General features: G+C 70.3%; 56 protein-coding genes, 3 pseudogenes and 1 riboswitch (2 of these 60 only partly in view). Of the genes and pseudogenes, 33 read left to right on the plus strand and 26 right to left on the minus strand.

Annotated features, from left to right (window positions below; genetic code table 11):
- Positions 1–904 carry the 5' portion of a hypothetical protein gene (locus tag ACH492_RS16505; RefSeq protein ID WP_398987360.1) on the minus strand. Its footprint begins 110 nt before the window's first position, so only the first 904 of its 1,014 coding nucleotides appear in the window; it begins with the start codon at positions 902–904; its stop codon lies beyond the left edge, outside the window.
- Positions 905–1,006: 102 nt separating this feature from the next.
- Here ACH492_RS16505 and ACH492_RS16510 point away from each other — a divergent pair, with 102 nt between their 5' ends.
- A complete protein-coding gene (locus tag ACH492_RS16510; protein WP_398987362.1) occupies positions 1,007–3,637 on the plus strand; it encodes a helicase-associated domain-containing protein in 2,631 nt (876 codons plus the stop codon).
- Between the two features lie 37 nt (positions 3,638–3,674).
- On the opposite strand, the pseudogene ACH492_RS16515 reads toward ACH492_RS16510, so the two are convergent.
- A pseudogene (locus ACH492_RS16515) lies at positions 3,675–4,057 on the minus strand (VanZ family protein); the annotation flags it as partial.
- A gap of 187 nt (positions 4,058–4,244) precedes the next feature.
- On the opposite strand from ACH492_RS16515, the gene ACH492_RS16520 reads away from it, so the two are divergent.
- The gene (locus tag ACH492_RS16520; RefSeq protein WP_398987042.1) at positions 4,245–5,888 is read left to right on the plus strand and encodes a DNA repair helicase XPB; all 1,644 of its coding nucleotides are present in this window, start codon (positions 4,245–4,247) and stop codon (positions 5,886–5,888) included.
- 19 nt (positions 5,889–5,907) lie between these two features.
- On the opposite strand, the gene ACH492_RS16525 is transcribed toward ACH492_RS16520, so the two are convergent.
- The 3 genes from ACH492_RS16525 to ACH492_RS16535 form a co-directional block, all read right to left on the minus strand.
- Positions 5,908–6,243 carry a hypothetical protein gene (locus ACH492_RS16525; protein ID WP_398987044.1) on the minus strand — a complete coding sequence of 112 codons (336 nt, stop codon included), beginning with the start codon at positions 6,241–6,243 and terminating at the stop codon, positions 5,908–5,910.
- A 48-nt stretch (positions 6,244–6,291) separates the two neighbouring features.
- A complete protein-coding gene (locus tag ACH492_RS16530) occupies positions 6,292–7,398 on the minus strand; it encodes a glycosyltransferase 87 family protein (protein WP_398987365.1) in 1,107 nt (368 codons plus the stop codon).
- A gap of 172 nt (positions 7,399–7,570) precedes the next feature.
- On the minus strand, positions 7,571–7,765 hold the full coding sequence (locus tag ACH492_RS16535; RefSeq protein ID WP_398987046.1) for a hypothetical protein: 195 nt from the start codon (positions 7,763–7,765) through the stop codon (positions 7,571–7,573).
- 269 nt (positions 7,766–8,034) lie between these two features.
- Between ACH492_RS16535 and ACH492_RS16540 the strand changes: the two genes are divergently transcribed.
- Positions 8,035–10,098, plus strand: a complete 2,064-nt coding sequence (locus ACH492_RS16540; RefSeq protein ID WP_398987367.1) for a HelD family protein — start codon at positions 8,035–8,037, stop codon at positions 10,096–10,098.
- Between the two features lie 158 nt (positions 10,099–10,256).
- Here ACH492_RS16540 and ACH492_RS16545 read toward each other — a convergent pair whose 3' ends face one another.
- A complete protein-coding gene (locus ACH492_RS16545; protein WP_398987048.1) occupies positions 10,257–10,898 on the minus strand; it encodes a hypothetical protein in 642 nt (213 codons plus the stop codon).
- A gap of 312 nt (positions 10,899–11,210) precedes the next feature.
- A complete protein-coding gene (locus ACH492_RS16550; RefSeq protein ID WP_398987050.1) occupies positions 11,211–11,897 on the minus strand; it encodes a copper homeostasis protein CutC in 687 nt (228 codons plus the stop codon).
- A 142-nt stretch (positions 11,898–12,039) separates the two neighbouring features.
- On the opposite strand from ACH492_RS16550, the gene ACH492_RS16555 reads away from it, so the two are divergent.
- Positions 12,040–12,687: a hypothetical protein gene (locus tag ACH492_RS16555; protein WP_398987052.1), complete on the plus strand. Its 648-nt coding sequence runs from the start codon at positions 12,040–12,042 to the stop codon at positions 12,685–12,687.
- 5 nt (positions 12,688–12,692) lie between these two features.
- On the opposite strand, the gene ACH492_RS16560 is transcribed toward ACH492_RS16555, so the two are convergent.
- Both ACH492_RS16560 and ACH492_RS16565 read right to left on the minus strand, forming a co-directional pair.
- A complete protein-coding gene (locus ACH492_RS16560; RefSeq protein WP_356225667.1) occupies positions 12,693–12,956 on the minus strand; it encodes a DUF4031 domain-containing protein in 264 nt (87 codons plus the stop codon).
- A complete protein-coding gene (locus ACH492_RS16565; protein WP_398987054.1) occupies positions 12,953–13,309 on the minus strand; it encodes a hypothetical protein in 357 nt (118 codons plus the stop codon). Before ACH492_RS16565 ends, ACH492_RS16560 begins: the two co-directional genes overlap by 4 nt.
- An 80-nt stretch (positions 13,310–13,389) precedes the next feature.
- Here ACH492_RS16565 and ACH492_RS16570 point away from each other — a divergent pair, with 80 nt between their 5' ends.
- Genes ACH492_RS16570 through ACH492_RS16580 form a run of 3 tightly spaced genes read left to right on the plus strand, consistent with a single transcriptional unit; the run spans position 13,390 to position 16,878 of the window.
- Positions 13,390–14,313, plus strand: a complete 924-nt coding sequence (locus ACH492_RS16570) for a MurR/RpiR family transcriptional regulator (RefSeq protein ID WP_398987056.1) — start codon at positions 13,390–13,392, stop codon at positions 14,311–14,313.
- Positions 14,314–14,357: 44 nt separating this feature from the next.
- A complete protein-coding gene (gene murQ, locus ACH492_RS16575; protein ID WP_398987058.1) occupies positions 14,358–15,296 on the plus strand; it encodes an N-acetylmuramic acid 6-phosphate etherase in 939 nt (312 codons plus the stop codon).
- 31 nt (positions 15,297–15,327) lie between these two features.
- On the plus strand, positions 15,328–16,878 hold the full coding sequence (locus ACH492_RS16580; RefSeq protein WP_398987060.1) for a PTS transporter subunit EIIC: 1,551 nt from the start codon (positions 15,328–15,330) through the stop codon (positions 16,876–16,878).
- 202 nt (positions 16,879–17,080) lie between these two features.
- On the opposite strand, the pseudogene ACH492_RS16585 reads toward ACH492_RS16580, so the two are convergent.
- Positions 17,081–17,449: pseudogene (locus tag ACH492_RS16585) on the minus strand (ABC transporter permease); the annotation flags it as partial.
- 393 nt (positions 17,450–17,842) lie between these two features.
- A complete protein-coding gene (locus ACH492_RS16590) occupies positions 17,843–18,061 on the minus strand; it encodes a hypothetical protein (RefSeq protein WP_398987062.1) in 219 nt (72 codons plus the stop codon).
- Between the two features lie 113 nt (positions 18,062–18,174).
- Here ACH492_RS16590 and ACH492_RS16595 point away from each other — a divergent pair, with 113 nt between their 5' ends.
- Positions 18,175–19,017, plus strand: coding sequence for a helix-turn-helix domain-containing protein (locus tag ACH492_RS16595; protein WP_398987064.1), 843 nt, complete (start codon positions 18,175–18,177; stop codon positions 19,015–19,017).
- Entirely contained in the window at positions 18,998–19,207 is a 210-nt protein-coding gene (locus tag ACH492_RS16600; RefSeq protein ID WP_398987066.1) for a DUF397 domain-containing protein, read from the plus strand. Before ACH492_RS16595 ends, ACH492_RS16600 begins: the two co-directional genes overlap by 20 nt.
- Before the next feature lie 358 nt (positions 19,208–19,565).
- Here ACH492_RS16600 and ACH492_RS16605 read toward each other — a convergent pair whose 3' ends face one another.
- From ACH492_RS16605 to ACH492_RS16615, 3 genes are read right to left on the minus strand one after another with little or no spacing between them, the layout of a single operon-like run.
- Entirely contained in the window at positions 19,566–20,390 is an 825-nt protein-coding gene (locus ACH492_RS16605) for a hypothetical protein (RefSeq protein ID WP_398987068.1), read from the minus strand.
- Positions 20,391–20,445: 55 nt separating this feature from the next.
- On the minus strand, positions 20,446–21,354 hold the full coding sequence (locus ACH492_RS16610; protein ID WP_398987070.1) for an SRPBCC family protein: 909 nt from the start codon (positions 21,352–21,354) through the stop codon (positions 20,446–20,448).
- A gap of 6 nt (positions 21,355–21,360) precedes the next feature.
- Positions 21,361–22,041, minus strand: coding sequence for a histone protein (locus ACH492_RS16615; protein WP_398987072.1), 681 nt, complete (start codon positions 22,039–22,041; stop codon positions 21,361–21,363).
- A 656-nt stretch (positions 22,042–22,697) separates the two neighbouring features.
- Between ACH492_RS16615 and ACH492_RS16620 the strand changes: the two genes are divergently transcribed.
- Both ACH492_RS16620 and ACH492_RS16625 read left to right on the plus strand, forming a co-directional pair.
- Positions 22,698–23,279: a helix-turn-helix domain-containing protein gene (locus ACH492_RS16620; protein ID WP_398987075.1), complete on the plus strand. Its 582-nt coding sequence runs from the start codon at positions 22,698–22,700 to the stop codon at positions 23,277–23,279.
- Positions 23,276–24,610 carry an MFS transporter gene (locus tag ACH492_RS16625; protein WP_398987077.1) on the plus strand — a complete coding sequence of 445 codons (1,335 nt, stop codon included), beginning with the start codon at positions 23,276–23,278 and terminating at the stop codon, positions 24,608–24,610. The genes ACH492_RS16620 and ACH492_RS16625 overlap by 4 nt, the downstream gene beginning before the upstream one ends.
- 19 nt (positions 24,611–24,629) lie before the next feature.
- Here ACH492_RS16625 and groL read toward each other — a convergent pair whose 3' ends face one another.
- From groL to thrC, 4 genes are all read right to left on the minus strand, one after another.
- Positions 24,630–26,252 (minus strand): chaperonin GroEL, encoded by a 1,623-nt coding sequence (gene groL / locus ACH492_RS16630; protein ID WP_398987079.1) that lies wholly within the window; start codon positions 26,250–26,252, stop codon positions 24,630–24,632.
- A 325-nt stretch (positions 26,253–26,577) separates the two neighbouring features.
- A complete protein-coding gene (locus ACH492_RS16635; RefSeq protein WP_005315736.1) occupies positions 26,578–26,781 on the minus strand; it encodes a cold-shock protein in 204 nt (67 codons plus the stop codon).
- Positions 26,782–27,181: 400 nt separating this feature from the next.
- Positions 27,182–27,460, minus strand: a complete 279-nt coding sequence (locus ACH492_RS16640) for a MoaD/ThiS family protein (protein ID WP_307662670.1) — start codon at positions 27,458–27,460, stop codon at positions 27,182–27,184.
- A 33-nt stretch (positions 27,461–27,493) separates the two neighbouring features.
- Positions 27,494–28,777, minus strand: coding sequence for a threonine synthase (gene thrC, locus ACH492_RS16645; protein ID WP_398987082.1), 1,284 nt, complete (start codon positions 28,775–28,777; stop codon positions 27,494–27,496).
- Positions 28,778–28,794: 17 nt separating this feature from the next.
- Positions 28,795–28,922: riboswitch (SAM riboswitch) on the minus strand.
- A 143-nt stretch (positions 28,923–29,065) separates the two neighbouring features.
- On the opposite strand from thrC, the gene ACH492_RS16650 reads away from it, so the two are divergent.
- The gene (locus ACH492_RS16650) at positions 29,066–30,004 is read left to right on the plus strand and encodes a glucosyl-3-phosphoglycerate synthase (RefSeq protein WP_398987084.1); all 939 of its coding nucleotides are present in this window, start codon (positions 29,066–29,068) and stop codon (positions 30,002–30,004) included.
- 129 nt (positions 30,005–30,133) lie between these two features.
- Positions 30,134–31,528, plus strand: coding sequence for a trehalose-6-phosphate synthase (locus ACH492_RS16655; RefSeq protein ID WP_398987086.1), 1,395 nt, complete (start codon positions 30,134–30,136; stop codon positions 31,526–31,528).
- A 97-nt stretch (positions 31,529–31,625) separates the two neighbouring features.
- On the opposite strand, the gene otsB is transcribed toward ACH492_RS16655, so the two are convergent.
- The 3 genes from otsB to ACH492_RS16670 are packed head-to-tail and all read right to left on the minus strand — an operon-like array spanning position 31,626 to position 34,021.
- Positions 31,626–32,474: a trehalose-phosphatase gene (otsB, locus tag ACH492_RS16660; RefSeq protein ID WP_398987088.1), complete on the minus strand. Its 849-nt coding sequence runs from the start codon at positions 32,472–32,474 to the stop codon at positions 31,626–31,628.
- 9 nt (positions 32,475–32,483) lie between these two features.
- Positions 32,484–32,747, minus strand: a complete 264-nt coding sequence (locus ACH492_RS16665) for a DUF3263 domain-containing protein (RefSeq protein ID WP_398987090.1) — start codon at positions 32,745–32,747, stop codon at positions 32,484–32,486.
- 50 nt (positions 32,748–32,797) lie between these two features.
- Complete coding sequence (locus ACH492_RS16670) at positions 32,798–34,021, minus strand: ABC transporter substrate-binding protein (RefSeq protein WP_398987369.1); 1,224 nt, start codon at positions 34,019–34,021, stop codon at positions 32,798–32,800.
- A 302-nt stretch (positions 34,022–34,323) separates the two neighbouring features.
- Between ACH492_RS16670 and ACH492_RS16675 the strand changes: the two genes are divergently transcribed.
- The 5 genes from ACH492_RS16675 to ACH492_RS16695 all read left to right on the plus strand — a co-directional run bounded on the left by ACH492_RS16675 (position 34,324) and on the right by ACH492_RS16695 (position 40,171).
- Positions 34,324–35,217, plus strand: a complete 894-nt coding sequence (locus ACH492_RS16675) for an SIS domain-containing protein (RefSeq protein ID WP_398987092.1) — start codon at positions 34,324–34,326, stop codon at positions 35,215–35,217.
- Positions 35,218–36,075: 858 nt separating this feature from the next.
- Entirely contained in the window at positions 36,076–37,014 is a 939-nt protein-coding gene (locus ACH492_RS16680) for an ROK family protein (protein ID WP_398987094.1), read from the plus strand.
- Positions 37,014–38,195 carry an N-acetylglucosamine-6-phosphate deacetylase gene (nagA, locus tag ACH492_RS16685; protein ID WP_398987096.1) on the plus strand — a complete coding sequence of 394 codons (1,182 nt, stop codon included), beginning with the start codon at positions 37,014–37,016 and terminating at the stop codon, positions 38,193–38,195. Before ACH492_RS16680 ends, nagA begins: the two co-directional genes overlap by 1 nt.
- A 119-nt stretch (positions 38,196–38,314) precedes the next feature.
- On the plus strand, positions 38,315–39,241 hold the full coding sequence (locus ACH492_RS16690; RefSeq protein WP_398987371.1) for a 1-phosphofructokinase family hexose kinase: 927 nt from the start codon (positions 38,315–38,317) through the stop codon (positions 39,239–39,241).
- A 54-nt stretch (positions 39,242–39,295) separates the two neighbouring features.
- Entirely contained in the window at positions 39,296–40,171 is an 876-nt protein-coding gene (locus ACH492_RS16695; protein WP_398987098.1) for a ketose-bisphosphate aldolase, read from the plus strand.
- On the opposite strand, the gene ACH492_RS16700 is transcribed toward ACH492_RS16695, so the two are convergent.
- Together ACH492_RS16700 and cdgB are read right to left on the minus strand one after the other, a co-directional pair.
- Positions 40,158–41,111, minus strand: coding sequence for a CBM35 domain-containing protein (locus ACH492_RS16700; RefSeq protein ID WP_398987100.1), 954 nt, complete (start codon positions 41,109–41,111; stop codon positions 40,158–40,160). The two genes, ACH492_RS16695 and ACH492_RS16700, sit on opposite strands and share 14 nt — an antisense overlap.
- Before the next feature lie 88 nt (positions 41,112–41,199).
- Positions 41,200–42,840: a diguanylate cyclase CdgB gene (cdgB, locus tag ACH492_RS16705; RefSeq protein ID WP_398987102.1), complete on the minus strand. Its 1,641-nt coding sequence runs from the start codon at positions 42,838–42,840 to the stop codon at positions 41,200–41,202.
- A 359-nt stretch (positions 42,841–43,199) separates the two neighbouring features.
- Here cdgB and ACH492_RS16710 point away from each other — a divergent pair, with 359 nt between their 5' ends.
- A complete protein-coding gene (locus ACH492_RS16710) occupies positions 43,200–43,754 on the plus strand; it encodes a flavin reductase family protein (RefSeq protein ID WP_398987104.1) in 555 nt (184 codons plus the stop codon).
- 95 nt (positions 43,755–43,849) lie between these two features.
- Here the strand turns inward: ACH492_RS16710 and arfB are convergent, their stop codons facing one another.
- A complete protein-coding gene (gene arfB, locus ACH492_RS16715) occupies positions 43,850–44,278 on the minus strand; it encodes an alternative ribosome rescue aminoacyl-tRNA hydrolase ArfB (RefSeq protein ID WP_307662655.1) in 429 nt (142 codons plus the stop codon).
- Between the two features lie 181 nt (positions 44,279–44,459).
- Between arfB and ACH492_RS16720 the strand changes: the two genes are divergently transcribed.
- Entirely contained in the window at positions 44,460–45,035 is a 576-nt protein-coding gene (locus ACH492_RS16720; RefSeq protein WP_307662654.1) for a TerD family protein, read from the plus strand.
- Positions 45,036–45,098: 63 nt separating this feature from the next.
- On the opposite strand, the gene ACH492_RS16725 is transcribed toward ACH492_RS16720, so the two are convergent.
- Positions 45,099–46,547, minus strand: coding sequence for a M1 family metallopeptidase (locus ACH492_RS16725; RefSeq protein ID WP_398987107.1), 1,449 nt, complete (start codon positions 46,545–46,547; stop codon positions 45,099–45,101).
- A 117-nt stretch (positions 46,548–46,664) separates the two neighbouring features.
- Here ACH492_RS16725 and ACH492_RS16730 point away from each other — a divergent pair, with 117 nt between their 5' ends.
- Complete coding sequence (locus ACH492_RS16730; RefSeq protein WP_398987109.1) at positions 46,665–47,162, plus strand: hypothetical protein; 498 nt, start codon at positions 46,665–46,667, stop codon at positions 47,160–47,162.
- 109 nt (positions 47,163–47,271) lie between these two features.
- Entirely contained in the window at positions 47,272–48,270 is a 999-nt protein-coding gene (locus tag ACH492_RS16735; protein WP_398987111.1) for a zinc-binding dehydrogenase, read from the plus strand.
- A gap of 38 nt (positions 48,271–48,308) precedes the next feature.
- On the opposite strand, the pseudogene ACH492_RS16740 reads toward ACH492_RS16735, so the two are convergent.
- Positions 48,309–48,425 (minus strand): annotated as a pseudogene (locus ACH492_RS16740) (GNAT family N-acetyltransferase); the annotation flags it as partial.
- An 80-nt stretch (positions 48,426–48,505) separates the two neighbouring features.
- Here ACH492_RS16740 and ACH492_RS16745 point away from each other — a divergent pair.
- The 11 genes from ACH492_RS16745 to tgmC form a co-directional block, all read left to right on the plus strand.
- On the plus strand, positions 48,506–49,231 hold the full coding sequence (locus ACH492_RS16745) for a recombinase family protein (protein WP_398987113.1): 726 nt from the start codon (positions 48,506–48,508) through the stop codon (positions 49,229–49,231).
- Positions 49,232–49,431: 200 nt separating this feature from the next.
- Entirely contained in the window at positions 49,432–49,665 is a 234-nt protein-coding gene (locus tag ACH492_RS16750) for a hypothetical protein (protein ID WP_398987115.1), read from the plus strand.
- A 78-nt stretch (positions 49,666–49,743) separates the two neighbouring features.
- Entirely contained in the window at positions 49,744–49,974 is a 231-nt protein-coding gene (locus ACH492_RS16755) for a hypothetical protein (RefSeq protein WP_398987117.1), read from the plus strand.
- Between the two features lie 43 nt (positions 49,975–50,017).
- A complete protein-coding gene (locus tag ACH492_RS16760; RefSeq protein ID WP_398987119.1) occupies positions 50,018–50,359 on the plus strand; it encodes a hypothetical protein in 342 nt (113 codons plus the stop codon).
- A gap of 388 nt (positions 50,360–50,747) precedes the next feature.
- Positions 50,748–50,990 (plus strand): hypothetical protein, encoded by a 243-nt coding sequence (locus ACH492_RS16765; protein WP_398987121.1) that lies wholly within the window; start codon positions 50,748–50,750, stop codon positions 50,988–50,990.
- Entirely contained in the window at positions 50,962–51,486 is a 525-nt protein-coding gene (locus ACH492_RS16770; RefSeq protein WP_398987123.1) for a DUF6879 family protein, read from the plus strand. The genes ACH492_RS16765 and ACH492_RS16770 overlap by 29 nt, the downstream gene beginning before the upstream one ends.
- 12 nt (positions 51,487–51,498) lie before the next feature.
- Complete coding sequence (locus ACH492_RS16775) at positions 51,499–52,350, plus strand: helix-turn-helix domain-containing protein (RefSeq protein ID WP_398987126.1); 852 nt, start codon at positions 51,499–51,501, stop codon at positions 52,348–52,350.
- 63 nt (positions 52,351–52,413) lie between these two features.
- A complete protein-coding gene (locus ACH492_RS16780; RefSeq protein ID WP_398987128.1) occupies positions 52,414–52,662 on the plus strand; it encodes a hypothetical protein in 249 nt (82 codons plus the stop codon).
- Positions 52,663–52,833: 171 nt separating this feature from the next.
- Positions 52,834–53,094, plus strand: a complete 261-nt coding sequence (gene tgmA, locus ACH492_RS16785) for a putative ATP-grasp-modified RiPP (protein ID WP_398987130.1) — start codon at positions 52,834–52,836, stop codon at positions 53,092–53,094.
- Positions 53,094–54,056, plus strand: coding sequence for an ATP-grasp ribosomal peptide maturase (gene tgmB, locus ACH492_RS16790; RefSeq protein ID WP_398987132.1), 963 nt, complete (start codon positions 53,094–53,096; stop codon positions 54,054–54,056). Before tgmA ends, tgmB begins: the two co-directional genes overlap by 1 nt.
- On the plus strand, positions 54,053–54,918 hold the 5' portion of the coding sequence (gene tgmC / locus ACH492_RS16795; protein ID WP_398987134.1) for an ATP-grasp peptide maturase system methyltransferase. It continues 370 nt past the right edge of the window; the window shows 866 of its 1,236 coding nt (coding positions 1–866); its start codon is at positions 54,053–54,055; its stop codon lies off the right edge, out of view. Before tgmB ends, tgmC begins: the two co-directional genes overlap by 4 nt.

A 54,918-nucleotide genomic window follows, 5' to 3' on the forward strand; every position in this document is an offset into this window, starting at 1 on the left:
TCGGCTCGCCCCAGCGCCCGTTGACCCGGCCCCACAGCCAGACGAGTCCGCCCGCCACGACCGCCCCGGGCAGGCCGACGACCGCCCACTTCGCCTCAGTACGGGACAGCCGGCGCGAGGCGTAGGCGAGGAGCCAGCCGCCACCGAGGGCGAGCCAGGAGCCGAGCACGGCGCCGGCGACCAGCAGAGCGGCGGCGAGCAGCAGGAAGGGGTTGGCGAGGGCGGGCCTCGGCGCGGCCGCTTCGGTAGGGCGGCGAAGCCGCGGACGCCACCGGCGCGGTGCGGCGTCCGCCTCAACCTCGTCGACGCCCTCGCCCTCGTCCTCGTACTCCTCGTCCGGGTCCTCCGCCTCGGCGGCCGCGGCCAAGTCCTCCTTGGACGGCGGGGGTTTGAGTATCTCGGGGATCTCCACGCCGCCGACGAACCCGGCCACGCTCTCGCCCGCCCCGAACGATCCCGGCTCGATCCGCCACCAGTCGGGCTCGCTGCCGGAGGGGCCGAGCTCGTCCATCCCCGCGAGGTGCGGGGGCGACGCGCCGGTGGCAGCTCGTGGGGCCTCGGGCTGCCCGGGAGCCGCGGACTTGCGCGGCCGCGGGATCCGGCGGCGTACGCGCTGCTCGGGCACGGCGGCCCGCGGCGGCGCCGGTACATGTGCCTGTGATCCGGCGGAAGGTCCGTCCTCGGACGCGGACGCCACGACCTCGTCCGGCGTACCGAGCCGCCCGAGAATCCGGCGTACCGCCGCCGGGCTGTCCGAGCCGAACTTCGCCCGCTGCCGGTCGATCTCGTTCCGCAGCGACGAGACCAGCCTCATCCGGGTGTTGGACGGCAGCTGATGCTGCTGGGCCAGGTCCCCGACCCGGCTCAGATAGTCGTAGACGAGCTGATCGCTCTCGATCCCCACCGGCATTTCCCCTGACGTTCCTGCCCGGCCGCCCTGTCTCCCCGGGCCCGCCCTGTCCCCGACCGTAGCGCTCCAGGGACTACCGTGGGGCGGATGGGGACCATGCCCGAAGGAAGCAGTCCGAGCACTCCGCGCACGCTCGCCGAAGCGCTGCGTGCCCGCGGTGACGAGGATCTGGCCGCACTGCTGCGCGCCCGCCCCGACCTGCTGAGCCCCGTGCCGAACGATCTGACGCAGCTCGCCACTCGGGCGGGCACACGTGCCTCCGTCGTACGGGCGCTGGAGCGGCTCGACCGGTTCACGCTGCAGACCGCCGAGGCGCTGGCGGTGGCCCCCGACCCCGCCCCGTACGCGACGCTCCTCGCACTGCTGACCGGCGAGGAGGGCGACCCGGCGATTGAGGCGGCCCTGCCGCGGGCGGTGGACGTGCTGCGCGGGCAGGCGCTGGTGTGGGGCGGCGACGACCGGCTGCGGCTGGTACGCACCGCGCGCGAACTCCTCGCCCCGTCGCCGACCCGACCGTCGCCGACCGGCCTCGGCCCGACCGTCGCCGAGGCCACGGCCGGGATGTCGCCGGGCCGGCTCCAGGAGATCCTCGCGGCGGCCGGGCTGCCGACCACGCACGATCCGGTCTCCGCGGTCGCCGCGCTGACCTCGCTGTTCACCGACCGCTCGCGGATGGCGGCGCTGCTCGACACGGCCCCGTCGGAGGCGCTGACGGTGCTCGACCGGCTGGTCTGGGGCCCTCCGTACGGAGAGGTCACGGCGAACCCCGCGCCGCCCGTGCAGTGGCTGCGCGACCGCGGGCTGCTGCTGCCCACGTCGCTGAGGACGGTCGTGCTGCCGCGCGAGGCGGCGCTGCATCTGCGCGGCGGCCGCGCCCACCGCGCGCCGGAGCCGGAGCCGCCCGCGGTCAGGCCGGCCGCGACGGCGTCGATGGCCGAGGGCCGTCCACAGGTTGTGGACAGTACGGCGGCGGGCCAGGCCTTCACCGCGCTGTCGACGGTCGAGGACCTGCTGAAGGACTGGCACGAGGGCGGGCCGGCGGTGCTGCGCTCGGGCGGCCTTTCCGTACGTGACCTCAAGCGCACCGCGGCCGCGCTGGACACGAACGAGCAGATGGCCGCGTTCTGGCTCGAACTCTCTTATGCGGCGGGCCTGTTGGCGGCGGACGGTGAGGCGGACGAACGGTACGCGCCGACGCCGGCGTACGACGACTGGCTCACGCTTCCGGCGGCCGACCGGTGGGCACGGCTCGCCGCGGCCTGGCTCACCGCGACGCGCACGGCGGGCCTGGTCGGCGGCCAGGACACGAAGGGCCGTACGCTCTCGGCCCTCGGCCCCGACCTGGACCGCTCAGCCGCGATCGAGGTCCGCCGCCGCGTCCTCGACCTGCTCGCCGGGCTCCCCGCGGGCACGGCCCCCGACCCGGAATCGGTCCTGGCCCGCCTCCGCTGGGAACGCCCCCTCCGCGGCACCGGAACACACGACCTGGACACGAACGCGGCCCGGAACGCGGCGACCGGCGTCCCGACAGACCTGCGCTCCCGCATCGCGGCCTGGACCCTGACCGAGGCGGAGGTCCTGGGCGTGACGGGCCGCGGGGCCCTGTCGACGCACGGGCGTGCGCTGCTGGGGCACACGGTGTACGGGGAAGCCTCCGCCGGGAACGGGGAACTCGCCGCGGGCTCCACCGCGCCGCCGAGCGGGACCGAAGCAGCCGCCGGGCTCACGGCTGCGCCCGGACTGGGCGCAGCCCGCTCGGGCCTGCCGGAACCGGGCGGTCCCGACGCCCGAGCCGCCTCCGCCGCCGCGCTCGCGCCGCTTCTCCCCGAGCCCCTCGATCACATCCTTCTCCAGGCCGACCTCACCGCCGTCGCCCCGGGCCCCCTTCAGCGCCCGCTCGCCGAGACCCTCGCCGTGCTCGCCGACATCGAGTCCAAGGGCGGCGCCACCGTCTACCGCTTCACACCCGCCTCCGTGCGCCGCGCGCTCGACGCCGGAAAATCCGCCTCCGACCTGCACACTTTCCTGGTCACGCACTCCCGTACACCCGTGCCGCAGCCGCTCAGCTATCTCGTCGACGACGTGGCCCGCCGCCACGGCCATCTGCGCATCGGCTCCGCGTCCGCCTACGTACGCTGCGACGACGACGCGCTGCTCGGCGAGATCCTCGCCGACAAACGGTCCCAAGGCCTGCGGCTGCGCCGCCTCGCCCCCACCGTCCTGGCCGCCCAGGCCGACCCGGCGACGCTGCTGGAAGGGCTGCGCACCATGGGGTACGCGCCCGCCGCCGAGTCCGCGGAGGGCGACGTGCTGATCACCCGCGCCCACGCCCGCCGCACCCCGCCCCGTACCGCGCCCGTCCCGGTCCCGGACGGCCCGCCGGTGCCGGACGGGACGCTGCTCGGCGCGGCGGTGAAGGCGATCCGCGCGGGCGACATGGCCGCCACCGTCGTACGCAAGCCAGTCCCGGAGCCCGCGAGGAACGGCGAACTCCCCCGCACCACGTCCGCCGAGACGCTGGCCACCGTGCAGGCCGCGGCGATGACCGGCGCGGCCCTCTGGATCGGCTACGTCAACGCGGACGGCGCGGCCAGCCAGCGCGTCATCGCGCCGGTGCGCGTGGAGGGCGGCTTCGTCACGGCGTACGACCACACGGCGGACGAGGTCCGCACATACCCCCTGCACCGCATCACCGGCGTCGCCGAACTCGCGGACGACCCCGCCTGACGGACTTCACGGGCCTGACGGCTGTCGCATGCGCGAACCGGCGCCCCAGCAGCAGATAGCCGAGCAGCCGACGTGTTGAGGATCACATCGTCCACGTCGAAGGCCCGCCCCTGCACCACCGCGCCCTGCGCCGGCTCCACCAGTGCCATCACCACCACGGTGAGCGCGATCACCCGCACCAGCCGCATCGACCGCGGTACGAAGACGGGGGAGCAGCACCCCTAAGGGCACACCGAGCAGAAGATTGCCGCCGACCTGCTTGCACGCCGCGAGGAAGGTGTATTCCTCGGCGTACTGCCGCAGCGACGAGCCCGGACGGAGGTTGGCCGGGGCGATGTCCGCGGAGGCGTGCGAAGGGGCGAGGGTCAGCCGGGCCAGTACGGCAGAGAAGGCGACCAGCGCCACAAACGCCACCACCATGGCGCACACGCGCAATGCTGTTCTGCCCCTCGCCGCACGGGGATGTGCTCCCGTTGTCATGGACGTGCGGGTACCCCCGCCGCCCCCGGACAGGCCCGTACGTCGCCGGTGAACAGCGCCACACCTGGCCTGCGAGACCACTCGATGCGGCAGACTGGAGGTTTGGCCTCACCGAAAGGGCGCAGGTGTGAACGGACCCCTCATCGTCCAGAGCGACAAGACTCTCCTCCTCGAAGTCGACCACGAGCAGGCGGACGCCTGCCGTCGCGCCATCGCGCCCTTCGCGGAGCTGGAGCGCGCCCCGGAGCACATCCACACCTACCGGGTCACCCCGCTCGGCCTGTGGAACGCCCGGGCCGCCGGGCACGACGCCGAGCAGGTCGTCGACGCGCTCGTGGCGTACTCCCGCTACCCCGTCCCGCACGCCCTCCTCGTCGACGTCGCCGAGACGATGGCCCGCTACGGCCGGCTGACCCTGAGCAAGCACCCCACCCACGGGCTGGTGCTCACCACCACCGACCGCCCCGTCCTGGAGGAGATTCTCCGGTCCAGGAAGGTCCAGCCGCTGGTCGGGGCCCGGATCGACCAGGACACGGTCGCCGTGCACCCCTCCGAGCGCGGGCAGATCAAGCAGACGCTGCTGAAGTTGGGCTGGCCCGCCGAGGACCTTGCCGGGTACGTCGACGGCGAGGCGCACCGTATCGAGCTCGACGAGACCGGCTGGGCCCTGCGCCCGTACCAGAAGCAGGCCGTCGAGGGCTTCTGGCACGGCGGCTCGGGCGTGGTCGTGCTGCCCTGCGGTGCCGGCAAGACGCTCGTCGGGGCCGGTGCGATGGCACAGGCGAAGGCCACGACGCTGATCCTGGTCACCAACACCGTCTCGGCCCGCCAGTGGAAGCACGAGCTGGTGAAGCGGACGTCGCTGACCGCGGACGAGATCGGCGAGTACAGCGGTACGCGGAAGGAGATCCGCCCTGTCACCATCGCCACCTACCAGGTGCTGACGACGAAGCGGAAGGGGATCTATCCCCACCTGGAGCTCTTCGACTCGCGGGACTGGGGCCTGGTCGTCTACGACGAGGTGCATCTGCTGCCCGCGCCGGTCTTCAAGTTCACCGCCGACCTGCAGGCCCGCCGGCGGCTGGGGCTCACCGCCACGCTCGTACGGGAGGACGGCCGCGAGTCGGACGTCTTCTCGCTCATCGGGCCGAAGCGATTCGACGCGCCCTGGAAGGAGATTGAGGCTCAGGGGTACATCGCGCCCGCGGACTGTGTGGAGGTACGGGTCAACCTCACCGACTCGGAGCGGCTCGCGTATGCGACGGCCGAGACGGAGGAGAAGTACCGCTACTGCGCGACGACCGAGACCAAGCGGAAGGTGACCGAGGCGCTGGTCGCCAAGCACCGCGGCGAACAGACGCTGGTCATCGGCCAGTACATCGACCAGCTCGACGAGCTGGGCGAGCATCTGGACGCGCCGGTCATCAAGGGCGAGACGTCCAACGCACAGCGCGAGAAGCTCTTCGACGCGTTCCGGCAGGGCGAGATCTCCGTACTCGTCGTGTCGAAGGTGGCGAACTTCTCGATCGACCTGCCGGAGGCGACCGTCGCCATCCAGGTGTCGGGCACCTTCGGGTCCCGCCAGGAGGAGGCCCAGCGCCTCGGGCGCGTGCTGCGGCCGAAGGCGGACGGGCACGAGGCACGGTTCTACTCGGTGGTGGCGCGCGACACGATCGACCAGGACTTCGCGGCGCACCGCCAGCGGTTCCTGGCGGAGCAGGGGTACGCCTACCGGATCGTGGACGCGGACGAGTTCCTGAGCCCGAAGTAGCACCGGGCCGAAGCACGCCCTAGTCGAGGCCGACCAGCACCGGGCCCAGCACCGCAAGCACGTACTGCACCTTCACGGTGTGGGCCCGGGCCTCGCGGGTCATCACGCTCTGCGGGGCGAATACGCCGCCGAGGCCGGTGAGGCCGGACAGGGCGAGCGACCACATGCCGGCGTTGAACAGCACTCCGGCGCGGCCGTCGCCCTCGACCGCGTCGATCAAGGCGAGTACGAGGCAGAACGCGAAGGCGAAGAAGAGCAGGACGAGCCCGATGCCCGCGCCGAAGCGGACGGAGCGGCTGGAAGGGGCGAGGGGGTCGTCCTGGGTCTGTGCGTCGAGTACGGGCGTCGTCGTCATGTTCTCCATCCAAGGGGCAAGGTCGAGCCGGAGCCTGGGTGGACGTACTCAGACCGCGCCCGTGCGCGTACTCACGTCGCGCTCACTCGAGTCCTTCGCGGCAGTAACACGCGGGCCAGGCACGAGACCCGGCGCCGGCGACACTCGCTCGTGCCGCACGGCAAGTGCCAGCAGCGCCAGCCCGAGCAGCGGATACGGCGACGCCAACGCCTGCTGCCACCAGGGGAGTTGGAGGTCGGCAGCGCCCTGGTGCGGTACCAGCCACAGGGTGCGGGCCAGGAAGACCGCGGCGACGGCAGCCGCCGTGCGGTGCCGGCCCTCCGCGATCAGCACCGCCAGCAGGGGTACGCACCACACCCAGTGGTGCGACCAGCTGATCGGCGAGACGAGCAGCGCGGTGAGCGCGGTGACCAGGACGCCCCGGGCCCCGCTCACGGCTCGTCGGGCGATCCACAGGCCCGCAACGGCGGTGAGGGCGGCGGCCAGTGCCCAGAGTGGCCCCGGCTCCGGGGTGTGCAGCGCCCGGGCGAACAGTCCTTGCAGCGACTGGTTGTCGACGATCCACGCCTTGCCCACCCGCCCGGTCTCGAAGATGCGCCGGGTCCAGAAGTCGACGCTGGCGTGCGGGAGTACGAGCGCGCCCAGCAGCACGGTGCCGATGAAGGAGGCGAGGGCGGTGAGCCCGGCCCGTACCCGACCGGTGATCAGCAGATAGAGGATGAACACGGCGGGCGTGAGCTTGACGCCGGCCGCCACGCCGAGCGCGAAGCCCTTGCCGATGGCTTCCTCGTCCCGGGACAGGTCCCACAGGACGAGGCAGACGAGGGCGAGGTTGATCTGCCCGAAGAGGAGCGTCTGGAAGACCGGTTCGAGCCAGAGGCCTGCGGCGACGGCGGCCATGACCAGCGGCGGGCGCGCGGGCAGTCCGGCGAACCGGCAGGAGAGCCGCACCAGCAGGGCGAGCAGAGCCACGTTCCCGACGACGAAGACCACCTTGAGTGCCGGGACGGGCAGCCAGGTGGTCGGTACGAAGAGGATGGCGGCGAAGGGCGGATACGTGGCGGGCAGTTGCCACTGGGTGACGGTGAATCCGTAGAGATCGGTGCCGTTCGCGACGGCTGCCCCCTCGGCCCGGTACACGAGGGTGTCGGCCATCGGAATGCGCTGGTCGATGCAGAGTGCGGCGAGCGCGGCGAACGAGAGGGCGAGAGCGAGGGCGGTTACTGCGGTGAGTAAACGAGGGGTCACGTTCCGGTACTTCACGGCCGCGACCCTACTAGGGGGTCGGTGGATCCGGTGTCAGCACCAGGGGTCGGTGGATCCGGTGTCAGCGGCGGCGGACGCCTGCCTCCTCGGCGTACTCCCCAAGGACGGCGACGCTGAACACGGCGCCTGCAAAGACCTTGACCGCGCGCAGTGCGTTGCCGAGGAGGTGCGGGGAGTGCGGAGTGGAGCCGGTGGCGGTCGCTCCGTGGTGTGGGTGGGGGATGTGGGCGCCTGGGGTAAAGGTTGCTGTGCTCATGTCTCCATGATGGGCTCCGGGCCTGCTGAGCACATCGATCTGCGGACTGAACCGGGCGCCTGCCCGCGTACGACTCCAGGCATAGGCCGTCCCCTACGGGGAGGACGCGGGGGGGGGTGGGCCCGCGGAAGAAAATCATTCGCCCGCCACCGGCCCGCTGACTAGAATCGCCGCTCTTGCCCGCCTCCCCCGAGGAGCGCCGCCGCCCGGACGGAAACCGGCCGGTCCGCCATGTCGTGATCCACGCAGCACCCGCCGGAGGCAAACCCGTGCCCGCGCACGCCCCAGACCCTGCCCCACCCGTCCCTGATCCGTTCGCGGACCCGCTCGCGCGTGAGCGTGCCCATCTCGCCGCCTCGCGTGCCGCGCTCCGCGCGATGCGTGAGGACGTCCAGGCCCTCGACATCCGCGACGTCACGGCGAACTGGGTCAACGCCGCCGTCCTGCAGGCGCAGATCGAGGGGCGCATCCAGGCGCTGGCCGACCTCTCCCACACCCCGCTCTTCTTCGGCCGCCTCGACTATCTGCACACCACCCAGGAAGGGCAGCGCTTCTACATCGGCCGTCGGCACGTCCATGACGCGGGCGGCGACCCGATGGTCATCGACTGGCGCGCACCCGTCTCGCAGCCCTTCTACCGGGCGTCCAGGAAGGACCCGCTGGACGTCGGTCTGCGTCGGCGCTTCGGTTACACGGGCGGCGACCTCACGGCGTACGAGGACGAGCATCTGACCGACCCCGCGGAGCAGAACCGGACCAGCAAGCTGCTCCAGGCGGAGATCGAGCGCCCGCGCGTGGGCCCGATGCGGGACATCGTCGCCACCATCCAGCCGGAGCAGGACGAGATCGTACGCTCGGGCCTGTCCGGGACGGTGTGCGTGCAGGGCGGCCCGGGCACCGGAAAGACGGCGGTGGGACTGCACCGGGTCGCGTATCTGCTGTACGCGCACCGGGAGCGGCTGGCCAGGACGGGCACGCTGGTCATCGGCCCGAACAAGTCCTTCCTGCACTACATCGAGCAAGTGCTGCCCGCGCTGGGCGAGTTGGAGGTGAGGCAGGCCACGGTCGACGACCTGGTGGCGCATGTGGAGGTCCGGGGTGCGGACGAGGCCGCGGCGTCGGTCGTCAAGGGCGACGCGAGGATGGCGGAGGTGCTGCGGCGGGCGGTGCGTTCGCATGTGACGATGCCTGCGGAGCCGCTGATGGTGGTGCGGGGCTCGCGGCGCTGGCGGCTTCCGGCGTACGAACTCGAAGAGATCGTGCGGGAGTTGCTCGACCGGGACATCCGCTACGGCGCGGCCCGCGACGCCCTTCCGCAACGTATCGCGCACTCGGTGCTGGTCCGGATGGAACAGGCGGGCGAGGCACCGGACGACCGGGTGCAGGACGCGGTGGCGCGCAACCCTGCGGTGAAAGCAGCGGTGAAGGCCATCTGGCCACCGGTGGACCCGCCGAAGCTGGTGCTCCGATTGCTGTCCGACCCCGACTTTCTCGCCACACACGCCGAGGGCGTCCTGAGCCCGGACGAGCAGAAGACGATCCTGTGGACGAAGCCGGCGCGCGGTGTCCGGTCGGCCAAGTGGTCCCTGGCGGACGCGGTGTTGATCGACGAGGCGAACGACCTGGTGCAGCGCACGCACTCGCTGGGCCATGTCGTGATCGACGAGGCGCAGGACCTGTCTCCGATGCAGTACCGCGCGGTGGGCCGCCGCTGCACGACCGGCTCGGCGACGGTCCTGGGCGACCTGGCGCAGGGCACGACCCCGTGGGCGACGGCGAGTTGGCCGGAGGCCCTGTCCCACCTGGGCAAACCGGACGCGACGGTCGAGGAGCTCACTGCCGGCTTCCGAGTCCCCCGCGAGGTGATCGCGTATGCGTCGAGGCTGCTGCCGCACATGTCACCGGGCCTGGCGGAGGTGAAGTCGGTCCGCGAATCGCCGGGCTCGCTGTCGGTCCGCGAGGTCGACGCCACGGACCTGAACGGGGCGGTCGTCGCCGCGTGCGCCGAGTCACTGGACAACGAGGGCTCAATCGGCCTGATCGCGGCGGACGCCCGCATCCCGTCGCTGGCCGGGGCCCTGACATCGGCGGGCCACTCGTATCTCTCCCCCGGCGAGGAAACAACGGCCGAGTCCCGCCTCACCCTGGTCCCGGCGTCGCTCGCCAAGGGCCTGGAGTACGACTACGTAGTACTGGACGAGCCCGCCGCGGTCGTCGACGGCGAGCCCGACGAGCGGACCGGTCTGCGCCGGCTGTATGTCGCCCTCACCCGAGCCGTATCAGGACTGATCCTGCTGCACGCCGCCCCGCTGCCCGTCCAACTTGGCCGGTAGGGCGTCTCGTCCACGGGCGGCGGGGCTGGGCGGGCCGGCCGCTGCGTGCTGTTACGCGGCGCACGGGTGTCGTGCCCGGCACCTGGCCGGTACCGGGCACGACACTCGACTTCAGGCTTCCGACAGAGGGTTTCCCGGCCGTCGGCGCCTCTCGCGCCTCAGGGGGTGGGCTGCGGGACGATCACGGTCCAAGGATCGTTGCAGATGATGTCTGGGGCTGTTCCATCGTCTACGTCACAGATCGTCTGCCAGACGGTTCCATCCGTGGTCGTGACCTCGATGAATGCCTCGGCCCCCATCGTCTCGATCGTGGCATCGCAGGCGCCCACGATCGTGACCGGGGGAGTACCGAGTGTGGTGATGTTCTCCCAGTCAGTGGGGCCGGGAGGCGCGGGGTCGAGGTCCCTGATACCAGAGAAGATTTGCCCGGCCTCGACCACTGCGAAGAGCTGCAGATCTCCCATGAGCGCGGAGTGGATACTGTTGCACGTCGCGGCACCGGTCGCGCCGGTCGCACCGGTCGCGCCGGTCGCACCCGTTGCACCCGTCGCGCCGGTCGCACCCGTCGCGCCGGTCGCGCCGGTCGCCCCGGTCGCCCCCTTCTTGCCGTTCTTGCCGTTCTTGCCGTCCTTTCCGTCCCTTCCGTCATGGCCGTCCCGGCCGTCCAGGCCGTCCAGGCCCTCAGGCCCGAACTCGTCCGTCGCGGAAATGACGTGGGACTGCCCATGTGAGACGGCGTGGACGGGGAACGAGATCCCTCCCAGCGTGGCGGTCAGCAGCGCAAGCATGCTGCCCGTCACCAACCCGCGCCTCTTACGAAGAAACGCGCGCGAGCTCCTGTTACCAGGAATCATGCAACTCTCCTTAGTCCTTGGCGGAGACATGTTGAGGTCGATCCGCTACACCCTGGCAAATCGGGCAGGTTGGGATAAACCTTGAACTTTCATCTCGGTTTATCACCTGGTCGGCCCATGTACTTGCGCCAAAAATGCCGCTGGATGGGGGATCGGCGTGAGCAGACTCGCGATCCGGGCGCCACGCATCCGGGGAGCAGGTTGCCGTCCATCTCCGCCGCCAAGACCGACGAACCGACCGCCTGAGAACCGGCTACATCAGGCGAGCGCCTCGCGCCACTCCGCCACCGCCGCCGCGTCCACCGGGCCGTCCCAGCCGCCCGACCGAGCCGCCCCACCGATGTGGAACCCGTCGATGCCCGCGGCCCGGAGCACGGGCAGGTGGTCGAGGCGGAGGCCGCCACCCACCAGAATCCGCGGGCCGTAGCCCGGCTCGTTCCGCCGCGCAACCTCAGCCAGCAGCGTGGGCAGGCCGTCGTCCACACCCTGTGCGGAGCCGGCGGTCAGATAGGTGTCCAGGCCCGGCAGGTCCGCGAGCTCCTTGCGCAGCGCATCGCGGTCCGCCGCCCGGTCGATCGCCCGGTGGAACGTCCACCGGCATCCCCCAAGCGCCGCCACGACCCGTTCCACCGTCACCAGATCCGGGTTCCCGTCCTCGTCCAGGAACCCGAGTACGAACTCGTCCGCGCCCTCCGCCCGCAGCTCCCCCGCCGCCCGCACCAGCGCGTCGACGTCGCCCGCCGCGAACCCGTCGGACTGACGCAGCATCACGCGCAGCGGGATGTCGACGGCCGCCCGGATCCGGGCGAACGTCTCCCTCGACGGCGTCAGCCCGTCCGCCGCCATGTCGGTGACCAGCTCGAGTCGGTCCGCCCCTCCGGACTGGGCCGCGACCGCGTCCTCCGCGTCGAGAGCGATCACCTCCAGGACTGCACGGTTGCTCATGTGACCCCATTCCTTCAGGAAGACGACTACAGGCCCTACAGGTCTAGTCCAATACCCAGCCTAATGCGCATGTACCGCGAAGGCATCAGTGCGACCCCGCCCGCCCTGCCTCCTACGTGGAGCAGCTCATAAAGTCAGCGGTATGACCGACGACTCCGTGGACCTGCGCGCCCGCTGGTCTCAGACGCTGCTCGCCGCCCGCGACGGAGCGAGCGGGCCGGACCCGCTGCCGTACGCCGAAAATCTGCTGGCCCGCTGGTCGGAGCCGCAGCGCCGGTACCACACGGTCGACCACCTGGCGGCGGTCCTGAGCCACATCGACGTACTGGAGGAGTACGCCACCGACCCGGATCTGGTCCGTCTCGCGGCCTGGTTCCACGACGCGGTCTACCTCCCCGACCGCTCGGAGAACGAGGAACGCTCCGCCCGCCTGGCCGAACTCGCCCTCCCCGAGGCCGGCCTGTCCCCCGCGCATACCGCGGAAGTCGCCCGTCTGGTCCGCCTGACGATCACCCACGCGCCCGATCCGGGCGACGCCAACGGCCAAGTCCTGTGCGACGCGGACCTGGCGATCCTGGCGTCGGGCCCAGAGCGGTATGCGGCGTACACGGCGGCGGTACGGGAGGAGTACGGCTTCGTCCCGGACGAAGCCTTCCGCGAGGGCCGCGCGGCGGTGCTGCGCCAACTGCTCGACCTGCCACGGCTGTTCCATACGCCGTACGGGGAGCGGGAGTGGGAGTCAGCTGCCCGTCAGAACCTGTCGCTGGAACTGGAGTTGCTCACACGCTGACCGGGCTACGGGGACCCCTTGCGTCTGCGCAGCCCCGCCTTCGTCAGCAGTTCGACCACCTCGCGGCTCGACACCTGCACCGCGCCCGCCGCCACCGCGTCCCCGTACCGGTGCGACGGCACGTCGTAGTGGTCCCGCTCGAAGGCGCGCGGCGGGCAGCCGATCGATGCCGCGAACGCGTGCAGTTCCTCGTACGAGACATCGCTGACCAGGTGCGACCACATCCGGCCATGGCCCGGCCAGGTCGGCGGGTCGATGTAGACAGTCACGAAAGGCCGCCAACGGGGGCCACCACGACGCCCGCCTTCGCACAGACCCAGTGCGGGTCCGGGCCCAGTTCCGGTTCGACGTCCAAAGCGTGCGGGTCGCCGGCGTCGCAGACCGGGCACAGCGGCCACCGGCCGTACCGCTCCAGCAGCGCGTCCTGGACGTCCTGGGCAATCAGCCCCGCGACGTACTCGACGCCCTCCGGCCACTGCTCGACCCACCAGCGGCGGTGCGTCACCGCCTCCTCGACCAGCGACACGACCCCGGCGTCCGCCACATCGCGGGCGGCCAGATCGGCGAGGACCAGGGCGCGCGCCGCGTGCAGAGCCTGCTCCAGGGGGTTCGCGTCGTCCATGGAGCAATTGTCACCCCATGCGCCACGGCTGTGACCTCAGGGGGTTGACGATGAACGAAGGGCGAAAATATCTTTCAAGGGTGACCAATTCAGTGAAGGAAATTTTCAGCGGCGACGCCCCACCCGCCCCCGCCGCCCTCGCGGCCAAGGTGCGCACCCTCGCGCCGTCCATGACCCGCTCCATGCAGCGGGTCGCCGAAGCCGTCGCCGACGATCCGGCCGGCTGCGCGGCCCTCACGGTCACCGGTCTCGCCGAGCTCACCGGCACCAGCGAGGCCACCGTGGTCCGCACCGCCCGCCTCCTCGGCTACCCCGGCTACCGCGATCTGCGCCTCGCGCTTGCCGGCCTCGCCGCCCACCAGCAGTCCGGCCGGGCCCCCGCCGTCACCGCCGACATCGCCGTCGACGACCCCATCGCGGACGTGGTCGCCAAGCTCGCGTACGACGAGCAGCAGACCCTCGCCGACACGGCCGCGGGGCTCGACACCGTACAGCTGGGCGCGGCCGTCACCGCCGCCTCGACCGCCCGCCGCATCGACATCTACGGCGTCGGCGCGTCCTGTCTCGTCGGCATGGACCTCGCCCAGAAGCTGCTGCGCATCGGCCTGATCGCGCACGCCCATGCCGACCCCCACCTCGCCGTCACCAACGCCGTGCAGCTCCGCTCCGGCGACGTCGCCATCGCCATCACCCACTCCGGCTCGACGGGCGACGTGATCGAGCCGCTGCGCGTCGCCTTCGACCGCGGCGCGACGACGATAGCGATCACCGGCCGCCCGGACGGGCCGGTGTCGCAGTACGCCGACCATGTGCTGACCACCTCCACCGCGCGGGAGAGCGAGCTGCGCCCGGCCGCGATGTCGTCCCGCACCAGCCAACTCCTGGTCGTCGACTGCCTGTTCATAGGCATCGCGCAGCGTACGTACGAGACGGCGGCGCCTGCCCTCGCCGCTTCGTACGAGGCCCTCGCGCACCGGCACAGCCCTCGCACCCGCACCCGCTAAGGCGCTCCGACCCCCCACGGACCGAGAAAGCAGAGCCGCTTTTCATGACCTCCACCCAGGACTACTCCAAGTTGCGCGCTCAGCTGGCCACCCTCACCACCGAGGCGTTCCGGCCCGAGCTCGCCGACATCGACCAGTTCCCCACCCTCGAGATCGCCCGGATCATGAACGGCGAGGACGAGACCGTCCCCGCCGCCGTCGCCGCGCAGCTGCCGCGGATCGCCGCCGCGATCGACGGCACCGCCGAGCGGATGTCCCGCGGCGGCCGGCTGATCTACGCGGGCGCGGGCACGGCGGGGCGGCTCGGCGTACTGGACGCGAGCGAGTGCCCGCCCACCTTCAACACCGATCCGGACGAGGTCGTGGGCCTGATCGCGGGCGGCCCCTCCGCCATGGTCAAGTCGGTCGAGGGCGCGGAGGACAGCAAGGAGCTGGCCGCCGCCGACCTGGACGCGCTGGAACTGACCGCGGACGACACGGTGGTCGGGATCTCCGCGTCGGGCCGCACGCCGTACGCCATAGGCGCGGTCGAGCACGCCCGCGCCCGTGGCGCGCTCACCATCGGCCTGTCCTGCAACGCGGACAGCGCGCTCGGCGCGGCCGCCGACCACGGCATCGAGGTCGTCGTCGGACCCGAACTGCTCACCGGATCAACGCGGTTGAAGGCCGGTACGGCGCAGAAGCTGGTCCTCAACATGATCTCGACGATCACGATGATCCGGCTCGGCAAGACGTACGGAAACCTGATGGTGGACGTCCGCGCCTCCAACGAGAAGCTGCGCGCCCGCTCGCGGCGGATCGTCGCGCTCGCCACCGGCGCTTCGGACGAGGAGATCGAAGCCGCGCTCGCCGCCACCGACGGCGAGGTGAAGAACGCGATCCTGACCATCCTCGGCTCGGTCGACGGCCCCACGGCGGCCGACCTGCTAGCCAAGTCTCACGGCCATCTGCGCGCGGCGCTGCAATCAGCCCGTACGCATTGAACGTCCCCCCACAGCAAGGCATCCCCCACCCATGGCACCAGACTCCGCAGACAAGAACAGCGCAGACAAGAACAGCGCCACCGCCGCCGCGATCCTTCCCCTCGTCGGCGGCGCCGGGAACATCTCCTCGGTCGCCCACTGCATGACCCGCCTCCGCCTCGGCCTGCACGACCGTTCCCTCGTACAGGACGAGGCGCTCAAGGCCCTCCCGGCCGTCATGGGCGTGGTCGATGACGACACGTACCAGATCGTGCTGGGCCCGGGCACGGTCGCCCGGGTCACCCCGGAGTTCGAGGCGCTGGTGGCGGCGGCGCCCGGGACCGCCTCCGGGACCGCCCCGCGGACCTCACCCGGGACCGCCCCGGGCCCCGGCCCCAGGGCCGCCCCCGGTACGGCCGAGGACCTGGCAGCCCAGGGCGCCGCCATCAAGGCGGCCCGGAAGGCGAAGAACTCAACGCCCTTCAAGCTCTTCCTGCGCCGAATCGCGAACATCTTCGTACCGCTGATCCCGGCCCTCATCGGCTGCGGCATCATCGCCGGCCTGGGCGGGCTGCTGACCAACCTCGGCCTGCTGCCGGCCGTGGTCCCCTCGCTCGCCGCGATGGCGTCCGGCTTCATGTCGCTGATCGCGGTCTTCGTCGGCTACAACACGGCGAAGGAGTTCGGCGGTACGCCGATCCTGGGTGGCGCGGTCGCCGCGATCATCGTCTTCCCGGGCGTCGCGAACATCGAGGCCTTCGGCCAGAAGCTCTCCCCGGGCCAGGGCGGCGTGCTCGGCGCGCTGGGCGCGGCGGTGCTCGCGGTGTACGTGGAGAAGTGGTGCCGTCGCTGGGTCCCGGAATCCCTGGACGTCCTCGTCACGCCGACCCTCACGGTCCTCGTCTCCGGCCTGGTCACCATCTTCGGCCTGATGTTCATCGCGGGTGAGGTCTCCACCGCGATCGGCGACTTCGCCAACTGGCTGCTGGCCAACGGCGGCGCGGGCGCGGGCTTCGTACTCGGCGGCCTGTTCCTCCCGCTGGTCATGCTCGGCCTGCACCAGGCGCTGATCCCGATCCACACCACGCTGATCGACCAGCAGGGATTCACGGTCCTGCTGCCGATCCTCGCGATGGCGGGAGCGGGCCAGGTCGGCGCGGCGGCCGCGGTCTATCTGCGGCTCCCCCGCAACACCTCGATCCGCAACACCATCAAGTCCGCGCTCCCGGCCGGTTTCCTGGGCGTGGGCGAGCCGCTGATCTACGGCGTCTCGCTCCCGCTGGGCCGCCCGTTCGTCACGGCCTGCGTCGGCGGGGCGTTCGGCGGCGGATTCGTCGGCCTGTTCAACATGCTGGGCGACAAGGTCGGTTCCACGGCGATCGGCCCTTCGGGCTGGGCCCTGTTCCCGCTCCTCAACGGCAACAGGGGCCCGGGCGAGACGATCGCGGTCTACGCGGGCGGGCTGCTGGTCGGCTACGCGGTGGGGTTCGTCGCGACGTACTGGTTCGGCTTCACGAAGCGGATGCTGGATGAGCTCAACGCGACGACGGCCGCCGCGACGACGGCCACGCCCGCGAAGGAACCGACCCCGGTCTCGCCGTAACCGGGGATCCGCCCCGGACCCCACGCCTCAAACTCCCCCAGACTTCGTCCGGGGGGACCCCCACGGGGCTTGAGGACACGGCCGAAGGCCGTACGGGTCTGGGGCGGAGCTCCAGTTACGGGAAGGGGAGGGAAGGGGAACCCCGCCGCAGGCGTCACCACCCGCAGGCCGCCGCCTACGCCGCCCCCACCGCCCGCTCAGTAATTGTCATCACGCGCACACTCAGCCCGCCGACCGCGTCCGCGACGCCGTCCTGCTTGCCGACCTGCGCGACGGTCGAGGAGGCGAGGGTCTCGAATCCCTCGACCATCACCATGGCGCTGCTCTGCTCGGAGTCGTCGTCGCTGTCGTTGGCGTCGAACTCGAATCGAGGCCGCCGCGCGGTGTCCCCCTCGCCGGGGGGCGCGGCGGCCTTGGTGACGGTCATGTCGGTGCCGAGCCCGTACAGCGACTCCAGGACCTTGTCCTGGGCGCGGTTCATCCCGGACGAGACCGAGTTGACGACGATGACCAGCGCAATCCCGAGGCCTAGCCCCGAGGCGACGACGAGCGCCGCCGCCTCGCTGAACATCGCCCTCGACAGCGACCACGAAGAGGTCACCTTCACCGCCCACCCGGCGGCGTGACGCCAGTACGCATAAAACCGCACCAGATCGGCCACGCTGTACCCGAGCCGAGGCCCGCGCTCGCCAGCCACCATCATCATCATCAGCAGCAGCAGCAGCAGCAGCAGCAGCAGCCCGACGATCTCCGCGCCCCAGCCGTCACGGCAATCGCCCCTCGGCATTGATCTCCCGCACCCTCGCCCGCAGCACTTCGCCCGGCGGAGCCGGCTGCACGTCCTCAGGCGGGCAGTCCCATTCCTTGCCGCCGCCCGGCGGTCTCAGCTGTACGTATCCGCCTTCGCACCCCATCACCTGCCCGACCCGTCCGTTGCGTACGTCGACGGCGTACGTCCCGGGCCTCACGCGCTGTCCAGTCCGTGGAGCACGGCGGCGAGCCGCAGCGCCGTGTCCAGGTTGCAGCACCCCAGGTCCACCAGCGGATAGGGCGCCTCACTCGCGAGCGACACCACGTCGTCCCGCAACGACGGCAGGGTCACTGCCACCACACCGAGCCCGTCCCGGAGTTGATCCACTACCTCTTCGGCAGCCCGTAGACGCTCCGCCGATCGCACCGCCATGACCAGACACCTCCACACTGAGTGTTCTCTTTCCTCACCCAGCGTGTCCGGCACGGGCTAGCCTGAACAGTGGCGGCAGCCCAACAACCCGACCTGTCAACCAGGGAGTTGCCATGCCCGGACCCAAGGATCTCGATCCCTCCACCTCCCCTCGCGCCCTGATGGGCGCGGAACTGCGCCACGCGCGCGACCAGGCGGGCCTCACCCAGGACGAGTTGGGGCGGCCCCTCTTCGTCAGCGGCTCGTACATCGGCCAGATGGAGGCGGGCACTCGCCGGATGCTGCCCGAGTACGCACGCCAGATAGACGAGATCCTCGGTACGAACGGCTTCTTCACCCGCAACTGCGAGGTGTCGAACAAGTCGCGCTATCCCGACCACTTCGCCGAGGCGGCGGAGGCGGAGGCAGCCGCGACGACGATCAAGGAGTACGCGCCGCTGCTGGTGCCGGGCCTGTTGCAGACGGAGGCGTATGCGCGGGCGGTGTTCCGCGGGGGCCTGCCCACGGCAAGGGAAGAGGCCATCGATGAACTGGTCGAGGCCCGCCTCGATCGCGCGCACCTCCTGAGCGATCCAACAAAGCCTTTGTTGTGGGCGGTTCTGGACGAGGCGGTGTTACGTCGCAAGGTCGGTGGCGCGGTTGTGATGGCGGAGGCGCTGGGACATGTGGCGGCGCTGGCAAGGCGACGCCGGATCATTGTGCAGGTGCTGCCGTTCGAGGCAGGCGCGCACATGGCACTCGAAGGCTCGCTCAAGCTGATGTCCTTCACCGACGCCCCTCCCCTGGCCTACGTCCAGAGCCTGGGAACGGGCCAGTTGCAGGACGATCCGGCCACGGTCTCCCGCCACGAACTGGCTTACGATCTGGTCGGGGCCAGCGCACTGTCACCAGAAACGTCCTTGGCCCTGATCTCATCAGTGGCGGAGGATTACGCTCATGAAGATCAGCAGCCCTGAGCACGACCTCACTACGGCAATGTGGCGCAAGTCCAGCTACAGCGGCGCAAGCGGCGGCGACTGCCTTGAAGTCACCGACATCCACCGCGGCATCGTGCCCGTACGCGACTCCAAGAACCCCGACGGCCCGAAACTCCTGTTCCAGGCCGCCTCTTGGTCCGCCTTCATCACCTGCCTGAAGCGCGACTAGGGCGTGTCGCGGGCCGGGCGCTCACCGGTGAGCAGGAAAGTCGGTCACGGCTTCGTCCCCACAGGCGTTCGTTGGCGCGGTAGGCACCGTGGCCGACGCCGGGTCCACGTCCGGCCAGGCGTGCCCCTTGAGCAGGACGAGGTGTAGCGGCGCCCGGTCTCAGCCGGCCGTCGGCGCGGACGCCGCGGTCCGGCGGTCTCGGTCTGCCCACCGCAGCAGGCGTCGCCGTCCAGGGCGGCGCTCTCGCCCATCTGGTCGGCGTCGGCCTTGACGACGTAGACCTCCCACAGCTCCTTGCCGGGGGCCGTGGACCCGGGATCACGCAGATATTCGCCCTGGATTGAAGACTAAGGATTGATCATGGTTTTCGCGGCGCATGGCGGCGCGCCGCAGCCGTACTACGGGTGTCGGCCCGCCCGCGCTGCCCGGCGCGGCGTTGCGGGGCTCCACCCCCTTCGTCCTTCGCCTTCCTCCCCTTGCCTCGCGTGGTGGTGACCGTCTCGGGGGCACGCTCGCCCGCGTCGTCAACGGCGCTCTCAGCGCTCTCGCCCACCGCCTTTACTGCACCCTCGGCACCCCCGCCGACCTGCTTCACGGTGCCTTCGGCACTCCCGACGACGTCCCCCGCATCCTCACCCAGGCCTTCCGCGGCCTTCCCGGCGCCCTCACCCAGGCCTTCCGCGGCCTTACCGGCGCCCTTACCCACGTCTTCCGCAGCAGAGCCCGCACCGCGGCCGAGTTCGCCAACAGCCTCACTGGTGCCGGCCCCGACAGACTCAACGGCGGAGCCGAGCGGCTGCGTGATCTGCTCCAGGATCTGCGGGTTGCGATCGATCGTCCTCATTACGTGGCCGACGATTTCGGCCACGTTGTCCAGGCGCACCTTGAGAAGTGCCTGCGCCTCGACGCCCGTGATGTCGAGCTTGACCCGGCCGAGGACCACGTCCACGCCGACGTTGAGCTTGAGCAGATCGAGCACCTCCGCCTGGAGCGAGACCCGGGCCCGCAGATCCTCGACTTCAAGATCGATCTCGTCGACCTTGAGAGTCGGCACGTCCAGATACACGTCCGGTTGCTCGTGCCGTTCGACCAACGCCCCCTCCAGGAGCTCCTCGGGTTCATCGGCTTGTCCCGATTCGTTGAGCTCCGCCGACTCGTCGGTGATGTCCGCGCTGTCGTCCATGGTCAGCCCCCTTCACTGTCGGCGCCGGCCTTTGATGCTCCAGAAACAGGAAGGGCTACGCTTCCTCTTCACCCTCTTCACCCTCTTCTTCCTCTTCGGCTTCCTCGTGCTCGTCTCCCTCTGCGCCGATGTCTTCTTCCTCGGCCATGGCGTCTTCGTGGGTGCGCACGATCTCACCGTTGCGAATCTCCCCGCGCCACCCCTCGGCCTCTTCATCGGCGAATGTCACGTACCGCTGGAAATTCTTGAAGTCCAGTCGGACCCGCCTGCCCTGGGCCCGCCAGATGTTCCCCGTCTTCTCCACAATTCCCGTCGGGTAATACGCCATGACAAGAATGATCCGGGTGAGTCGAGGGGCGATCTCGTGGAAGCTGACAGCTCCCTGCGTTGCGCCCTGAGCACCTTCCGACGTCCATACGATGCGGTCGTCGGGCAGCTGCTCCTGGATGGTGGCTTTCCACTGACGCGTCGACGGTCCGATCTTCACCGTCCACTCACTCGTCGCTTCCTCACCGCGTTCGACTTCCTGCACACCCTTGGTGAACCCGCTGAAACGCTCGTATTCCGTCCAATGGTCGTAGGCCGTGCGCAGCGGCACCCCGACGTCGATCACCTCGACGATGTTCGTCGCCTTGGTGTCAACGGACTGGTCGTCCCCGTCCGAGCCACCACCGCCAGGCAGCATGTCCTTGACCTTTTCCTTGACCGCGCCCTTGACGTATTCGGCCTTCTCACCGGAGATGGCCTTCACCGGGTTCTCCCCGTGCAGGACGCGGGCGCCGATCCTCGGAATGGCCCCGCTTTCCTCGTCGGCACTGGTGAGACGGTCGGTTGCGTCGGTCAGCCTGCTGCCGACCTTGCGTGCCACGTGCTTCATCTGGGCGCCGAGATACTGGCCGATCTCCTGCCTGAGAAGCGCTACAGGGGTCGGCTCGGCCGCCGTGCTCTTCTGATCGGTTGCCATGACCATTCACCTCTCCCGTCCGGGCCGCGAGGACGATTTCCTGGCGGGCTGGCTCTTCTTCGCCGCGGTTTTCTCGGCAGGGGGAGATTTCCTTGCAGCGCTTTTGGCTGTCGTCCATCTTTCGGCGGTGCCCTGCTTCCTGGGGGCGGTCCGTTTCTGGGGCGCCTTCTTCTGTGCGGCCGTCTTCTTCGCCGGTGGACGCTGACGGCTCGGCTTCGCGGGCTCTTCTTCCGCGGTCTCCTCGCCGGATTGGTCGCCGGTCTCGTCGGCGGCCTCTTCGACATCGGCTTCCTCCGGCTCGTCAGTGTCGGCAGCCGCGTCCTTGTCGCGCTCTTCCTCTCCGGACAGAGCAACCGTGTGCTCGTGCAGAGCCTCGGTCAGGGAGGTCAGGCGGCGGTTCGCCGCTTCCGAGACCGCCTTGCGGACTGTCTGCCCGATCTCACGCTGGGGCTTGGCGCCCCCTTCTTCGTCCCCCGGCCCTCCGCCGATCCGGCGGATGCCGCCGGCCACGAGATTGCGCGGGGTCAGGCCCCTGCCCAGCAGTACCGCCGCCGCGGTGAAGGCCACCCGCCCCTTCTTGGTGCGGCCGAGTGCGTAGCCGCCGGCCACGGCGGCAGCCAGGGCGATGCTCTTCGAGTCACTCATATTGTTGTTCGCCTTCTCACTGTCGAGTGCGACGGTCGCCACGACGAGGTGTCCTTCAATCGTCGCGCGCTCTCGGCGGGAGCGGCGGCCCCGCGGTCTCCCAGCTGTTCACCCGGCGCCGGGCACACTCTGCCTGGCCCTTCGCGAAAACCGCAGGCCACGTGCTACTCACCAGTCTGGTCGCCTTCAGCCCAAGCGCATCCCGGGCGAGGACGCGACGCCGATCCGGGCGGGCTCCGACCGGATCGGCGCCCGCTGCCTGGAGCGCTCCGCCGAAGTCGGCGTCCGAGCCGATGTCGAGGCGAGCCGCGTCCGTGGTGCTGGAGGCGGCGAGAGGGGCGACCAAGCCGCGGGCGCGGGGTGCCACGGAGGTCGGAGCCGGGCAGGCGGTCGACCGATGGCCGCAATCGCGGTGGCCGGCACCGTCGCGGTCGTCGCGGGCGGTCTTCGTCAGGCAGCACTCCGCCCCGGCCGGTGCGGGCGCGAGGCCCCCATCGCGGAAACTCCTGTAACCGGCAAGGCCGGCGACTACGTCCAACGGATTGCCGCCCTGGCCAACGCCGAACGCGCCAAGGCCGGGCGCTCGCCGGTGAGCAGGAAGTCGCGCGGTAGGCGCCGTGCCCTGCATTGCGGCCCTTTCCCAAAAAAGTTTTGCAAAAATACTTTGGGAAAGCCTCGGTCCGCCCTACTCTCCCCTCATGGTCAGCGAAGATCGGAAACGCGTCCTCGACCCCGAGCGGGACGCAGCGGCCCTGAAGGCCCTCACACACCCGTTGCGCATCCGGCTGCTCGGGCTGCTGCGCCAGGACGGCCCCGCCACCGCGAGCGAACTCGCGGTCAGGACCGGGGAGTCGTCCGCCTCCACCAGTTACCACCTGCGGGTCCTCGCCAAGTACGCGTTCGTCGCGGAGGCCGAACAGCGCGATGGGCGGGAGCGGCGCTGGCAGGCGGTGCACTCCGTCACCGCGTGGAGCAACGCGGCGATGGAGGGCTCGCCCGGCAGCCGCGCCTTCGTCAACGTCTCTCGCCGGGTTCAGATCGAGCACCTGGAGCGTTCCCTCGGCCGGCACGAGGCGGATGTCGCGGCAGGCCGGCTCGGCCAGGAGTGGGTGGAGCCGTCGGGCATCACCGATCTGGTCCTGCGGCTGACCCCCGAGTCGCTCACCGAGCTGTGGGAGGTGTTCGACCGCACGGCGGAGGAACTGGCAGCTCGCGACGAGGGTGATCCCCGCGCCGAGCAGGTCGTACTCGTGGCCGCCGGACTCCCCCTCGCGTCATGACCGGGCCCCTGGACCCCCGTACCGCACGCCACCGCTTCGTCGCCGTCAACTTCCTCTTCTGGCTGCCAGTTGGTCTGTACATACCCTCGCAGGTGCTGCTCCTCACCGAGCGCGGCATGGGCCTCGCGGTCGTCGCCGGGCTCTTCGCCGTGCACTCCCTCACCGTCTCCGCCCTGGAACTGCCCACCGGCGGCCTGTCCGACGTCATCGGCCGCCGCACCGTGCTCGCCGCCGCGGGCGTGCTCAACCTGGGCGCCCTGGTCCTCCTGGCCCTGGGCACCACCTTCTGGGCGCTCGGCATCGCCATGGTCCTGATGGGCTCCGGCCGCGCCCTGTCGAGCGGACCCGCCGAGGCCTGGTACGTCGACACCGTGCAGGCCCACTCCGGCCCCGGCGCGGAACTGCGCACCGGACTGGCCCGCGGCGGCACCGCCTCCGCGGCCGCGCTCGCTGTCGGCACCCTGCTCGGCGGCGGTCTGCCCCTGCTGCTCGGCCTCGGCCCGGACCTGGGCGCACGGCTGACCGCCGCCACCTCCGGACTGGTGCTGCCGCTCTCCGTCCCCGCGCTGCTGGGCGCGGGTGTCGGACTGGTCTTCGTGGCGTACGTGTTGACCGCCCTGCCCGAGCCGCCCCGGCCGCGGGCCACCCTGCGCGATGTGCTGCGCGGCGTACCGGCCACGATGCTTGACGGACTGCGCCTGGGCGCGCGGGACTTCCTGATCCGCCGAGTGCTGCTGACGGCCGGAGCGACGGGCTCGGCCCTGGGCACCATCGAACTGCTCACGCCAGGACGCGCCGCCGACCTGACCGGCACCCCCGAGTCGGGCGCGGTGCTGTTCGCCTCGCTCGCCTGCGCCGGCTTTGTCTGCATCGCTCTCGGCAACCACTGCGCACCACTGGCCGCACGGCTGACGGGCAGCGGCGAACGCGCCGTCATGGCGGGCATCGGACTGAGCGCGACAGGGCTGCTGCTGCTCGGCCTGACCGTCCTGTGGAACGGCCCGGCCGCCCTCACCCTCGCGGCCACCGGCTACGCCCTGGTCTACTTCGGACTCGGCGCGGCGGGCCCGAACAAGAACGACCTGCTGCACCGCCGCGTCGACAGCACGGGCCGGGCCACCGCCCTGTCCGTACAGTCCCTCGCCCTGCAATCGTCCGGCGCCCTGGTCGGCCTGGTCGCCGGTGCCCTGCCGGCCGGCCCCCTGCCCTGGCTGCCCGGCGCCGCACTTCTGCTGGCCGGTGCCCTGCTGTGGGTCCGCCGCTCTGGGCAAAAGCCCGAGGGCGGCACCCCCCTGGGAGTGGGGGTACCGCCCTCGGTCCGTACAGCGTGAACTGCCGATCCGCGCAGGATCAGAAGTCCATGTCACCGCCCGGCATGCCGCCCGGAGCGGCCGCAGAGGCCTTCTCCGGCTTGTCGGCGATGACGGCCTCGGTGGTCAGGAACAGCGCGGCGATCGACGCGGCGTTCTGCAGCGCGGAGCGCGTGACCTTCGCCGGGTCGATGATGCCCTCGGCGATCATGTCCACGTACTCGCCGGTCGCGGCGTTCAGACCGTGGCCGACAGCCAGGTTGCGCACCTTCTCGACCACGACGCCGCCCTCGAGACCACCGTTGACGGCGATCTGCTTGAGCGGGGCCTCCAGCGCGAGCTTCACGGCGTTGGCGCCGGTCGCCTCGTCACCATCGAGGTCGAGCTTCTCGAAGACCGAGGCAGCCTGGAGCAGAGCCACGCCACCACCGGCGACGATGCCCTCCTCGACGGCGGCCTTGGCGTTGCGCACCGCGTCCTCGATGCGGTGCTTGCGCTCCTTGAGCTCGACCTCGGTCGCGGCGCCGGCCTTGATGACGGCCACGCCGCCGGCCAGCTTCGCGAGGCGCTCCTGGAGCTTCTCGCGGTCGTAGTCCGAGTCGCTGTTCTCGATCTCGGCACGGATCTGGTTCACGCGACCGGCAACCTGGTCGCTCTCACCGGCACCGTCGACGATCGTGGTCTCGTCCTTGGTGATGACGACCTTGCGGGCGCGGCCCAGCAGGTCCAGGCCGGCGTTCTCGAGCTTGAGGCCGACCTCCTCGGAGATGACCGTGCCGCCGGTGAGGATGGCGATGTCGTTCAGCATCGCCTTGCGGCGGTCGCCGAAGCCCGGAGCCTTGACGGCAACGGACTTGAAGGTGCCGCGGATCTTGTTGACGACCAGGGTCGACAGGGCCTCGCCCTCGACGTCCTCGGCGATGATCAGCAGCGGCTTGCCCGACTGCATGACCTTCTCCAGCAGCGGAAGGAGGTCCTTCACGTTGCTGACCTTGGAGTTGACGATCAGGATGTACGGGTCGTCGAGCGACGCCTCCATACGCTCCATGTCGGTGGCGAAGTACGCCGAGATGTAGCCCTTGTCGAAGCGCATACCCTCGGTGAGCTCCAGCTCCAGACCGAAGGTCTGGGACTCCTCGACGGTGATGACGCCTTCCTTGCCGACCTTGTCCATGGCCTCGGCGATGAGCTCGCCGATCTGGGTGTCGGCAGCGGAGATGGAGGCCGTCGAAGCGATCTGCTCCTTGGTCTCCACGTCCTTGGCCTGCTCGAGCAGGGCGCCGGAGACGGCCTCGACGGCCTTCTCGATGCCACGCTTGAGCGCCATGGGGTTGGCGCCGGCCGCCACGTTGCGCAGGCCCTCGCGGACGAGCGCCTGGGCGAGGACGGTCGCGGTGGTCGTACCGTCACCGGCGACGTCGTCCGTCTTCTTGGCGACTTCCTTGACCAGCTCGGCGCCGATCTTCTCGTACGGGTCCTCGAGCTCGATCTCCTTGGCGATGGAAACACCATCGTTGGTGATCGTGGGGGCGCCCCACTTCTTCTCGAGGACGACGTTCCGGCCCTTGGGGCCAAGGGTGACCTTGACGGCGTCGGCGAGCTGGTTCATCCCGCGCTCGAGACCGCGCCGTGCCTCCTCGTCGAACGCGATGATCTTGGCCATGTGAAGTGGTCCTCCCGGACTGGGGTGGATTCTCCGGACCGCGCTGGCGCCCGCGACGGACGGCCTGCAAGCCCTGTGGTTCCTTGCCCCACCTGGCCTGCGGACCTCACCGGCCCGGTCCTCGTTGTCACTCTCACTGTCAGAGTGCTAACGCAATGATTAGCACTCGACCCGGGAGAGTGCAAGCGGCTTCGAAGAAGCCCGGAGGGAGCGCGCAAGCCTGTCGCCGAGGTCCCCAACCGGGCGCAGACGCACGAGGGGCCCGCATCCCTCTTGGGATGCGGGCCCCTCGGCGTGAGTGCGTCGGTGGCCGATCGCGCCGAGATCAGACGGCGAGCTTGACCATGTCCGCCTGCGGACCCTTCTGGCCCTGCGAGATCTCGAATTCAACTCGCTGACCCTCTTCAAGGGTGCGGTACCCGTCCATCTGGATCGCGCTGTAGTGGACGAAAACATCCGCACCACCGTCGACCGCGATGAAGCCGTACCCCTTCTCCGCGTTGAACCACTTGACGGTGCCCTGAGCCATGCCTAACTCCCCTATTACTGGCCCTTGCGCAGGACCGCACTTCGCGGACCCGGGTCAGACCTCCACCCCTTGGGTGTGCGCCGGAACGCGTCGACCGCGGCTGAATGTATCTGTCCAACTGCCGTCTGCAACAGGTCAATCGGACGAGAAATCTGCGCAAGCCCGAACGGATAATTCATGTGAATTCTGTGAATTCCGGGGCAAGTCGGGCCCGACAAAAGGCGCCTACGCGACAATTCGATCGTCCACTTTGGCTGACTCTGGTCGCGCGGCGACGCATTCTCATATGCGCGCGGCACGAGCAGCGGAGGGGGCTTCCCAAAGCTTACCGCGCTCAACCCTATGGAATTACCCCCTCCGCTTCTCTTGCGGAGGGGGTAATAGCGGTAACTCTGCGAAGTCAGCAGCCGCCGGCGACAGCCGGAATGATCGAGACGCCCGCGCCGTCCGGTGTCGCGGTCTCCAGACCCTGCTCGAAGCGGACGTCGTCGTCGTTCACGTACACGTTGACGAAGCGGCGCAGCTTGCCCTGGTCGTCCAGGACACGCGCGGCGATGCCGGTGTGGTTCTTCTCCAGGTCGGCGATCACCTCGGAGAGGGTCGCGCCCTGAGCCGAGACCTCGGCCTGGCCGCCCGTGTACGTACGGAGAATGGTGGGAATGCGGACGTTGACGCTCATGCTGCGTGCCTTCCTTGGGTCTCGGGTGGTCGGTCAGCCGGCCAGGCCGGCGTCGCGGAACGCGTCCAGGCTCGGGCGGATCGTCGCGGTCGGGCCGGTCGTCGGCGCCACCGCGTCCAGCGTCTTGAGGCCGTCACCGGTGTTGAGGACGACGGTGGTGAGCGCCGGGTCGAGCACGCCCTCCTCGATCAGCTTCCTCGTGACACCCACGGTCACGCCACCCGCGGTCTCCGCAAAGATGCCTTCCGTACGGGCGAGCAGCTTGATGGCGTCGACGATCTGATCGTCGTTGACGTCCTCGACCGCCCCACCGGTGCGGCGCGCGATGTCCAGCACGTAGGGGCCGTCCGCCGGGTTGCCGATCGCCAGCGACTTGGCGATGGTGTTCGGCTTCTGCGGGCGTACGACGTCGTGCCCGGCCTTGAAGGCCGTCGACACCGGCGAGCAGCCCTCCGCCTGGGCACCGAAGATCTTGTACGGCTTGTCCTCGACCAGACCGAGCTTGATCAGCTCCTGCAGCCCCTTGTCGATCTTCGTGAGCTGCGAGCCCGAGGCGATCGGGACCACGATCTGGTCGGGCAGCCGCCAGCCGAGCTGCTCGCAGATCTCGTACGCCAGCGTCTTGGAGCCCTCGCCGTAGTACGGGCGGAGGTTGACGTTGACGAAGCCCCAGCCTTCGCCCAGCGGGTCGCCGATGAGCTCGGAGCAGAAGCGGTTGACGTCGTCGTAGTTGCCCTCGATGCCGACCAGCTCGCCGCCGTACACCGCGGCCATGACGACCTTGCCCTGCTCCAGGTCGTGCGGGATGAACACGCAGGAGCGGAAGCCGGCCCGCGCGGCTGCGGCGCCGACCGCGCCCGCCAGGTTGCCGGTGGACGAGCAGGACAGGGTGGTGAAGCCGAAGGCACGCGCGGCCTCGACGGCGATGGCCACGACGCGGTCCTTGAAGGAGTGCGTCGGGTTGCCGGAGTCGTCCTTGATGTACAGGCCGCCGGTGACACCCAGCTCACGGGCGAGGTTGTCGGCCTTGACGAGCTTGGTGAAGCCGGGGTTGATGTTCGGCTTGTCGGCCACGTCGGCGGGGACGGGCAGCAGCGGGGCGTACCGCCAGATGTTGTTCGGACCCGCTTCGATCCGCTGCTTCAGCGCCTCGGGGTCTTCGCCGGGGAGGTCGTACGCGACCTCGAGCGGTCCGAAACAGGACGCGCAGGCGAAGATCGGGCCGAGCCCGAAACGCTCTCCGCACTCGCGGCACGAGAGCGCCGCGGCGGGACCGAGGTTCACGGGAGTGGTGCTTGCGACAGTCTGCACAGCCATGGAGGCGAGGCCCTTTCTCCTCATCTTCCCCGTGACGCATTTCGCCACGAGACGGAATTGGCACCTTCCCCACCGTGACCTCGCGGTCGGCGGGAGGGTTGCCGGGGCTTCAACGGGCCGTTCCCTCTGCCCCTCTGGATGAGCGGTATTCGATTGTCAGCGTGACGACCCCCGACATGCGACGGTCATCCGCGTTGTTCAAGACTGTAACCGAAGGCCCGGATGGTTGAGATAGTCGTCCGAACCTCGAGATGGACCATCCGACCGGAAGTCTAGGGAGACGCGCACGTGCTCGATGAGGTGGAGCGCTGGCTGACCCGGCGGTCCTGGGCCGCGGCAGACCGCCCACTTGACCTGCTGCTTACCGCCAAACGCTCGACGACGGTCAGCGTAGTGCTCCCTGCTCTGAACGAGGCGGCGACGGTCGGCGAGATCGTCACCGTGATCCGCCGCGAGCTGATGGAGGCCGTGCCGCTCGTCGACGAGCTGGTCGTCGTCGACTCGGGCTCGAGCGACCGTACGACCGAGGTGGCCGCGGCGGCAGGCGCGCGCGTGGTGCACCGGGACACGATCCTGCCCCGGATACCCGCGGTCCCGGGCAAGGGCGAGGTGCTGTGGCGCTCGCTGCTGGCGACCAGCGGCGACATCGTGTGCTTCGTCGACGCGGATCTGCGGGAGTTCTCCGCGGACTTCGTCTCCGGGATCGTGGGCCCGCTGCTGACAGACCCCGATGTGCACTTCGTCAAGGCGATGTACGACCGGCCGCTCGGCGACCACGCAGGTCAGGGCGGCCGGGTGACCGAGCTGGTGGCGCGTCCGCTGCTGAATCTGCACTGGCCGCAGCTGGCCGGGTTCGTCCAGCCGCTGGGCGGGGAGTACGCGGCGCGGCGCTCGCTGCTGGAGCGGCTGCCCTTCCCCGTCGGTTACGGAGTGGAGCTCGGCCTGCTCGTGGACGCGCTGCACACGGTGGGCCTGGACGCGCTGGCGCAGGTGGACGTCGGATCGCGCAAGCACCGCCACCAGGACGGGCAGGCGCTGGGCCGGATGGCCGCGGCGATCTACCGTACGGCTCAACTCCGGCTCTCCCGCGGCCACTTGGTGCGTCCTGCGCTCACGCAGTTCGAGCGGGCCGAGGGCGGCTTCGAGCCGCGGACGTACCCGGTGGACACGGAGGAGCGGCCGCCGATGCGCGAGATCGGTGAGTACGCGGCGCGTCGCGCGGCATAAGCATGGATCGCTGGTCGCTTTGTCTACATTTCCCAGTTATGGGCATGAGAGACGTACGACACACGAGGACGGCACGACCAATGGCGTACGCACGTTTGAGCGTTTGTGGGACGGGCTAGGTTTCGCGACATGGTCTCCGAGCACGCTGCTGCCCAGGTCCTTGTCGCGTCGAACCGCGGCCCGGTCACATACACGCTGAACGAGGACGGTTCGCTCGACGCCCGCCGCGGCGGGGGCGGGCTGGTCTCCGGCCTGTCGGCCATCGGCTCCGAGGCGGCGGCCCTGTGGGTGTGCGCCGCGCTCGGTGACGGCGACCGCGAGGCGGTGCGGCGCGGGGTCGGCGAGCCCGGGGTACTGATGCTCGACATCGACGAGGCCGTCCACTCCGACGCGTACAACGGCATCGCCAATTCCGTGCTGTGGTTCGTCCACCACATGCTGTACCAGACGCCGCTGGAGCCGGTCTTCGATCAGGAGTTCCGCCGGCAGTGGGCGTCGTACGAGACCTACAACCGGGCCTTCGCGGACGCGCTCGCGGCACAGGCCGCCGAGGGGGCGGCCGTCCTGGTGCAGGACTACCACCTGGCGCTGGTGCCCGGCCTGCTCCGCGAGCTCCGTCCCGATCTGCGGATCGGGCACTTCACGCACACGCCTTGGGCGCCCGTCGACTACTTCCGGATGCTGCCCGACGACATCGCGGAGCGGTTGCTGCGCGGCCTGCTCGGAGCGGACCGCGCCTGTTTCCTGACCCGGCGGTGGGCCGATGCCTTCGTCTCCTGCTGTACGGAGCTGTTGGGCGGCACCGGCAGCACGACGATCGGGGTGCACGGGCTCGGCGCGGACGCGGACTTCCTGCGGGAGCGGGCGCACCGGCCGGACGTGGACGAACGGCTGGCCACGCTGCGCGAGCAGGTCGGCCCGGGGCGCAAGACCATCGTGCGCGTCGACCGCACCGAGCTGTCCAAGAACATCGTGCGCGGGCTGCTGGCGTACCGGGAGCTGCTGGAAACCCGCCCCGAATGGCGCGAGCGCGTTGTCCATGTCGCCTTCGCCTACCCCTCCCGGCAGGACCTGGCGGTCTACCGCGACTACACGGCGGAGGTCCAGCGCCTGGCGGACGAGATCAACTCGGCGTACGGGACGGAGACTTGGAGCCCGGTCGAGCTCCATGTGAAGGACGACTTCGCGCGCTCGCTCGCCGCGTACCGGCTGGCGGACGTGGCTCTGGTCAACCCGATCCGGGACGGTATGAACCTGGTCGCCAAGGAGATCCCGGTCGTCTCGGACGAGGGCTGCGCGCTGGTGCTTTCGCGGGAGGCAGGGGCCTACGAGGAACTGCGCGAGGACGCGGTGACGGTGAATCCGTACGACGTGACGGGCACGGCAGACGCGCTCCACGCGGCGCTGACGATGCCGGACGAAGAGCGGTCCCGGCACACCAAGCGGCTGGCGGCGGCGGCAACCGCGCTGCCGCCGCAGAAGTGGTTCCTGGACCAGCTGCGGGCGCTGCGCGAGGGCGCGTAGGAGGCCCGGGTCCGGCGCGCCTTGCGCGAGGGCGCGTAGGAGGCCCCGGCACGCACAAAGCCCGGACCGCGCGAGCGCGACCGGCTGCCCGGGCCGACTACAGGCGCTGGGCCAGCGAGCCCAGGAACTCCACCACCGCAGGCGGTCCCGGCAGCAGCAGGTCGGCGCGGTCCGCGAGTTCCGGGACCTCCGTGCTGCCGCTGCACACCAGCAGGCCGGGCACGCCGTCCGAGCGGAGCTTCTCGACGGCCGCGAAGGCGGGCAGATCGCCGAGGTCGTCACCGGCGTACAGCACGGCCTCGGCTTTCACCTCGCGTACGTACTCCCCCAGGGCCACGCCCTTGTCCATGCCGGACGGGCGCAGCTCCAGGACCATGCGGCCCGGCTCCAGGATCAGTCCGTGACGCGCGGCGAGCTCGGCGAGCGGGCCCCGCAGCGCCTCGAACGCCGCCTGTGGGTCGGACGCGCGGCGCGTGTGGACCGCGACCGCCTGGCCCTTCTCCTCGATCCAGGTCCCCTGCCAGGCTCCGGCTTTGTCCAGGACACCGGGCAGTTCGGCGCGGGCAGCCGCGACCCCGGGGTGCGGGGCGGGGGTTTTGACCGTGCCGCTGACGGCGTCCCAGCGCTCGGCGCCGTAGTGACCGAGGACGACCAGGTGGTCCAGGCCCGGCACTCCGGCGAAGCCGCCGTACCGGACCGCCACACCCGCGGGCCGTCCGGTGACGACAGCGACAGAGGCGACCCGTGGCGCGAGCGCGGCGAGCGCGGGGACGGCGCCGGGGTGGGCCCGGGCCTGTTCGGGGTCGGGCACGATCTCGGCGAGCGTGCCGTCGAAGTCGAGGCCGACGACTGCCTTCTGCGGCCGGGCGAGAATCGCGGCCAGGCCGTCGCGACCGGCGGGGGTGGACGGCGTCGGCAGGGGATGCGCGTGCGAAGGGCTGCCCATACCCCGACCCTATCGGCGACTTCGTCTGTCGTCCCTGACACGGCGGAGCCGATTGACGGTCACCGGGTCATGGGCGAGGGCGCGCTCGTCGTCGATCAGGGCGTTGAGGAGCTGGTAGTAGCGGACCGGGGAGATGCCGAGCTGCTCCCTGATGGCGCGCTCCTTCGCGCCGGGTCCCGGCCAGGAGGTTTGCTCCATGGCCAGGACGGCACGGTCGCGCTCGGAGAGCACCTCGCGCGCCCTCCGCGTCTCGATCGCCTCGTCGTCGGTCATACGATCCAACATATCGGCGGCGCGGCACCCCGGCGGGCTGCCCACTTCGCCTACTCCGCGTTCTCCGCGAGGGTGGCGTCCCGGCCGATCTTGCCGAGGACGGATGCCGGTACGCCTTCAGGCTCGACGGCCTGGCCGATGTTCTTCTTGATGTTCTCGCTGACCGCCGCCCACGACGTCTTGCCGACCGGCGGCAGCACCGAGGTGGGGAGCTCGTCCAGGAACTCCTTGAGGTCCTGGTGCTCCGGGTCCTTCTCCATCGCCTCCGACGCGGAGACCGTCACCGGCAGCAGATCGTTCTGACCGGCGAAGTCGAGGACGTTCTTGTCGCTGAAGACGAAGTCCAGGAACTTGCCGACCTCGGCCCGGTGGCCGTTCTGCTTGAAGCCCATGATCCAGTCGGCGACGCCCATCGCGGCCTTCGGCTTGCCGTTGCGGCCGGGCATGGCCACCTTGCCGACCTCGATGTTGGCCTTCTCCGCTTCCTGCATCAGGGAGGGGTGGCCGTTGAGCATGCCGACCTCGCCGCGGGTGAAAGCGGCGAACGCGTCCTTGCGGTTCAGCTTGGCGGGGGCGACCGGGCCGGTGAGCCCGGCGTCGACGAGGTTCGTCTTCAGCCACTGGAAGGTGGCTATGTTCTGCGCGGAGTCGATGGAGTACTTGCCTACCGGGTCGGTGTATCCGTCGCCGCCGCTCAGCAGCCACATCATGGTCTCGGCCTGGGCCTCCTCGGGCCCCAGCGGCAGGGCGAAGGGGTACTTCGCGCCCGTGTTCGCCTTCAGCTTCTCCGCGTCCTTCCTGAGGTCGTCCCAGGTTTTCGGGTCTTCCTTGATCCCGGCCTCTTTGAAGAGCTTCTTGTTGTAGAAGAGCAGCCGGGTGGAGGCGACGAACGGCAGACCGTACTGCACGCGCTTCATCTCGCCGGCGTCGGTGAGCGGGGTGAGGAAGTTGGACTGTACGGGGATGGAGAGCAACTGGTCGGCGGAGTACAGCTTGCCCGCCGCTGCGTAGTCGGCGTACGCGCCGATCTGGGCGATGTCGGGAGCCTTGCCTGCCTTGACCATCTCGGCGACCTTGCGGTCGACGTCGTTCCAGGACTCGATCTGGACGTCGATCTTGATGTCGGGGTTCGTGGACTCGAACTCGGTGGCGAGGTCGGCCCAGTACTTCTTGCTGCTCTGTCCGCCGGCCACGTCGTAGTCGGCCGCCACCAGCTTGAGGGTGACATCGCCGGAACCGCTGGAGCTGCCACAGCCCGAGAGGGCCACCGCCATGCCAAGTGCGGCGATCGCCGCGGTCAGACCCAAGAAGCGACGCTGCACCGCTCTTCCCCACCCTCTGCTGTTGCGTGCCCGTGTGGTCCCAGTCGGTCCCCCGTGATGTCCTCTGAGATGAGCTGCGATTTTCCACCATGCGGACTGATGAGGTCTACTCCAATGCATATCACTTCTACAACGCCTGTCCCTGTGCCGACGGCCATTGCCCGGGTGCGCCGCGGCCTGCTAAGCACGTGGCGGCACGAAGTGGTCGGTGTGCCGGTCCCGAGTTACGCGTACGTCGCTAGGAGCCTTGCCGCATGTCCCGTACCGCAGCAGAGATAGCCACCCAGCCCGCCTGCTGGCGCCGAGCGGCCGAAGCCGCCGCCGCCTTCGAAGGACTGCCGGAGCCGGGTGAGCGGGTCGCCGTCACCGGGTGCGGGACGTCCTGGTTCATGGCGATCGCGTACGCGGCGCTGCGGGAGGCGGCGGGGCAGGGCGAGACGGACGCCTTCGCCTCGTCGGAGTTCCCGTCGGGGCGTACGTACGACCGCGTCGTCGCGATCACCCGCTCGGGGACGACGACGGAGGTCCTGGACCTGCTGACCGAACTGCGCGGCAAGGTGCCGACACTGGCGCTGACCGCGGACCCGAAGACGCCGGTGATGGACGCGGCGGACGCGGTGGCGGTGCTGGACTGGGCGGACGAGGAGTCGGTGGTCCAGACCCGTTTCGCCACGACCGCGCTGGCCTTCCTGCGGGCCGGTCTGGGTGACGTCCCCGGGGTTAAGCCGGTCGCCGAGGCGGCGGTCGACGCGGAGCTCGCGCTCACGGAGCCGCTGCCGGAGGCGGTGGTCGGGGCGGAGCAGTGGACGTTCCTGGGGCGGGGCTGGACGTACGGGCTTGCGCTGGAGGCGGGCCTGAAGATGCGCGAGGCGGCGGGCGCGTGGACGGAGTCGTACCCGGCGATGGAGTACCGCCACGGCCCGATCTCGATCACCGGCCCGGGCCGGGTGGCGTGGGTCTTCGGCGCGCTCCCGGAGGGCCTGTCCCTGGACGTCGCGCGGGTCGGCGGCACGCTGGTGGCCCGCCAGGAGGCGGACCCCCTGGCGGACCTGATCCGCGCGCAGCGGCTCGCGGTGACGCTGGCGGAGTCGCGGGGCTTCGACCCGGACCGGCCGAGGAACCTGACGCGCAGCGTGATCTTGAGCTGAGGGGGGTGGGGTGCGGGGGTCCGCTGCCCGGATGGCGGGGCCTTCCCCCGCCCCGCCCCTTCCCGAGTCTGGGGGGCAAGCCCCCAGCCCCTTCGGGGGAGGGAAGAGGTACGTGGGGGCTGACGCCCCACACCCCCGGCCGGTCCGGCGGCTTCGCCCCGGAGCCCGCAGGAAACGGGGCGGAGCTGACGGCCCCGCACCCGTGCCGCTCCGGCGGCTTCGCCGCCGAGCCCACGAAAGCGGGGCATGCCCCAGGCCCCCTGCGGGAGGGGAAGAGGTACGTGGGGGCTGACGCCCCCCACCCCCGGCCACTCCGGCGGCTTCGCCGCGGAGCCCGCGAAAGCGGGCTGACGGACCCACGTCCCCGGCCGCTCAGGCGGCTTCGCCGCGGAGCACGCGAAGGCGGGGGCCGGCGCCCCCGCGTTCCGCCGGGCGGCGGCTTCGCGCCCTCGGGCGCCGGGCCCGAACAGGGTGCCTGCTGGTGGGGAGGGGCCGTGCAGGGTCGTCCCCGCAGGGGATCGGCGGCCGGACCCAGTGATCAACACCAACCCCTTCACGCCGCCGACCCCGAGGAGTCGAGCCCGGAGGGGCACCGGAACCCGCACCCCACGACACCGGACAACCCCACGACCCGCACCGCGGACCCCGCACCCCGCGGCATCCAGGGACCCGCGCAACGCAGGCCCGCACCCCGCGGCACCAGGCAACCCCGCCGCCCGCACCGCGGACCCCGCGGCACCGGGCAACCCCAAAGCCCGCACCGCGGACCCCGCTGCCCATGCCGCCGTTTGTATGGCGGCGCAACAATCCGGCACAGTGGACTAGACCTGTCGCCCATCCACCCTTCAGACTGTCCACGTGAGACACGTCATCGCCCTCGATGTGGGCGGCACCGGCATGAAAGCCGCCCTGGTCGGGGTGGACGGCGCCCTCCTGCATGAGGCCCGTCGCCCCACCGGGCGCGAGCGCGGGCCGGACGCCGTCGTCGAGTCCATCCTCCGCTTCGCCTCAGAGCTCCGCGCGTACGGCCAGGAGCACCTCGGCCAGAGCGCGCTCGCCGTCGGCGTCGCCGTCCCCGGCATCGTCGACGCCGAACGCGGCATCGCCGTCTACGCCTCCAACCTCGGCTGGCGCGACGTACCCCTGCGCTCCCTCGTCGCCGGCCGCATCGGCGGCGTCCCCGTCGCGCTCGGGCACGACGTCAGGACCGGCGGGCTCGCCGAGGGACGGATCGGAGCCGGCAAGGGCGCCGACCGGTTCCTGTTCGTGCCGCTCGGCACCGGGATCGCCGGCGCCATCGGCATCGCCGGGCGGATCGAGGCCGGCGCCCACGGATACGCCGGGGAGATCGGCCACATCGTCGTCCGCCCCGACGGCCCCGACTGCGGCTGCGGCCAGCGCGGCTGCCTCGAGACGCTCGCATCCGCCGCCGCGGTGACCCGCGCCTGGGCCGAGGCGAGCGGCGACCCGGACGCCGACGCCGCCGACTGCGCGAAGGCCGTCGAGTCCGGCGACCAGCGGGCGGTACGCGTCTGGCACGACGCCGTCGACGCCCTAGCCGCCGGCCTTGTCACCGCGCTCACCTTGCTGGACCCCCGCACACTGATCATCGGTGGCGGTCTCGCCGAGGCCGGGGAAACCTTGTTCACACCACTGAGGGCCGCTGTCGAGGAGCGAGTGACGTTCCAGAAGCTGCCCGCCATCGTCCCGGCAGCCCTCGGGGACACCGCCGGATGCCTGGGCGCGGGGCTGCTCGCCTGGGATCTGCTCGCCACCGACTCGGAGGTAACCGCCTAATGGCCGCTCGCGCCACAAGCGCCGCACGCGCCGCACGCGCCGAAAGCACCGTTCTCGCCGGCGCCCGGGTGGTCCTGCCGACCGGGACCGTCGAGAACGGACGGCTCATCGTCGAGGGCACGAAGATCGCCGGCGCCGCGCCCGCGGACGCGCCTGCCATCGACCTGACCGGCCACTGGGTCGTCCCCGGCTTCGTCGACATCCACAACCACGGCGGCGGCGGCGCCTCCTTCACCTCCGGCAGCGCCGAGGACGTGCTGAAGGGCGTGCGGACCCACCGCGAGCACGGCACGACCACGCTCGTCGCGTCCACGGTGACCGGCGAGATGGACTTTCTCGCCCACCGCGCCGGCTTCCTCTCCGAACTCGTCGAGCAGGGCGACCTCGCCGGCATCCACTTCGAGGGGCCCTTCATCTCCCCGTGCCGCAAGGGCGCGCACAGCGAGGAGCTGCTGCGCGACCCCGACCCGGCGGAGGTGCGCAAGCTGATCGACGCGGCACGCGGCACCGCGAAGATGGTCACGCTCGCCACCGAACTGCCCGGCGGCATCGGCTCCGTACGGCTGCTCGCCGAGCACGGCGTGATCGCCGCGATCGGCCACACGGACGCGACGTACGAGCAGACCGTCGAGGCGATCGAGGCCGGAGCGACCGTGGCGACGCACCTCTTCAACGCGATGCCCGGCCTCGGCCACCGCGCTCCGGGCCCGATCGCCGCGCTCCTGGAGGACGAACGGATCACGGTCGAGCTGATCAACGACGGCACGCATCTGCACCCCGCCGCCCTGGAGCTCGCCTTCCACCGCGCGGGCGCGGGCCGCGTCGCCTTCATCACGGACGCCATGGACGCGGCGGGCTTCGGCGACGGCCGCTACCAGCTCGGCCCGCTCGCGGTCGACGTCGAGGACGGGGTCGCCCGGCTGGTCGACGGCGGCTCGATCGCCGGCTCCACGCTCACCCTGGACACCGCGTTCAGGCGCGCGGCCACCATCGACGGGCTGCCGGTGGAGGAGGTCGTCCAGGCCGTCTCTGCCAACCCTGCGAAGCTGCTCGGCGTGTACGACAAGGTCGGCTCGCTGGAGCCGGGCAAGGACGCCGACCTGGTGGTGCTCGACGCGGAGTTCGCGCTCAAGGGCGTGATGCGTAAGGGCGAATGGGTGGTTGAGCCCCAAGTGGGGTGATTTCTGCGTAACTTATGGCAAGGCGGTTGGCCCAGGGGGCTGGGCCAACCGCCTTCCGTTTGGCATGATCAGGGCCCGTACGAACACGGCAAGCGCGTTCTGTGGGGGGGGTGACACGGGTGATCCTGACGGTCACGCTCAACACCGCCCTGGACATCACGTACTCGGTCCCCGCGCTGACCCCGCACGCCAGCCACCGCGTCGGCGAGGTCCGCGAGCGCCCCGGCGGCAAGGGTCTCAACGTCGCCCGCGTACTGGCCGCTCTGGGCCACGAGAGCGTCGTCACCGGCTTCGTGGGCGGCCCCGTCGGAGCCGTACTGCGCGATCTGCTGGCCCCGCTCGCGCCGCACGACGCGCTCGTCCCGATCGCCGGGACCACCCGCCGCACCCTCGCCGTCGTGGACGACGCGAGCGGCGACACCACCCAGCTGAACGAGGCGGGCCCCACGGTCAGCCCCGCCGAATGGGCCACGTTCCTCTCCTCGTTCGGCTCCCTCCTGCGAGAGGCCCGGGCCGTCGCCCTGTGCGGCAGCCTGCCGCCGGGCATCCATGTGGGCGCGTACGCCCAACTGATCCGCCTGGCCCGCGCCGCGGACGTCCCCGTACTCCTCGACACCAGCGGCGAACCGCTGCGCCGCGGCATCGCCGCCCGCCCCGACCTGGTCAAGCCGAACGCCGACGAGCTCGCCCAGCTCACCGGCTCCCGCGAGCCGCTGCGCGCCGCCCGCGACGCCCGCCGCCGCGGCGCGCACACGGTGGTCGCATCGCTCGGCCCGGACGGCGTGCTCGCGGCCATCCCCGAAGGCGTCTGGCAGGCGATGCCGCCCGCCCCGGTGGAGGGCAACCCGACGGGCGCGGGCGACTCGGCGGTCGCCGGACTGCTCTCCGGGCTCGTGGAGCGGCTGCCGTGGCCGGACCGGCTGGCCCGCGCGGTCGCCCTGTCCGCGGCGACCGTGCTGGCCCCGGCGGCGGGCGAGTTCGACGCCGTGGCCTACGAGGACCTGCTGCCGCGCATAGCGGTGACCGAGCGCGTGGCCGCGGCGTGAACCCCCACAGTGAGCGCACAATCGGGCACAGCCGCCCGGGAATTGGGGGGCACCATGCCACTCGTCAGCACCTGTGAACTCGTCTCGGCCGCCGCGGCCGGCAGCCACGGCATAGCCGCCTTCAACGTCATCACCCTGGAGCACGCGGAGGCGATCGCCGCCGGGGCCGAGCAGGCCGGCGCGCCCGCGATCCTGCAGATATCCGAGAACGCGGTGAAGTTCCACGGCGGAAAGCTCTCCGCGATCGCCGCATCCGCATCCGCCGTCGCCCGCGCGTCCACCGCCCCGCTCGCCCTCCACCTCGACCATGTCGTATCCGCGGACCTGCTGCGGGCGGCGGCCGACGAGGGCTTCAGCTCGGTGATGTTCGACGCCTCGAAGCTGCCGTACGACGAGAACGTCAAGGCCACGGCGGACGCGGTGCGCTGGGGCCACGAGCGCGGCATCTGGATCGAGGCGGAGCTCGGCAAGGTCGGCGGCAAGGAGGGCGAGCCCCCGCTCGACGCCCATGCCCCGGGCGTCCGCACCGCCCCGTCCGAGGCCGCGGCCTACGTCGTCGACACGGGCGTGGACGCGCTGGCCGTAGCGGTGGGCTCGTCCCACGCGATGACGCAGCGCACGGCGTCCCTGGACCACACCCTGATCACCTGCCTGCGGGACGCGGTCCCGGTCCCCCTGGTCCTGCACGGCTCCTCCGGCGTCCCGGACGCGGAGATCCGCCGCGCGGTCGCCGCCGGCATGGTCAAGATCAACGTCGGCACGGCGCTCAACACGGCGTTCACCGGCGCGGTCCGGGCCTTCCTGGAGGCCAACCCGTCGACGGTGGACCCCCGGAAATACCTCGTCCCGGCTCGCGAAGCGATGGCCGGGACGGTGGCGGGTTTCCTGCGGACGATCCGAGCGGATCCGAACGTGATCAGCCGTTCCTGACCTCGAGCCAGTCGAGAATGGCGTTGCACTGGTTGCCCTGCTCGCAGGAAATCTTGATCTCGTTCTCGCCCTGCTTCAAGGTGACCGGCGCCCATGTGGTCTGCCAGTTCTTGTCCCAGGCCGGGTCCGTGGACTTGATGAAGTTCTTCAGCCCCAGCGGGTTGCTGTTCGCCTTGCCGTTGACGGTCAGCGTGGCGTTGGCGTCCTGCGCCGGGATGGCGTAGCGCACATACAGCTTGTACGCGCCGGGCGACGTGACTTTCGCCTTCCAGGTGACCGAGGCGCCCACCGAGTTGAAGCCGGTCACAAACGCTCCGCCGGCACCCTCCGCGCCCTCGATGTCCTTCGCAAGCGCGGCAGGGGCTCCGAGCTGCAATGTCGCCGCATCCTGCTTCGGCAGCGGCTCCTGCACGTCCTCCGAGGCGGACGGCTCATCGCTCGGCTTCACGGACTGGCCCGCCGTCGCGCCGCCGTTCCCGCCGGACCGGTCGCCGGCCTTGTCGTCCTCGCCGCCGGCCGTCATCAGCGCCACGCCGATGGCGATCACCACGACCGCGACCACCGCGATCGCGCCGATCAGCAGGCCCTTGGTGTTGGGGCCGCCGCCGCGGCCGCCACCATGGCCGCCGCCGTGCTGCTGGGGCACGGTCTGGCGGGTGGGAGCGCCGCCGGGGTAGGTCTCGGGCGCCGCGTACTGCGCGGTCGGCTGGCCCTGCGGTGCGTGCGCCTGCTGCGGCACCTGGCCGTACTGGCGCTCGCCGACCGTCCGTACCTGGTTGTACGAGGTTCTGGGGACCCCGGGCTGCGCGGCCGGACCCGGATAGCCGTAGCCGCGGCCCTGGCTGGGCGGTGTCGCGCCCGCTGCCCGTCCGTCCTCGTACAGGTAGCCGAACGGATCGTCGTCCTCGGGCGTGCTCGCGCCGCTGTTCCCGGCCGTCATCCCTAGTCACTCCTCACCATGTCGTCAGCACATCGCCGACGCGGGCGAGCCTACCCGGTTCGGAGTAACCCAGAGGGTGTCGTTGCCCTCAGCCGGCCCGCCGGTGCACCTTCGCCCGCGACCGCTTCTCGATGTACATCCGCTGGTCAGCTGATTGCAGGACCTCTTCCACGGACATCCCGCAGCTCGCCCAGCCGATCCCGAAGCTCGCCCCGACGCGGACCCCCCTGCCGCCGACCCGGATCGGCAGGATGATCGCGTTCCGCAGGCGAACGGCCAGGTCGGCGGCGTCCGCCGCGCCCAGGCCGTCGGCGAGGACGACGAACTCGTCACCGCCGAGCCGGGCGACGGTGTCGTTGTCGCGTACGAGGGTGGTGAGCCGGCGCGCGACCTCGACCAGCACCGCGTCACCCGTTTGGTGCCCGAACCGGTCGTTGATCGACTTGAAGCCGTCCAGGTCGCAGAAGAGGACCGCGAGCCCCTTCGTCCCGTCGTCGATCTCGCTGTCGGGCGCGATCGCGTGCACATGGTGGTCGTACGGCACGCCCGTCGTCTCGAAATCGAAGCCGTCACCGCCGAAGATGTGCTCCGTGTCGGACTCGTAGGCGGCGTCGAGCGCCTCGATGGCCGTCTCCCGCGCCGCGTGCGGCCGCTCGCACAGCCGGGAGCTGAGCCGGGCGCGCAGTTCGGCGCTGTTGGGCAGGCCGGTGAGCGAGTCGTGCGAGGCGCGGTGGGCAAGCTGCAGCTCGTGGCGCTTGCGCTCCTCTATGTCCTCGACATGGGTGAGCAGAAAACGGGGCCCGTCCGCGGTGTCGGCGACGACGGAGTTACGCAGCGAGACCCAGATGTACGTCCCGTCCCGGCGGCCGAGACGCAGCTCGGCGCGGCCGCCCTCCGCGGACGTACGCAGCAGGGTGCCGACGTCCTCGGGGTGAACGAGATCGGCGAAGGAGTACCGGCGCATCGCGGCCGCCGGGCGGCCGAGCAGCCGGCACAGGGCGTCATTGGTGCGCAGCAGCCGGCCGTGCTGGTCGCCGCCCATCTCGGCGATGGCCATGCCGCTCGGCGCGTACTCGAAGGCCTGCCGGAAGGACTCCTCGCTGGCGCGCAGGGCCTGCTGCTCGCGCTCGAGTCTGACCAGGGCGCGCTGCATGTTTGCTCGCAACCGGGCGTTGCTGATCGCAATGGCCGCCTGGGACGCGTACATCTGGAGCGCTTCCTGGCCCCAGGGTCCGGGGCGTCGTCCATTGCGCGGCCGGTCGACGGAGATGACGCCGAGGAGCTCACGGCCGCCGCCCGACGCGTACATCGGGGCGTACAGCCGGTCCTGCGGGTGCCACTCGTCCTCGAAGCGGGGATCGGGGCCTTCGGTGTGCCACTGCGGGACGTCGTCCTCTATGAGCACCCAGCCCTCGGTGTGCGGGATGAAGCGGAGCTCGCCCCAGGCCTCACCCATGGACAGCCGCCGCTCCCAGGAGGGGCGCGAGCCGACCCGTCCGGTGATCAGGGCTTCCGCGGCGGCGCTGCCGGCGAACGCGGCAACGACGAGGTCACCGTCGGGGCGTACGAGATTGACGCAGGCCAATTCGTAGCCGAGTCCTGCGACGATGCCGTCGGCGACGGTCTGCAGAGTGTCGGCCAAGCTCCGGGCCGTGTTGAGGTCCGCGACGACCTGGTGCAGCTGCCGCAGGGTCGCAAGACGGACGTAGGGCTCCGACTCGGTCTCCATCGCTCGCTCTCCCCGAGACCTCGACAGCAAACTCCAGGGTTCTCATCGGCTTTCTTGTTGCGGTATCACGGCCACTGAATCACAGCGAGCTGTCCACTCGGTACACAGGGTCAACAATTACTGCACTCTGTGACTCAAGTCACATCAGATGACGAAGGGTTGCAAGTGCGGGGTTGGAGCGCCCCATGCCTTTCCTGAAAGCAAATCCGGGTACGCCGGTCATGCGCCCCGGCGTGCGCCGTTCCCGCGCCGTCCTGTCCCGGTCCCGCGCCATCCCCTCCAGGTCCTGCGCCGGTCCTAGGACTTGGCTGGTCCCCTGGGCCGATGCGGGGCCGGGCGGCCGAGGTTAGCGTTCTCGTGTGTTGCAGACGACCTCTACTTCCGCCACTGATGCCATCCCCCATGCTGAGGGGGTGAGCAACGAGGAGTTCCGCGCCGCAATGTCCCGGCTGGCCGCGGGTGTGGTGCTGGTGACCGCGCACGACCCCGACGACGGCCCGCGCGGCGAGGACGTCGGCATGACCGCGACCGCCTTCATGTCGGTGTCGCTGGACCCCCCTCTGGTGCTGGTGAGCCTGCGCAACGGCTCGCGCATGGACGACTTGCTCGCTGAGCAGCCGCTGTGGGGGGTGTCGGTGCTCTCGGAGAGCCAGCGGCACGTCGCCGGGCGGTTCGCGATGAAGGGGCGGGTCAGCGACAGGCTGCTGTTCGAGGACATCCCGTACACGCGGGGCGAGGTGAGCGGAGCGCTGTTGGTCCGGGGCGCGCTGGCGACGCTGGAATGCCGTACGGAACAACGGATCGAGGCGGGCGACCACACGCTGGTGATCGGCCGGGTGCTGGCAGCGTCGCTGCCGAGCGGGGACGGGGGGCCGCTGCTGTATTTCCGTGGCCGATACCACCAGTTGGGCTGAGGGCGGTTCCCCCCACCCCACCCCTTCCCAGTCCCACTCCTAGTCCCAGGCTTCTAGTCCCAGGCTTCCTAGTCCCACTTCTTGTCCCAGGCTTCCTAGTCCCAGGCGCGGCCCGTGCGGCCTCGTTTCGTTTCTGCGCGCTGCTTCTTCTCGCGCAGACGGCGCTCATTGATGCCGCGCGGGATCTTCGTCGCACGGCGGGGCCGCGGTGGCGGCGCCGTCGCCTCCGCGAGCAGCGTCGCCAGGCGGACCGCCGCCGTCTCACGGTTGCGCCACTGCGAGCGGTGCTCCGACGCGCGTACGGCGATCACCCCGCCGACCAACCGGCCCGCGAGCCGCTCCAGCGCGCGGTCCTTCCAGACCTGCGGCAGCGCCTCGGTCTTCGCGAGGTCGAAGCGGAGCTCCACCTGCGAGTCGCTGGTGTTGACGTGCTGGCCACCCGGTCCCGACGACCGCGAGAAACGCCACATGAGCTCGGCCTCCGGCAGGGAGACCGAACCGCGGATGATGTAGGGCCCGGACATGCCTCCATGGTCGCGTGCCCGCGCCGTTCGCGTCACCCGCTTTTCCGCGACTCGGCAAGGACGAGCACGGCAAATAAAGAAAGGCGGGTGGAACCTGGCAGTCCCCTGCCTGCGTTATGACGGGTGACGGTAGCTTCGGGAGCGCTCGAAGCCCGCACACCACCACGAAGGGGACTTCCCAATGGCAGTAAGCCTGTCCAAGGGCGGCAACGTCTCGCTCACCAAGGAGGCACCGGGCCTGACCGCCGTCACGGTCGGCCTTGGCTGGGACGTCCGCACCACCACCGGCACCGACTTCGACCTCGACGCCTCCGCCATCGGCGTCAACCCCGGTGGCAAGGTCGCCTCCGACGCCCACTTCGTCTTCTTCAACAACAAGGCGACGCCGGACCAGACCATCGTCCACACCGGTGACAACCGCACCGGCGAGGGCGGCGGCGACGACGAGCAGATCAACGTCAACCTGGCGGGTCTGCCGGCCGACGTCGACAAGATCGTCTTCCCGGTCTCGATCTACGACGCCGTCAGCCGCAGCCAGAACTTCGGCCAGGTGCGCAACGCCTACATCCGCATCGTCAACCAGGCCGGCGGCACCGAGCTCGCGCGCTACGACCTGAGCGAGGACGCCGCCACCGAGACCGCGATGGTCTTCGGCGAGCTCTACCGCAACGGCGCCGAGTGGAAGTTCCGCGCGGTCGGCCAGGGTTACGCCTCGGGGCTGGAGGGCATCGCCCGCGACTTCGGCGTCAACCTCTGACGTTCACCGCAGTGTTCAGGGAGCCCCCGGCCGCGCGGCCGGGGGCTCCCCGCGCGCTCTCTGCTACGGCCGCGCCGGCTTCTCCTTGCCGTACAGCCAGGTGTTCCACACCTCCTTCCCCAGGTCCTTGCCGGACACCTCCTCCACGTACGCGGTGAAGTCGGCGGTCGAGGCGTTGCCGTGCCGGTGCTCCGTCGCCCAGCCCTGCACGATCTTGTAGAACATGCGCTCGCCCACCGCCTGGCGGATCTTGTGGATGACCATCGCGCCCCGCCCGTACACCGGCCGGTCGGAGACCTCGGCCGCGGACGGCGGATCAGCAGGCGGGAAAGCCCAGTTGTCCTCGTCGGCGAAGGCCTCCTCGAAGCTCTCCTGGGCCGGGGTGTCCTCGAAGTCCTCCGCCCAGATCCACTCCGCGTACGTGGCCAAGCCCTCGTTGAGCCACATGTCCTTCCAGGACTCGGGCGTCACGGAGTTGCCGTACCACTGGTGCGCGATCTCGTGGACGAGCGTCCCGACGTCGAATTGTTCCGCCGGGAAGACGGGCCTGGTCTGGGTCTCCAGGGCGTACTGGACCTCCTTCGTCGGGACGACGATGGCGCCGATGGAGGAGAAGGGGTAGGGACCGAAGTTGTCCGTACCCCACTTCGTGATCTCGGGGATGCGGGCGAGCAGCTCCGCGCTCTCGTCGGCCACAGCCGGGTCGACGGCGGTGAGGACGTGCAGGCCGGAGGGGGTGCGGGATTGCTCGACGTGGTACTTGCCGATGGCGAGCGTGGCGAGGTAACTGGCCATCGGTTCCTTCGACTTCCAGGCGAAGGTGGTGCGGCCGCCGGTGGTGCGCTCGCTCATCAACTTCCCGTTGGAGATGGCCTTCAGCCGCTCGGGGACAGTGACCGTGATGTCGTACGCGGCCTTGTCGCTCGGGTGGTTGTTGCTGGGGAACCACGCCATCGACCCGGTGGGCTCGCCGACCGCGAGCGTGCCGTCCTCGGTCTTCAGCCAGCCTTCTTCGTCGGCTTCCTCCTCGTCGCCGCCCTCCTCGTCGCCGCCCTCGTCGCCGCCCTCGTTGATGATCTTCTGTGGCTCTCCGGAGTAGCGGACGACGGTACGGAAGGTCTTGCCCTTGTCGATGTCGCGGTGCGGGCGCAGCGTCAGCTCGTCGCCCGCCTGGTTGGCGGCGGCCTTCTTGCCGTCGACGGTGGCGCTGTCGACGGTCAGCTCGTGGAGGTCGAGATTGAAGGCGCTCAGGTCCTGGGTGGCGCGGGCGGTGATCTCGGCGGTGCCCTTGAGGCGGCCGGTCTCCGGCTCGTAGTCGAGGGTCAGGGCGTAGTGCTGGACGTCGTAGCCGCCGTTGCCGAGATCGCGGAAGAGCGGGTCGCGTACGCCTGATGCGCCCGGCTTGCCGTGAACGGCCGCGCCGCCGTCGGTGCAACCCGCGAGGAGGAGCAGGGCGACGGCCGGCGTCAGGGTGCGCAGCGTCAGGGTGCGTAAGCGAGTTCGCTGATCCACGCAGTTGATCCTACGGGGGCGGGTGTCAACAGCGATTGCTGCCGTAGCCCGGCGGGGCGGGCGGGCCGGGGGGCGGGCGGGCTCGGGGTGGGGCGCCCCCCATGACACCATCACCCCGTGCTCGACATCGGCTACTCCCTCTCCCGTCGCTTCCCCGACCCCCCGCAGACCGACTACCGCCGCGCGGACGTCCAGGCCCTGCGGCACGACCTGTTCTGCGGGGACGTCTATCTCGCCGACACCAAAGAGGACCGCGAGGTCTCCACAGCCTGGGGATGGGTGCCGGTTCTCGACTTCGCCTGGGCGTTGTGCGACATCGTCGAGCAACTCGACCGCGACCCGCTCGGCAGCCGCGCCGCGAAACCCCAGTTCGCCGAACTGGACTTCACCGAGTCCGCCGACCGGATGCTCTTCGAGCGGCGCTTCGGCTGGGTCGATGTGGAGGCCGACTGGATGCCGGGCGACGAGCCGCCCCTCACCTTCAGCCACGCCGAGCTGCGCCGCGAGGCCCGCGACTTCCTGCACGATCTGATCGCGGATCTGTCCGACATGCACGAGGGGCTCGACGACAACCCCGTCGTCTGGGACCTCCAGGCCCGTTTCCCGCGCCTGTAGCCAGGCGCCCAGGCGGACGACAGCGGCTCTTGACCTCAAGCGGGCTTGAGGTTGAAGGGTGTTCCCGTAGCCACGAGTCAGCTCACGAGTCAGTTCAGAGGAGCCCGCCATGCACGCCATCCGCCTCCACGCCTTCGGCCCCGCCGAGAACCTTCGCTACGAGCGGACCGAAGACCCTGTCCCCGGCCCCGGCCAGGTGCGGATCGCCGTCGCCGCGGCCGGCGTTCATCTCCTCGACACCGCCCTGCGCGAGGGCATGACCGGCCCCTACCCCGCCCCCGCCGAACTGCCCACCATCCCCGGCCGCGAGGTCGCGGGCGTGGTCGAGTCGCTCGGTGAGGGGACCGACCCGGGCCGGCTCGGCAAGCGGGTCGTCGTCCACCTCGGCATGACCCCCGGAGGGTACGCGGAGCTCGCCGTCGCCGACGCCGCCAGGCTGCACGAGATCCCGGGCAACCTCGACGAGGCCGAGGCCGTCGCGATGATCGGGACGGGCCGTACGACGATGGGCATCCTGCAGTTCACCGACCTCGGCCCCGACGACATCGCGATCGTCCCGGCCGCGGCTGGCGGCATCGGCACGCTCCTCGTGCAGTACGCGAAAAACGCCGGCGCCCTCGTCATCGGCCTCGCGGGCGGCTCCGCCAAGGTCTCCCGGGTCGTCGAGAACGGCGCCGACCTGGCCGTCGACTACACGGAGGCCCACTGGCCCGACCAGGTCCGCGGCTACCTCGGCGAGCGCCGCGCGACCGTCGTGTTCGACTCGGTGGGCGGGGCGACCGCCCGCGCCGCCGTCGACCTCCTCGGCAAGGGCGGCAAGCACATCGTCTTCGGCTGGTCGGGCGAGGGCCTGCACGACGGTGCGCCGCTGACCTTCACGGACGAGGAGCTGGCGGAGCGCGGCATCACCTCCGAGGGCGTGCTCGGCCCGGTGATGATCCAGAAGGCGGGCGGCGACGTACGCGCTCTGGAAGAGCGGTCCCTCGCCGAGGCCGCGTCGGGCCGGCTGCGCCCCGCCGTGCAGCGCTTCCCGCTCGCCGAGGCGGCCGCGGCCCACCGCGCGTTGGAGACCAGGGGCACGATGGGCAAGGTCGTCCTGAACCCGTAGTCGCTATGAATCCCATAAGCGCAATGAACCGAGAACGCCTATGAACCGAGCTTGGTGAGCGCCTCGTCGGTCAGCCGGTGGACCGTCCACTCGTCCTGCGGCTCCGCACCCAGTGCGCGGTAGAAGTCGATCGACGGGGTGTTCCAGTTCAGTACTCACCACCGCTCTTTCTGTGCCGTGTCACGGCCCCCAGTGGACGGAGGAAAGTCCGGGACCTGAACAGTGGTGGGTGGCTATGCCTCAGAGTGTTGCTTGTGCCGTCGCGGTGCTTTACCTGCGGCTTTCGCATGAGACGTTCGTGTCCGACTCCCTGGAGGGACAGGAAGCGGACTGCATCCGGCGGGCCAGGGAGCTGGCCGGGCCGGACGCCAAGATCGTGATCTTCCGAGAGGTCGTCTCCGCCTCCAAGGCCAAGGTGCGGCGTCGCGAGTTCGACGCCATGGCCGAATACATCAAGGAGAACCGCCCGGCGTTCCTGATCGCCTGGAAGTGGGACCGGGTCTCCCGCCAGGGCATCCGACAGCTTGCCGACGTGGTGGAACTGGTGGAGGACACCGGCGTTCGGTTCGTGTCGCTGAAGGACAACCTGGACTCCGCCAACCCTGGCTGGGTCACCCTGGCGTCGTTCCTGGCTGAGCAGGCCAAGGAGGAGGCCAAGAACATCCAGCTCCGGGTCTCCGCTCTCCGTGACCGCCATAAGGGCCGGTGGGTAAAGGAGCGGCCGTTCGGGTTCATCTTGAACGAGGACCGCCACCTGGAGCCGCACCCGACTGGGGCCCCGGCCAGGAAGCGTTCCCAACGTCTCCGGCCGGGGTCTACTGGCGGCCGTACTCGCACCGTGCAGGGTGCCACCCAAGGACGACAGACTCCCGGCAGTGGGCCGGGTGCCACGGCGAACCACTCCACCACCGATAGGGCCCCCGTCCGGTCCCGTCGCTCCCAGGTCTGCACCCCTGGTTGAGCGCGCCGCGCGGCGGGCCGCGTGGTGTCCGCCCTGGAGGTGTCGGCGGACATGACGGAGGCGGAGGCCCGGGACCTCCTTCCCGGGGCCTGAGACGCCCGCCTGGGGGCCTGGCGACTGTGCCGGGCCCCTTTCCCGCATCCGGGCCCGGGTGGGTCCTGAGACGCCCTGGAGGCACGCGTGAACTTTGCACCTGGCTCATGGGCCAGACCGGCGGGGAGGACGCCACGGGCCGCGTGGCCCTGGCCGTGACCGACCACATGGATGAGGGCTGGACGTCTCGTACCGGCTCTGCCGATGAGGTCCGAAAGCTGGCTCCGGCGTTGGGCCTGGACCTGGCGGACGTGGACGTGGCGGACGCGCGGTACCGGCGAGGCCATACGGAGGACCTGTTCCGCGAGGAACGGGAGCAACTGATGCAGGACCGCTTGTGAGGGCAACTGCGCTGTGTCGGTATCCCGGCCGTCCCGGCAGGACCGAAATCAGGTGGACAGCGTCACTACCGTGGAGACATGGGCTGGTCGCTGAGCTATCTGTCACCGCGTGACCCGGCGTTGCTGGACGCAATGTTCTTGTCTGCTGGGCGCGCGCTGCATCTGGCTAACGCTTTCGAGTTGAAATGCCAATACGTGCTGCGGATCGCCAGCCTGGTTGAGGCGGTTCGAGGGGATCCAGTGCTGTCCCTGCAACAGGCGATTGATGCGGCCCCAGCGGACAAAATGCTCGGGGGCACCCCTCCGTGACCTGGCGAACCACTTGTTGGGCGTCCAGTCCGCCGGTGCTGCTGTGCTCGACAAGGCCAGGCAAGGCCGGAACTTCATTGCTCATGAAGGCGCGTCGGTTGGCGCGATATGGACTGCGGACCGGGACCGCATTCTGGGGCACGCGATCCGGCTCCGTGTCGCCGTGGCCGACCTGGCGTTGGGGGATAACGTCATCTCGCAGTGGTGTCACGGGATCGATGAACCGAGTGAGTCCCCGCCAACGCTCTTGATCGATGCCTATCCGAAGATGGTTGACGACTGGGTCTTTGGCCACTTCGGCGGACTACTCGACGACCAGGGAGCGTGCGACGAGGTGGAGCCTTCGGCTGGCGAACAGGACGCGCAGGGAGCCATGAACCCGTAGACGACCTGGGGAGGACCCCTCAAGCAGGGGGCTGGGGCATCGAAACGTGATAGCGGCCCTGTCTCTGTACGGGTTCCAAGGTCTGCGAGAGGCCCGAACGGCCGCTACGCGCGGCCCCTGGCCTGGGCGTATTTCGCTCCGGGCCGTACATGGAGTGGGCCGTAACAGGGCTTTCAGTGAGTGCCGCCAAGGGCCCCGATCCTCCCCGATGTGGGACCGGTCGGGGCCCTTTGGCGTACCCGGAGCCGGTTACGGAGCGCTCAGTCGGCGGTCAACCCAGAGTGATCACGCTCGCCAACTTCCCTGGCTCTAGACGCCCTTGACGGCCTCCGCCTACCGAGTGATGGTCGTGGAACGTCATAGAACCCACAGGAGGGCGGAGCCAGTCATGGCGCTACGGTTCATCGCTAAGGACCCGAACACCAACGGGACGCAGTGCCCCACGGCTTGGGTGGACGACGAAGCGGAGGAGATCGTCATTCAGGGCTGGAAGGCCGGGGAAGAGCTCTCGGCCCAGTGCCGGGAGACGGGCCCGATCCCGGAGACGGAGGCAGTGGTACGGCTGCCCATCCGCATGGTGCCCGCACTGAGGGAGGCATGTGATGTCGCAGACCGACTTGGCGTTCACTGATCTACTCGCCAACACGCACCACTCGGCCGTCCATCTGGAGATGCGCGACTCCTACGGGATCGGGGAGGAGGCGGCCGAGTTCGAGAGGTGGCGTTCCGGCTGGCGGCCCGACCCCGACCCGGCCACGTGGTGGAACGACTTCCACACCTGGGCCCGTGACGCGTCGGCCCGTGGGGTGGTGTTCCGCCGAGCCCGAATCGTGTCCGAGCCGGTGAACGAGTACATCCGCTACGAACACGCCTGCACCTACCAGAACGTGGCAGCCGGAGAGCTGGTCCGGTGGCTCCCGCGCCGGAAGGCGTCGGACATTGCGCTCCCCGGGAATGACTTCTGGCTCTTTGACGGGTGTGTGGTCATGTGGAACCACTTCACGGGTGAGGGCGGTTCGGCCGGGCCGGAGCTGGACGAGCGTCCCGAGGTGGCGAAGCTGTGCGCGTCGGCGTTCGATGCCGTGTGGGAGCGCGCGACGCCGCACGAGGACTACCAGATCCGATAGACCGATCAATCCATGCCCGCGTCCCCGTCATCAAGCGTCCTGGCTGCCCGCAAGGCGGTTGCTGACCGGCTCCGGGAACTCCGGAGGGACGCGGGCCTATCCGGCCACGCCCTGGCCGAGAGGGCCGGTTGGTACAAGTCCAAGGTGTCCCGGCTTGAGAACGCCGTGACCCCGCCGTCGGACGACGACATACGCCGATGGTGCGCAGCGTGCCGAGCGGAGGGCCAGACCGCCGACCTGATCGCGGCGGCCCGGTCCGCCGACAATATGTATGTGGAGTGGCGGCGGGTCCAGCGCACTGGCCTGCGCAGGCTCCAAGAGTCCTATGCTCCCCTCTACGAGCGCACGCGGGTGTTCCGGACCTACTGCGCCAACGTCGTCCCTGGCGTCCTTCAGACGCACGAATACGCCACAGCCCTACTGCGGTCCATCAGCCAGTTTCACGAGACGCCGGATGACGTGGCGGACGCCGTGGAGGCTCGGTTGGCCCGGTCTGCTCGCGTCGTGCGGGAGGGAGACCACCGGTTCGCACTGGTCCTGGAGGAGTCCGTCCTCCGGCACCAAGTGGGCGACGCCGCGACGATGGCGGGCCAGTTGGGCTATCTGCTTTCCGCCATGGCGTTCCCGTCCGTCTCCCTGGGAGTGATCCCATTCTCCGCTGAACGCCGCATGTGGATGATCGAGACCTTCACGGTCTACGACGACGAACAGGCCGAAGCGGAATTGCTGACCGCCCGTGTGAACGTGACCGCCCCCACGGAAGTGCGCCAGTACCTGAAAGCGTTCGGGGAGTTCTCCCGTCTGGCGGTCTACGGTGCCGACGCACGGGCCCTGATCACGTCAGCCATCGACGCCCTGGAGTGATCCGCGTGGAACTCCGTGGAACTTCCTTGGGGTGACTCCTCTGCCGTCTCTAGCGTGCTGGTCATGGCAACTACCGAGAGGGCCCAGGAAGCAACGGCCGGTAGCGGCGAGCCGGAAGTTGGCCAATTGGTCCGTGACATGACCACCGACAAGGTGGGCGTGGTCATGGGCGACTGGGCCGGGCGGTACATGCTCCGTCCGCTGGGAGGTGGCCTGGAGTGGGACGCCGTAAAGGTAGCCCCGCTGTCCGCGCGGGAGGAACTGAGCATCCGTCTCGCCGTAGCGAACTCCGGGAATCGGTGGGGGAAATGATCCGGGTGTTAGGCCGGTACGCGGGTGTCCTGTTCATCGTCATGGTGGCCGGGTCCTGCGGATTGGTCATCGGCGTGGCCATCGCCCAATCCGGACCGTGAGCGGCCCGCCCTGGGGTGCCGGAGCGCTTCCCGGGCGGGTCATTCAGACACGACCAAGAGAGGGCACACCATGCAGACCACGATCACCGCCCAGCAGCGCGTTCCCTGGGGCATCAGTCGGATGCGCCCGTACCCCAGCATCTACCAGCCTGGCTACGTGACCGCCGAACTCGACCACGCCAGCCAGACCACGGTCTTCCGCAACGCGCGCGGTGGCGTCGTGGAGATGGGCAAGCACGGCACCAGCAAGGGAACCGAGACCAACCCGCAGTCCACCAACCAGGACAGCCGCAACGACACCGACCACGACCAGGACAGCGAGCAGGACTGATGAGCGACGCTGGACCGGTCGCGGTCGTCACCGAAGTGGACGACGTAACCGCCGACATGGTGATCACCGAATTGAACAAGCGCGGTGTTCCGGTCGTACGGTTCGACCCTTCCGATATCGGTGGCCGGCTCTTACTGTCGGCCCGGTTCGGCGCCTGCCCGGCCTCACCAGCCGGCCACCTCCGCACCCCCTCCAGAACCACGACCCTGGAGGGGGTGCGGTCCGTGTACTGGCGCCGTCCCACCTGGCCCCACTTCGAGAACATGGACGACCCGGACGCACGGTTCGCGGCGGCGCAGGTCCGTCACGGCCTCGGCGGCACCCTTTACGCCCTGCCGAACTGCCGCTACGTGAACCACCCGCTCCACAACTACGCGGCCGAACACAAACCCCTGCAACTGGCCGTAGCCGAACGCCTCGGTCTCACTGTTCCGTCCACACTGATCTCCAACGACCTGGACGCCATCCGCGCGTTCATCACCGAACACGGTCAGGTGGTCTACAAGGCACTGCGCTGGACCCCCTACCGGCGCAGCGACGGCGTGGGGCTGACCACGTGGACCGAACCGGTCACCGCCAGCGAAGTGGACGAGAACGTGACCGTGGTCCCGCACCTGTTCCAAGCACGGGTCAACAAGGTCGCGGACGTGCGGGTGGTCGTCGTCGGGCCGAACGTGTTCGCAATCCGCATCGACTCCGACTTGTTGGACTGGCGCGCGGATTACAGCGCCCTGACGTACAAGCCCGTGCCCCTCCCCACCGGAGTGGAAAAGGCCCTGACTGCCCACCTGGAACACTTCGGCCTTGCCTCTGGCAGCTTTGACCTGTGCATCACCCGTGACGGTGACCTCCACTGGCTGGAGCTGAACCCGAACGGCCAATGGGGTTGGCTCGAAGACGAAACCGGGCTACCAATCGCATCCGCGTTCGCTGACCTCCTGGAGCTAGGAGCCACACAGTGACCTCTTTCGACCCCGCACGCCTCCGCCGTGCTCTGGCTGACCACCTCGAAGAGGGCGGCGTCCTGGAAACCCCCGCATGGCGGAAGGCCGTCGAAGACGTGCCCCGGGAGCTGTTCCTCCCGTCGTTCTTCAAGGACGGGCCCAGCCCAGACGGCATCACCCGGTACACGCCCGTCAGCCGGGATGCCGACGAGGACGAGTGGCTGTCCCTCGTCTACCGAAACGAAACCTGGGTGACCCAGATCGATGGCCGCGTCACGGCCGACACCGCCAACGGCTCGGTAACCGGCTTCCCCACCTCGTCCTCCACCATGCCGTCCACTGTCGTGGGGATGCTCGAATCCCTGGACGTGGACGAGGGCATGAGCGTCCTGGAAATCGGCACCGGCACCGGCTATTCAACCGGCCTCTTGTGCCACCGCCTGGGAGAGGACAACGTCACCAGCGTGGAAGTGGACCCCGCCGTATCGGAGAGGGCGGACCAATCCCTGGAGGCGGCGGGGTACTCGACATGGACCGTCACCGGTGACGGCCTCCTGGGACACCCCCGCCGCGCACCGTATGACCGGACCATCGCCACCTGTGCGGTCCGCCGCATCCCGTACGCCTGGGTCAGGCAAACCAAGCCCGGCGGGATCATCCTCGCCACGGTGGGCCCCAGCGCCTGGTCCTACGGAACCGGCCTGGCGAAACTCACCGTTAAGGACGACGGCACGGCAGAGGGCCGGATCATCGGCCGAACCTCGTTCATGCCCGCCCGAGCGGAGGCGGCCGTCCCATTCTCCGGAGACCTCTCCGCCCGCGCGGCCTACGCCGACATCGAGCGGAAGACCAGCCTCTCCCCCGACGTGCTGAACGACTG

This window comes from Streptomyces sp. NPDC019443, from assembly GCF_044389785.1.
GTDB lineage: Bacteria > Actinomycetota > Actinomycetes > Streptomycetales > Streptomycetaceae > Streptomyces.

Excerpts from the sequence above, each read along its gene's own strand:
- ACH492_RS16530 (WP_398987365.1), bottom strand. The coding sequence starts at position 7,398 with ATGGCCGACACCCTCGTGTACCGGGCCGAGGGGGCAGCCGTCGCGAAC.
- ACH492_RS16775 (WP_398987126.1), top strand. The coding sequence starts at position 51,499 with ATGCCCGCGTCCCCGTCATCAAGCGTCCTGGCTGCCCGCAAGGCGGTT.
- tgmA (WP_398987130.1), top strand. The coding sequence starts at position 52,834 with ATGCAGACCACGATCACCGCCCAGCAGCGCGTTCCCTGGGGCATCAGT.
- ACH492_RS16745 (WP_398987113.1), top strand. The coding sequence starts at position 48,506 with ATGCCTCAGAGTGTTGCTTGTGCCGTCGCGGTGCTTTACCTGCGGCTT.
- ACH492_RS16670 (WP_398987369.1), bottom strand. The coding sequence starts at position 34,021 with ATGGCGGTGGCCCTCTCGGGCTGTGGCAGCTCCAGCGGTTCCGGCGAT.
- ACH492_RS16655 (WP_398987086.1), top strand. The coding sequence starts at position 30,134 with ATGGTCTCCGAGCACGCTGCTGCCCAGGTCCTTGTCGCGTCGAACCGC.
- ACH492_RS16590 (WP_398987062.1), bottom strand. The coding sequence starts at position 18,061 with ATGGCGGTGCGATCGGCGGAGCGTCTACGGGCTGCCGAAGAGGTAGTG.
- nagA (WP_398987096.1), top strand. The coding sequence starts at position 37,014 with ATGGCCGCTCGCGCCACAAGCGCCGCACGCGCCGCACGCGCCGAAAGC.
- ACH492_RS16665 (WP_398987090.1), bottom strand. The coding sequence starts at position 32,747 with ATGACCGACGACGAGGCGATCGAGACGCGGAGGGCGCGCGAGGTGCTC.
- ACH492_RS16770 (WP_398987123.1), top strand. The coding sequence starts at position 50,962 with ATGTCGCAGACCGACTTGGCGTTCACTGATCTACTCGCCAACACGCAC.
- ACH492_RS16525 (WP_398987044.1), bottom strand. The coding sequence starts at position 6,243 with ATGACGACGACGCCCGTACTCGACGCACAGACCCAGGACGACCCCCTC.
- ACH492_RS16780 (WP_398987128.1), top strand. The coding sequence starts at position 52,414 with ATGGCAACTACCGAGAGGGCCCAGGAAGCAACGGCCGGTAGCGGCGAG.
- tgmB (WP_398987132.1), top strand. The coding sequence starts at position 53,094 with ATGAGCGACGCTGGACCGGTCGCGGTCGTCACCGAAGTGGACGACGTA.
- ACH492_RS16535 (WP_398987046.1), bottom strand. The coding sequence starts at position 7,765 with ATGAGCACAGCAACCTTTACCCCAGGCGCCCACATCCCCCACCCACAC.
- otsB (WP_398987088.1), bottom strand. The coding sequence starts at position 32,474 with ATGGGCAGCCCTTCGCACGCGCATCCCCTGCCGACGCCGTCCACCCCC.
- ACH492_RS16555 (WP_398987052.1), top strand. The coding sequence starts at position 12,040 with ATGACCGACGACTCCGTGGACCTGCGCGCCCGCTGGTCTCAGACGCTG.
- ACH492_RS16720 (WP_307662654.1), top strand. The coding sequence starts at position 44,460 with ATGGCAGTAAGCCTGTCCAAGGGCGGCAACGTCTCGCTCACCAAGGAG.
- arfB (WP_307662655.1), bottom strand. The coding sequence starts at position 44,278 with ATGTCCGGGCCCTACATCATCCGCGGTTCGGTCTCCCTGCCGGAGGCC.
- ACH492_RS16565 (WP_398987054.1), bottom strand. The coding sequence starts at position 13,309 with ATGGACGACGCGAACCCCCTGGAGCAGGCTCTGCACGCGGCGCGCGCC.
- cdgB (WP_398987102.1), bottom strand. The coding sequence starts at position 42,840 with ATGGAGACCGAGTCGGAGCCCTACGTCCGTCTTGCGACCCTGCGGCAG.
- ACH492_RS16605 (WP_398987068.1), bottom strand. The coding sequence starts at position 20,390 with ATGGACGACAGCGCGGACATCACCGACGAGTCGGCGGAGCTCAACGAA.
- ACH492_RS16750 (WP_398987115.1), top strand. The coding sequence starts at position 49,432 with ATGGGCCAGACCGGCGGGGAGGACGCCACGGGCCGCGTGGCCCTGGCC.
- ACH492_RS16675 (WP_398987092.1), top strand. The coding sequence starts at position 34,324 with ATGTCCCGTACCGCAGCAGAGATAGCCACCCAGCCCGCCTGCTGGCGC.
- ACH492_RS16625 (WP_398987077.1), top strand. The coding sequence starts at position 23,276 with ATGACCGGGCCCCTGGACCCCCGTACCGCACGCCACCGCTTCGTCGCC.
- ACH492_RS16580 (WP_398987060.1), top strand. The coding sequence starts at position 15,328 with ATGGCACCAGACTCCGCAGACAAGAACAGCGCAGACAAGAACAGCGCC.
- murQ (WP_398987058.1), top strand. The coding sequence starts at position 14,358 with ATGACCTCCACCCAGGACTACTCCAAGTTGCGCGCTCAGCTGGCCACC.
- ACH492_RS16755 (WP_398987117.1), top strand. The coding sequence starts at position 49,744 with ATGGGCTGGTCGCTGAGCTATCTGTCACCGCGTGACCCGGCGTTGCTG.
- ACH492_RS16695 (WP_398987098.1), top strand. The coding sequence starts at position 39,296 with ATGCCACTCGTCAGCACCTGTGAACTCGTCTCGGCCGCCGCGGCCGGC.
- groL (WP_398987079.1), bottom strand. The coding sequence starts at position 26,252 with ATGGCCAAGATCATCGCGTTCGACGAGGAGGCACGGCGCGGTCTCGAG.
- ACH492_RS16610 (WP_398987070.1), bottom strand. The coding sequence starts at position 21,354 with ATGGCAACCGATCAGAAGAGCACGGCGGCCGAGCCGACCCCTGTAGCG.
- ACH492_RS16700 (WP_398987100.1), bottom strand. The coding sequence starts at position 41,111 with ATGACGGCCGGGAACAGCGGCGCGAGCACGCCCGAGGACGACGATCCG.
- ACH492_RS16620 (WP_398987075.1), top strand. The coding sequence starts at position 22,698 with ATGGTCAGCGAAGATCGGAAACGCGTCCTCGACCCCGAGCGGGACGCA.
- ACH492_RS16510 (WP_398987362.1), top strand. The coding sequence starts at position 1,007 with ATGCCCGAAGGAAGCAGTCCGAGCACTCCGCGCACGCTCGCCGAAGCG.
- ACH492_RS16765 (WP_398987121.1), top strand. The coding sequence starts at position 50,748 with ATGGCGCTACGGTTCATCGCTAAGGACCCGAACACCAACGGGACGCAG.
- ACH492_RS16550 (WP_398987050.1), bottom strand. The coding sequence starts at position 11,897 with ATGAGCAACCGTGCAGTCCTGGAGGTGATCGCTCTCGACGCGGAGGAC.
- ACH492_RS16635 (WP_005315736.1), bottom strand. The coding sequence starts at position 26,781 with ATGGCTCAGGGCACCGTCAAGTGGTTCAACGCGGAGAAGGGGTACGGC.
- ACH492_RS16735 (WP_398987111.1), top strand. The coding sequence starts at position 47,272 with ATGCACGCCATCCGCCTCCACGCCTTCGGCCCCGCCGAGAACCTTCGC.
- thrC (WP_398987082.1), bottom strand. The coding sequence starts at position 28,777 with ATGGCTGTGCAGACTGTCGCAAGCACCACTCCCGTGAACCTCGGTCCC.
- ACH492_RS16595 (WP_398987064.1), top strand. The coding sequence starts at position 18,175 with ATGCCCGGACCCAAGGATCTCGATCCCTCCACCTCCCCTCGCGCCCTG.
- ACH492_RS16600 (WP_398987066.1), top strand. The coding sequence starts at position 18,998 with ATGAAGATCAGCAGCCCTGAGCACGACCTCACTACGGCAATGTGGCGC.
- ACH492_RS16640 (WP_307662670.1), bottom strand. The coding sequence starts at position 27,460 with ATGAGCGTCAACGTCCGCATTCCCACCATTCTCCGTACGTACACGGGC.